Below are 57,671 nucleotides of genomic sequence, written 5' to 3'. Positions count from 1 at the left end.
CCAGATGCACCACCGGCCGGCCCTCGCTGTACATCCAGGCGCCGGGGAATGCGAAGTTCGGCCGCGCACCATTTTCGAGCCCGAGCACGTGCTCATAGAAGCGCACCGTCTCTGGCAGATTGCGGGTCCGGATGTTGAAATGATCGAGCACGCCGACGCTGACGCCCATGCGAGACACTCCCTGACTGGTTCGTTGATCGTCTGGATTTCGTTGCGGGATGACGCCTTTGCAAGCCGTCATGATGATGCCTCTTTAGCACGAGCCCGCGCTTTCGCATGCGTCACGAAGCCGTTGCCCTCGCCTCTCAAGCGTTTATGGTGCGGCGTCCAGCGTGCCGCCGCGCCCCGGCCGGCTGCTGAAGTGTTCCTTTCCAAGAACAGCCCGGCCCTCCCAAGGCCGCCGGCAGAACCCCAAGGTCAAGGTAGCTCATATGGCTAAAGTCGCTTTCATCGGTCTCGGTGTCATGGGTTTCCCCATGGCAGGACATCTCGTGAAGAAGGGTGGTCACGAGCTGACAGTCTACAACCGCACGGCGGCCAAGGCGAAGGAATGGGCCGACAAGTTCGGCGGCAAGACCGCCGCCACCCCGAAGCAGGCGGCCGAGGGCCAGGACTTCGTGATGTGCTGCGTCGGCAACGACAACGACCTGCGCTCGGTCACGATCGGCCCCGACGGCGCTTTCGCCGGCATGGCCAAAGGTGCGACCTTCGTCGACCACACCACGGCCTCGGCTGAAGTGGCACGTGAACTCGATGCCGCTGCCACCAAGGCCGGCTTCAAATTCATCGACGCGCCGGTCTCCGGCGGCCAGGCCGGTGCCGAGAACGGCGTACTGACCGTGATGTGCGGCGGCACCCCGGACGCCTATGCCGGCGCGGAGCCGGTGATCGCGGCTTACGCCCGCATGTGCAAGCTGCTCGGACCCGCCGGCAGCGGCCAGCTGACCAAGATGGTCAATCAGATCTGCATCGCGGGTCTCGTGCAGGGTCTCTCTGAAGGCATCCATTTTGCGAAGAAGTCGGGCCTCGACGTTGCCGCCGTGATCGAAACCATCTCCAAGGGCGCCGCCCAGTCCTGGCAGATGGAGAACCGCTACAAGACCATGAACGACGGCAAATATGACTTTGGTTTCGCAGTGGAATGGATGCGCAAGGATCTCTCGATCTGCCTCAGCGAAGCCCGTCGCAACGGCGCCCATCTGCCGGTGACCGCGCTGGTCGACCAGTTCTATTCCGAGGTCGAGAAGCTCGGCGGCAAGCGCTGGGATACGTCGAGCCTCCTGGCGCGGCTGGAGAAGTAATCTCGTTCTCCTCGATTCGATCGAGCTGCCGCCACTCGCTTCGGGTGGCGGCACGTTCATATTTGCTCGTTCGTACTTGGCCTCTCGTGACGGCTGGCTGGCTCGTTCACCGCCATCGGGCCATGGCCATGACCCAGCCTGCGCCCTCCCTGACGAGTCCCCAGCCGAGCGCCATTGCGCGCCTCGCGACTCGCTGATACCCGTTGCAATCGCTAATCGTTCGCATGTGTTGCTGGATCGAGACAGGCTCTGTTAGAATGTCGGATGTGTAATGTTATAACATTACGCGCCCGAGAACTTCGACTAAGTCTCGTCCCCATCGTCGTGAACGTAAGGCTTGGAACGCGGGAGCCGGCGCAGCCGGTCCCCGTGGTGGGGGGCGGAATGAGCGTGCGAGAGGTGTGGGGGTCGATATCGCTGATCGGGCTGGTGGCAGCAGGCTGGGCGGCCATGCCGGCGGCTCAGGCGCAGTCGGCCTCCAATCCGGCCGGCCGGCCGCCCGCCGACACGCTGCTGCCGGACGTTACGGTCGATGCGCCGCGCCAGCGGCAGGCCGCCGGCCGTACGGCATCACCGAACCGAACGTCCAATCGAACCTCGCGTCCTGCGCCCCGTCGCCTCGCGGCGCCATTGCCCGCAGCAGGTCCATCGGCCGCCTCCTCCGACACGGCAGCGGCCACGCTGCTCAACAGCAACGCGACGCCCGCGAGCGGAAGCCGGCTGGGCCTCACGGTGCGCGAGGTGCCCGCCTCGCTCGAGGTGGTCGGCGCCGAGACGCTGCGCGAGCAGGGCTATCACACGACGGTCGATGCGGTGAAAGGCGCCACCGGCGTCAGCGCCGGCGATGCGCCGAACGACGTCGGCTTTGCGATGCGCGGCTTCCAGGGCAACCAGGTCAACGTCCTCTACAACGGCATCAATATCGGCCCGACCGGCTTCACCGCGCTGACGATGGAGACCTTCAATCTCGACCGCGTCGAGTTTCTCAAGGGCCCCTCCTCCCTGATCTCGGGTCAGGGCGCGGTCGGCGGCACCATCAATTTCGTGACCAAGGCGCCGCATACCGGTCCGGTCCGGAACGAGGCCTTCGTCGGCTTCGACCAGCGCGGCAGCTTCCGCAGCGGCTTCGGCTCGGGCGGCAGCACGACCGTCCAAGGGCTCGACTATCGCTTCGACATCAGCCGGTCCAAGGAGGTCGGCTTCATCGACGACACCGAGTTCAAGAACGTGCACGTCTCGGGTCAGCTCGGCTACCGCCTGTCCGACAGCTTCAAGACCTTCGTCGCGGCCGAGTTCAAGGACTACAAGGCCAAGCCCTATGAGGGCACGCCGCTGGTGCCGGCCACCTACAGCGGCGCCAATGCGACCAGCGGCATCGTCTCCGGCACCAAGTTGTCCGCCTACAACGGCACCGATCTCGGTGCCGTGACGATCGACGGCCGCACGCTGTCGACCAACTACAACGTGGTCGACGGCCACAAGACGATCAAGGAATCCTGGGTCCGCAGCGGGTTCGAATGGGACCTGAGCAACGACGTCAAGCTGAGAAGCCAAGTCTACAATTACAATGCCAGCCGCGACTGGTACAACAATGAGGTGTCGGCCTTCAACGCAGCCACCAACACGGTGGATCGCGAGCGGTTCTTCGTCCATCACAACCAGAACATGGTCGGCAACATCACCGACGTCACCTGGAACGGCAGCGTGCTCGGTCTCGCCAACCGTCTCGTCACCTCGGTCGAGAGCTCGCATCTCGACTTCACGCGCCCAGGCGCGGCGAACTTTCCTGGTGACTCGGTCCCGTTGGTCGGTTTCGACCGGGGGACCTATGGCGACCTGAGGACACAGTTGCAGACCGCCACCATCGACAGCGTCGCACTCAACCTCGAAGACCGGTTGAAGCTCACGGACAGCTTCGCGCTGGTCGGCGGCCTGCGCTACAACCCGTTCACGCTTGATCGCAACTGGATCAGGGACGGCGCCGTGAGGCCTGGCTTTCCCTATTCGACAAGCTGGCAGCCGGTCACCGGGCGCATCGGTTATACCTGGGAAGCGCTCCCTGGCACGACCTTCTATAGCCAATATGCCACGGCAACCGACATCTCGGCCGACAGCATCTTCCTGCTGAGCCCGACGCAGAACCTGACGCTTTCGGACTCACGCAGCTACGAGACCGGTGTCAAGCAGCTGCTGTGGAACGGGCGGGCCGAGTGGACCTTCTCCGCCTTCGACATCGTGCGCAACAACGTCTACAGCGCCCAGGCCGGCCAGCAGCTCAACCTCGCCGGCAAGGTGAAATCGCAAGGCATCGAGATCGCCGCTGCGATCAGGCCGACGCCGGAGAGCAAGCTGTGGGGTAACGTCACCTATGTGCGCGCGCGCTACGCCGACTACGATCTCGCGGGCGGCGGCTCCTTCTCCGGCAACACGCCGCCCAACATCCCCGCCGTGATCGTCAATGGCGGCGGCTCCTACCGCTTCCTCAATCCGGGCTGGTGGCCGGTCGAGCTCGGCTTCTCGGTGCGCCATGTCGGCGACCGCTGGAGCACCGATGCCAACACCGCGAAGCTGCTCGCCTACACCACCGCCGACCTGTTTGCCTTCGTCGATCTGCCGCGGGTGCCGATGTTCGCCACCGCAACCAGCACACGTCTGACCTTCCGCGCCCGCAACGTCACCGACAAGCGCTATGCGGCCTGGAGCGATCCGTTCTATCCAGATCAGATCTTCCTCGGGGCGCCCCGCACCTACGAGGTCGAAGCCTCGTTCAAGTTCTGAGGCCGCATGATCCGGGCGCTGATCCTCACGCACCGCTGGTTGAGCATCCCGCTCGGTCCATTGTTCGTGCTGTGGTTCGCGACCGGGATCGTGATACACTACGTGCCGTTCCCGGCGCAGACGGAGAGCAAGCGGTTCGCCGGGCTCGCGCCGCTCGACCTCGCCACACCCCTGCACGGCCCAGCAGAGGCCCTCGCCGCGCGTGGCATCGATCGTCCCGGCCGTATCCGACTGTGGCAGCGCGTGGACGGTCCCGTCTACGTGATCTCCACCGCCGACCGCAGCGTGGCCGTTCATGCCGACACGCTGGCCACGGCCGACGTGGCCAACCCAGACCTCGCCTTGTCCGTTGCGCGCACCACGGCACAACGGCGTGGAATCGACGCCACAGGGGCCGCCGTTGCAGCGCTCGACACTTACGATCAGTGGACGGTGCCGAACCGGTTCGACGCGCATCGACCACTCTATCGGATCGCGCTCAACGACGGCGATGGCACCGAGCTCTACGTCTCCTCGCGGACCGGCGAGGTCGTGCTCGACACCACACGCTTCGAACGCTCCTGGAACTATGCCGGCAGCGTCGTCCATTGGATCTATCCGACCCTGCTGCGCAAGGACTGGGCGGCCTGGGACGTCACGGTGTGGTGGCTGTCGCTGGCGGCGGTCATCGCCGCCGTGACGGGCGCCCTGCTCGGCCCGATCAGGCTGAGACTGAGCAAGGCGCGGCTGACATCGCGCTACCGGGGCTGGCACCTGTGGCATCACTGGGCCGGCCTGCTCTGCGCGCAATTCGTGCTGACGTGGATCGTCAGCGGCTGGCTGTCGATGGACCATGGCCGGTTGTTCGCGACCGGCCGTCTCACCGCCTCCGAAGAGGAAGTCCTCATCGGCGAACCGGACTGGACTGGTCTCGCCGCAACGGCACTCGCGGCCGTTCGCGGCGAGGCCCGCGAGATCGAATGGTTTGCGTTCGGCGGCCGTATCCATCAGCGCGCCCGGCGAGCGCTGAGCCAGCAGCAGATCTCGGTGCTGGACGGCTCGGCGCCGCGGATCATCGGCCGCTTGCTGCAGCCCGCCGATGTCAATGCGGTGACGGGCCGCCTTCGCAGCGATTGCGCGAGATCGATCGATGTCGAGCCGGGCGACGATCATCCGTTCGCCTCTGACGTGCCGGATGCGCCGGTCTATCGCGTGGTCTGCGGCGACACCTGGTATCATGTCGACGCGGCCTCCGGCGCCGTGCTCGATAAGCTCGATCCTTCCAGGCGCGTCTATCGCTGGCTGTATCAGGCGCTGCACACGCTGGACTTCCCGACCCTGCTCGCCTATCCGGCGCTGCGCACGCTCATCATCGTCGGCCTGTCCACACTCGGCTTGGCCTTCAGCATGACGGGCATGGTGATCGGCTGGCGGCGTCTGCGCGTGCTCAGCATCGCGCTCCGCCGCAAAGGTTAAATTAACGCGCGGTTAACGCAAATTTTTCGTTGTCTATAATCCGTCTTAAGGATTTGGGGCCAGTTATAGACAATGCAGAAAGCAGCCCGTGCACTCCGGGCAGGATTTGTGTTGTTTGATGAGTAAACCCGCTGAAAAGCCTGAGGTGGTCGAGCTTCCAGCAGATCCGCCGGCGCTTGCACCGGCAAGTCAGCGCCGGGCCGCGCAGCAGCGGGTGCGTGAGGCGCGCGACCGGTTAACGTCGACCTCGGGAACACGGCCGGCCTTCGATCGCGAACTGCTGCGCCAATACGCCCAGACCCGGATCTCCGCCTCCTACATCGTGATACTACTGGTGGTCGCGACCGGGCTGATGCTCAGCGCATGGCTGCATGCGCTGGCGGCCGGCGCCTGGACCTGCGGCGTGCTCTGCATTCACGCAGCCATCGTGCGCAACTGCACCAACTTCCTCGCCGAGCAGCCGTCGCTGGCGGCGACGCGGCGCTGGCGGACGCGCTTCGTGCTGCTCGACCTGCTCTACGGCGTGTGCTGGATGGCGATCCTGATCCACCCCGCATTGGCGGAGGTGTCCGGCACGCTGATGATGTTCCTGATGCTGCTGGTGATCGCCGTCTCCAGCATGCTCGCGGCCAACCTGCCCGTTGCGGCGGTTGCGGTCACCGCGCCTGTGACGGTCGCGATCACGCTCAGCCTCGCGCTCTCAGGCACGTTCGACAACTATCTGCTCGCCGGTTTCGCGGTCGCAGCCGAGGGCTACTTCGTTCTGCTCGCTCACCAGCTGCATTCGACGACGCTCGCCACCCTCGAGGCGCGCGCCGAAAAAGACGCGCTGATCGGCGAGCTCGAGCAGGCCAAGGCGATTTCCGACGAGGCGCGCTACCGCGCCGAGGCCGCCAATGTCGCGAAATCGCGTTTCCTTGCGCAGATGAGCCACGAGCTGCGCACGCCGCTGAACGCCATCCTCGGCTTCTCCGAAGTGATGAAGAGCGAGATCTTCGGCGTCCATGCCGTGCCGGTCTACAAGGAGTATTCCGCCGACATCCACAATTCAGGCGTTCACCTGCTCAACCTGATCAACGAGATCCTCGACCTCTCGCGCATCGAGGCCGGCCGCTACGAGCTCAACGAGGAGGCCGTCGCGCTGGTGCACGTGATCGCCGACTGCCACCACCTGCTGAAGCTGCGCGCCACGAGCCGCGGTATCACCATTCACGAGGTGTTCGAGCGGAGCATGCCGCGGCTGTGGGCGGACGAGCGCGCGATCCGCCAGATCGTGCTCAACCTTCTGTCCAACGCGATCAAGTTCACGCCGCAGGGCGGCGACATCTGGCTGAAGGCCGGCTGGACGGCCTCTGGCGGCCAGTATCTCAGCGTCAAGGACACCGGCTCCGGCATCCCCGAGAACGAGATCCCGATCGTGCTCGCCTCGTTCGGCCAAGGCTCGAACTCCATCAAGTCGGCCGAACAGGGTGCGGGACTCGGCCTGCCCATCGCCAAGAACCTGATCGAGATGCATGGCGGCACGTTCACGCTGAAGTCCAAGGTCCGGATCGGCACCGAGGTGATCGTCACTTTCCCGCCGGAGCGGGTGATGTCGGCGCTCGCGCCGCTGTCCGATGAGGCACCGCCATTGCAGCCGGAACCCACAACCCCGCCGGTCCAGGAGAAGCGGCGGCTTCGCAAACCCATCATGAATGCCGGAACGGGACTGTGAGATGATCGCACTTGCACGAGGGCGGCAGAACCTTTCACACTCGGACGATGAGCCAGGACACGCCGTGCATCGCCGTCTGCATCATCGACCCGAAAACGAAGCTCTGCTTCGGCTGCGGCCGCACGCTGCCGGAAATCGCCCGCTGGGGACGCATGCCGCGCGACGAGCGGCTGGCGCTGATGGAGCGGCTGGCCGCACGCATGCACGACGCCGGCCTGCCCGCGATGACGCGCACGCGCGGCTGAGCCTGTCCTTCCGGAGCGGAGGCGCCGCATGAACAAGGTGGCGCTCGTTCTCGTGACCATGGTGCTCACTGCGGGCGCCGTGATCATCTACAAGGATCCCGAACAGGCTGCTCTCGCCAGCGACACCGTCTCGGAGGTCCTGCGCAGCCGGGCCTTCAGGGCCAAGGCGAGCCCCCCCACCAACGCGGTCGAGATCGAGCGCATGAAGGGCGGCGAGTTCGCCCTGCGCGCCAAGATCAACGGCGTTGCCGCACCCATGGTGGTCGACACCGGCGCCACCTCCGTCGTGCTGACCTACGAGACCGCCAAGGCGGCGGGGCTGCCGCTGGAGCTGCTGGAATACGACGTCGACGTCGAGACCGCGGGCGGCCACACCAAGGCGGCACGGCTCACGCTGGACCGGCTCGCGATCGGCAAGCTGGTGGAACGCTCGGTGCCGGCGCTGGTCGTGCCGCATGGCCAGATGAAAACCAACCTGCTCGGCATGAGCTTCCTCGACCGGCTGGAGCGCTGGGAAGTGCGCTCCGACCGGCTGATGCTGCACGGCTATCCCGACCGCAGCTGAGACGCATCGCGCCGGCCGGATCACCCACATCAACGCGAGTTGAAGGCGCGCCGGCGAAGTCGACTTGCCCTGCGCCGGTAGCGGCAGGATGATCGCGTATCTGCCTCTTCCAGTCGCGAGGAGCGTCACTTGGTCCTGCTCGATCGCCGCGCATGGCTGTTGCTGGCCGGGGCCGCAACCCTGAGCCGGCCATATCCCGTGATGTCTGACACCCCGCCCCATCCACCGATCCACCTTGCCCTGAACGAGAACCCGTTCGGGCCATCGCCTCTGTCCGTCGCGGCGATCAAGGCCGATCTCGCGGGCCTCGCCCGCTACACCGGACACGACGTCGACGAACTGACGGCCGCGATCGCCGCGCGCGAAAGCATTGCAGCCGATCAGATCGTGCTCGGCGAGAACCTCAACGTGCTCGGGCTCTATCTCTCCGCCTATGGCGGGCCGGGCGGCGCGTTCGTCTACTCCGAGCCCGGCTACACGGCCCTCGTCGACGCCGTGGCGCCAGCCGGCGGCACCGTGATCGGCGTGCCCCTGAACGACCGGCTCGAGAACGACCTGCCGGCGCTCGCAGCCGCCGTCGACCGCAGCACGCGCGCGGTGTACCTCGTCAATCCCCACAATCCCTCGGGCACGGTGAGCGACGCTTCGCTGTTCATCGAGGCGGTGCGCGAATTGTCGACGCGTGCGCTGGTGATCGTCGACGAGGCCTATCTCGAGTTCACGCCGGACTTCGAGACCCGCACCGTCGCGCCACTGGTGCGCGCAGGCGCCAACGTTGCGGTGTTCAGAACCTTCTCCAAGATCCATGGGCTCGCGAGCCTTGCGATCGGCTACACGCTGTCGCCGAAACCGCTCGCCGCATCGCTCAAGCAGATGGGCATCGGCGCCTTCTTCGGGCTGAACCGGCTGAGCCTCGTGGCGGCGTCGGCAAGCCTTGGCGATCGCGACTACGTGACTGCCGTCCACGCCAAGGTCGCGGCCGAACGCGAGGCCTGGCACGCGCTGCTGCGCGAACGGAAGCGCCGCTTCAGCGCGTCACAGGCCAATTTCGTGTTCTTCGATTGCGGTCGTCCGCATGCCGAGGCCGCCACCATGCTCGCGGCGCGCGGCATCATCATCGGCCGCGCCCAGCCGCATTACGAAACCTGGCTGCGCGTCTCGATCGGCCTGCCGGAGGAGAATGCGGCCGCGCGGCAGGCCGTGGCGGATCTGCTGCCGCCGATGTGACCCATTTCGGCGATCGCCAGCTCAGGCGACTGCGGCGGCCCCTTCGCGGTCCTCAACCATCGCGCCGGCCTCCCGCGGGCCCTCAATGGCCCGCTCCCGGATACCAACCAACCGTAGCTACGCCGTCGGAGCGAAGAATAAGACCCGGAGCAGATGCGTGTAGTCGGATTCGAACACCATGATCGCCACGAAGACCAACACCAGCAGCGGCGGCAGCAGGATCGCGTAGGTTAAGGCCAGCCGCTCCCAGGCCATGTGCATGAACACGGCGACGATCAGGCCAGCCTTCAACACCATGAACAGCAGGATCAGCGACCATCTGAGATAGCCCTGGAAGCCGAAATAGTCGACGAGGTACGAGCAGGTGCTGAGAACGAACAACCATCCCCAGACCACGAGATAAAGCTTGATCGGATGCTGCTGGCCCTCGGCGTGGGTGATTTCGGATGCGGCTGCGTCATGCGCGTGACCCTGCGGCGAATGTTGCTGGGCTTCCAAATGTACCGCGGCGTTTGTCATGCTGCGACCTCACCAGAGATAAAAAAGCGCAAAGATGAACACCCACACGAGATCGACGAAGTGCCAGTATAAGCCAGTGATTTCGACGATCTCGTAGTGCCCTTTCCGGCTCGTGAAAAAGCCGCGCCTTTCGACATCGAAGTCTCCCCGCAAAACCTTTCGCGCAATGGCGATCAGGAAGATCACGCCGATCGTCACGTGGGTGCCATGGAAGCCGGTGATCATGAAGAAGCTTGAGCCAAACTGGGCCGCACCCCAGGGGTTGCCCCAGGGCCGGACGCCTTCCATGATCAGCTTGGTCCATTCGAAGGCCTGCATTCCGACGAACGTCGCGCCGAATGCCGCGGTCGCAAACATCAAGGCTGCCGTCTTCACACGGTCGCGCCGATAGCCGAAGTTGACGGCCATCGCCATCGTCCCGCTGCTGCTGATCAGGACAAAGGTCATGATGGCGATGAGGATGAGCGGGATTTCCTTGCCCCCGATCCTAAGGGCGAAGACCTCGCTGGGATTCGGCCACGGCACGGTCGTGGACATTCGCGCCGTCATGTACGACAGCAGAAAGCAACTGAAAATGAAGGTGTCGCTGAGAAGGAAGATCCACATCATGGCCTTCCCCCAGGAAACGTTCTTGAAGGCGCGCTGGTCCGAGGACCAGTCGGCGGCAATAGCTCGCCAACCTGCAGCCTGCGGCGGCGGTTCTATGTTGTTTGTCAGCGCCGTGTCTGCCATGTCGTCCCCGCCCTCCCTAACTCAGCAACTGGCGACAGATGTCGAGGAAATTGTCCGTCCAGCCGGTCAGCAGGCCGAGCAGAACCAGCCAGACCAGCAGCAGGAAGTGCCAGTAGATGGCGCAGAGCTCCACGCTCAGGCGCACCTGTGTCACCGGCGCTCCATGCCAAACCTTGGCGGTCGTTCTGCCGAGGGCGACGAGACCGCCCATCAGATGCAACCCGTGCACAGCAGTAATCAGATAGAAGAACGAGTTGGCTGGATTGGACGCGAGGAAATACCCCCCGACGCTCAGCTCGCGCCATGCCAGCAGCTGCCCGATCAGGAATGTAACGACGGATGCTCCGCCTGCACACAGACCATAGATGACGCCGTCAATGTCGTTCCGGCGCGCGGCCATGTATGCCGCTTGCAGCGCCACACTGCTCAGGACCAGGACGGCTGTGTTGAACCACAGCAGCCTCGGCATCGGCACCGCCCGCCAATCCACCATGGTCATGCGCATGGAGTAAGCGCTGATGAAGAGTGCGAACAACGAGCCGACGACTGCGAGAAATACGCCCAATCCGATCTTGGCGGCGGGGGGCGATGAAACGCCCTCCTCGCGCAGGTCGACCATCACTCCCTGCTCCAGCCATGGCTTGGCTGTCAGTCGCTGTTGCGAGAGCCACCACCCCGCGATTGCTACCATTCCAGCCATGAACAGGATAATGACGCTCATGGGTGGGACCCCTGCGCCGACAATCCGGCCGGTGGTTCATTTTGCGGCACGAAATCCCTGCCGGCGCCGGGGACGCTGTAATCATAGGCCCAGCGATAGACGATCGGGAGCTCCTTGCCCCAATTGCCGTGCGCCGGCGGGGTCTCCGGAGTTTGCCATTCCAGCGATGCGGCTCCCCAGGGATTGCCGCCGGCCTCCTTTCCTTTGAACAGGCTCCAGACCAGATTGAACAGGAACACGAGCTGGGCAAAGCCGACGATCAGGGCCGCGATGCTCATGAACGCATTGAGGTCATGGGCCGATGCCGGAACGAAAGACGTTTCGCCGATGTCATGATAGCGGCGGGGCATGCCGAGCAGGCCCAGATAGTGCATGGGAAAGAAAATCGCATAGGCGCCGAGGAACGAGACCCAGAAGTGGAATCGCCCAAGCCCCTCATTGAGCATTCGTCCGGTGACTTTCGGATACCAATGATAGAGTCCGCCGAACACGGCCATGATCGGCGCAATACCCATCACCATGTGAAAATGGGCGACAACGAACATCGTGTCGGACAACGGAACGTCCACGACCACATTGCCAAGAAACAGACCGGTCAAGCCGCCGTTCACGAAGGTGACGATGAACGCCAGCGCGAACAGCATTGGAATGGTGAGATGAATGTCGCCGCGCCAAAGGGTCAGCACCCAATTGTAGACCTTGATCGCAGTCGGGATGGCAATGATGAGCGTCGTCGTGGCAAAGAAGAACCCGAAATACGGGTTCATGCCGCTCACGTACATGTGGTGCGCCCAGACGACAAAGCTGAGGGCGCCGATTCCCACGATGGCCCAGACCATCATGCGATAGCCGAAGATGTTCTTTCGCGCGTGGACGCTGATCAGATCGGAAATGATGCCGAAGGCCGGCAAGGCGACGATGTAGACCTCGGGATGACCGAAGAACCAGAAAAGGTGCTGGAACATGATCGGGCTGCCGCCGCCATACTTGGTGAGCTGCCCCATCTCGACCAGCGTAGGCATGAAGAAGCTGGTTCCCAAGAGGCGGTCGAGCAGCAGCATGACCGAGGCGACGAACAGTGCCGGGAAGGCCAGCAGCGCCATCACGGTGGCCGTGAAGATGCCCCACACCGTCAACGGCATGCGCATCAACGTCATGCCGCGCGTACGCCCCTGCAGCACCGTCACCACGTAGTTCAGCCCGCCCATGGTGAAGCCAATGATGAACAGGATCAGGGAAGCCAGCATGAGGACGATGCCCCAATCCTGCCCGGGAGTACCGGAGAGAATTGCCTGCGGGGGGTACAGGGTCCAGCCGGCGCCGGTGGGCCCGCCGGGCACGAAGAAGGTCGAGACCAGAACCACGACGGCGAGCAGGTAGATCCAGTAGCTCAGCATGTTCACATAGGGGAACACCATGTCGCGGGCGCCGACCATCAGCGGGATAAGGTAGTTACCAAAACCTCCCAGAAACAGCGCGGTGAGAAGATAGACCACCATGATCATGCCGTGCATGGTGATGAACTGGAGATACTGGTTCGCATCGATGAATGAGAATGTACCGGGGAATCCCAGCTGCAGCCGCATCAGCCAGGACAGCACCAGCGCGACCATTCCGATCGCCATCGCCGTGATCGAGTACTGCACGGCGATAATCTTGGCATCCTGAGAAAAGACGTACCTCGTCCACCAGCTTCTCGGATGATAGAGTTCAACCTCGCCCACTTCAGCCGGCGGAATGCCTGCGACTGTGTCCAACGGGATATCGACCATCGGAACAACCTCCCTGGTCCTCTCTTTGACGAAGACTTCGCCTGACAAGATGTGGCGTCTCTTCGTCTGTCTTCACTCGGTCTGTCTTCACTCGCTCTTTGTCTTGTAAGCGGCCTTCGCAACGTTGGGCTGTCCCGACAGTTCGGCGAAAGTCCGCTGCTTCTCGAGCCACGCGTGATAGTCTTTCTCTTCCTCGACAATAACCTTGCTTCGCATCTGCGCATGCGCGCTACCGCAGAGCTCAGCACAAAGGACATCGAACGTTCCGGCGCGCGTGGGCGTGAACCAGTAATAGGTCACCGACCCCGGTATCATATCCATCTTCGCGCGGAACTCGGGCACATAGAAATCATGCAAGACGTCAATCGAGCGGAGCAACACCTTCACCGGTTTCCCAACCGGGAGGTGCAGGTCGTCGTTCTGAATGACAATGTCGTCCTGTCCGTTTGGATCGTTCGGACTCAATCCCATAGGATTCTCAGCGCTGATCTTGCGAGCATCTGATGTCCCGAGCCGGCCATCCTTTCCGGGCAGCCGATAACTCCACATCCACTGCTGCCCCATGACCTCGATTTCGGTCGCATCGGCTGGGACGGTGACGAACTGGTGCCAGACAACAAGGCCGGGGGCCAACATCGCTGCGACGCCCACTGCGGTCGCGATGGTGAGCCACCCTTCGAGCTTCTTGTTTTCGGGATTGTAGTCGGCCCTGCGTCCCTCTTTGTGACGAAAGCGGAACACACAATAGGCCATGAACACCACGACCGCTGAGAACACCGCTCCAGTGATCCAGAACGTCAGGGTGATCGTGTCGTCGATGTAGTGCCAGTTCGAGGCGAGCGGCGTCCACCACCACGGGCTCAGGAGGTGAAACAACACCGAGGCGATCGCGATCAAAAGCAATAGGATTGCTACAGCCATCGCTCATGCATCCTTGCCGCTAAAGGCTGCGGATACGAACCGAAGGGCAGAGCTCCCGCGTGCCGCGTTAGCGGACTTTACGTCCGCTTTCGCGGTGCCTCTTAGCTTGTAGCTTGCCCAACTAACAGGTCGCGACGCCAGATGCACGCTACGACCGCAAGACTCATCGGAGCTAGGGGTATTCGCATCAGCATGGTACTCGTCCAGGCTGGCGTCAATAGTCGAGATGCTACCCCGGGCTGTCGCGCGTTGTCGAAGTAAGCCGACAATGCGGCGCAACAACCCAACTGTGCAGACGCACAATCACGCAACCGTGAGTACTGACTCGCTTTCGTCGCGCTAACCTCCTTGCGCGGGTTGCGACAGATGTGGGTCCGGCAAGCCCTTCCTCGTCGAGTCTGGATTTGCCGGACATAGTCGCGATTTTTCGCGCGCGAGACGGTTGCGCGTGTTTTCCAGGCGTTCCGTTCCCTGCAACTACAGGCAAGGAGGCCGGAGTCATGGCCACAGTCTTCGCAAGGCCAAAGCTGCAATTCTTTGGCGTCTCTACGACCTACGTCGCTCGCAAGATCAGCTTTTCCGATTTGGGCGAGGCGCTGCGCCGAGGTTGGGAAGACTTTGAAGCCGTCCCGACCCACGCGATTGTCCTGTGCGTGATGTATCCCGTCCTCGGACTTGCCGTGTTCAGATTTGTTCTTGGCAATTCGGTGCTGCCGCTATTCTTTCCGCTCGCCGCCGGCTTTGCGCTGGTCGGTCCTTTTGCCGCGCTCGGCCTCTACGAACTGAGCCGCCGCCGCGAGCGCGGAGAGGAAGCAACAGCCTGGAATGCAATGCGCGTGCTGCGCGCGCCGTCATTCGGCGCCATGCTCGAACTTGGCGTCCTCCTGTTCGTTCTGTTCGGGATCTGGATCGCCGCCGCGGACGCGATCTACGTTGCAACCTTTGGCTATGCTCCGGCTGCAAGCATTCCTGATTTCGCCAAGCGCGTGCTGACGACTCCTGAAGGCTGGAGCCTCATCGTCGTCGGATGCGGCGTCGGTTTCATCTTCGCAGTGGTCGCCTTGTGCATCAGCGTTGTCGCGTTCCCACTGATGCTCGACCGGCACGCGACAGCAATTGACTCGATCCGCACGTCGATAAAAGTAGTGATGATGAATCCGATCGAGATAGCCGCGTGGGGATTGATTGTTGCGGTATTGCTGGTTTTGGGTTCGCTGCCACTCTTCCTTGGCCTCTGCGTGGTTCTGCCGATGCTTGGTCATGCCACCTGGCATCTTTACCGGAAGGTGGTGGAGCCTGACCAAAGTCCTTCACAAGAGCAAGAAGAAGTCCGCCCGGCGATAGGTCATCGCTATGCGGCAGATTTCCCGGCGTCGCTCTTCCCATGGAGTCGAGAACGCTAGCCGGAGCGGCCACGATCGGCTGCACCATTTCCGCCCCGTTGCGGCCTGTCTGGTTGGCCCGCCGGTGGACAATGCGATGGCGTGGCAGTCGGTGGCGGAGCTGCCGCCGATCTAATTGTTCAGACGAGCGCCGAGGCTGGTACGCGATCCTCGACCATCGCAACGGCTTCGCGCAACACCTCGATGCCGGCGCCCGGCTTGACGCCGCACTCGGCGAGATGGCGACGGAACGCGCGCGCGCCAGGCACGGCGTGATAGGCGCCGACGAGATGCCGCGTGATGGCGTGCAGCCGCGTGCCCTGCGCGAGTTGTCGCGCAACATACGGTTCGAGCGCCGCCAGCGCCGCCTTCATGGCCGCATGTGGCGCTGGCTCGCCGAACACCACGGGATCGACGTCGAGCAGCCGCCACGGCTCCTGATAGGCCGCACGCCCGAGCATAACTCCGTCGACATGGGCGAGATGCTCCCGCGCGGCCTCGATGCTGGTGATCCCGCCATTGATGATGATGGGCACGTGCGGCAGCCTGGCCTTCAACCGGTACACCCGGTCGTAGTCCAGGGGCGGAACGTCACGATTTTCCTTCGGAGACAGGCCGTTCAGCCAGGCCTTGCGCGCGTGCACGATCAGCGCGTCGGCCCCCGCATCCACGACCGCATGCGCCAGCGCATCGAGCGCGATCTCCGGATCCTGATCGTCGATGCCGATGCGGCACTTCACGGTCACCGGAATCCGCACGGCCCGCTTCATCGCGGCGACGCAGGCGGCGACGAGCGCGGGCTCGGCCATCAGGCAGGCACCGAAGCGGCCGTCCTTCACCCGGTCCGACGGGCAGCCGACATTGAGGTTGATTTCGTCGTAGCCGAAGTCCTCGCCGATCCGGCCCGAGGTCGCGAGATCGTCGGGGTCCGAGCCGCCGAGCTGCAGCGCCACCGGCTGCTCGCTCGGGTCGAAGCCCAGCAGCCGCTTGCGATCGCCATGAATGACGGCGCCGGTCGTGACCATCTCGGTATACAGCAGCGCGTGGCGCGACAGCAGCCGGTGGAACACCCGGCAATGCCGGTCGGTCCAATCCATCATCGGGGCTACGCAAAATTTCAAATTCTTTTCAACCACTTAGACGTCTCTATTGGTCCAGTCCTGGGAAGACAAGGCGTGTCTATCCTGATTTCGTTGGGTTTTTAGAGATGGTTCGATCATCCGGCCAGTTTTTTTGGCAGCCCTTTGCCACGCTACCGAAGCGGCTCGTGCGACGAGCTTTGCGTTCGGCAGCCAATACGCAGGATATTAACGGCACTCCTGAAGCAGAACGGCATCCCTCGGGGCCGGTCGCCACGCCTCGATTGCCGCGGTCGGTATGCGCTCGTCAAGCAAGTCCTCAACGACGTCCCGCCGGGCGTCCCGAAACCCTCGGTCGATCCGACGTAGGGTTCATGTGTTGGGGATTTCAACTCCCGCCGCCCTCGCACGCCAATCTCAAATTGTCAGTTGAGCAGCCACGCTGAAAGGTTCTTCAACGGAGGATTCTTCGTGCGAACATCTATCTGCAGGGAGCGATCCATTATCTGCGGGGAGCGACCCAACCCGGATCGCCGCTCGTTCCTCACTGTGGCGGCAGCAACCGGCGCTACACTTGCAGCGGGTCTCTCGACGCAAGCCACCAATGCAATGCCGGCCGGCAATCCAAAATTGCTGCGAGCTCAGGTCACTTTCATGCCGGCCAAGGTCGACACGATCGCTTCGGACAATTGCCCCAGACGAAACGGCTTCGCGAGGAGCTTCGTATTAGCTCGGAATTCGTCGGGCAGCAGCGATGGATCCGCAAAACCGGACATGAAGAGAATCGGCAGGTCGGGCCATCTGCGGCGGGCCTGACGCGCCAATTCAATGCCGGTCATGCCGCCGGGCAGGAGAATATCGGTCAGCAGCAGCGCGATCGGGTCCGGCCGTTCCAACTCGGCGATCGCCAGGGAAGCATTGATGACGACAATTGGGCTGTAACCTATCGAGGACAGCATGGTGGACGCCATGGCCCCCACCAGCGAATTGTCCTCCACCACCAGAATCCGTTCGCCGGTCTCCGGCCGCAACGGTCGCACCGCGCCGGCGCGCGGCCGGTCGGTGACTCCTGGGCCTGCGCTCGGCAGATACAGCGTGACGCGCGTACCGTGCGCCACTCGGCTCGATATCACCACCGTGCCTCCCGACTGCCTGGCAAAGCCATAGACCATGCTGAGGCCGAGCCCGCTGCCTTCGCCGAACTGCTTGGTGGTAAAGAATGGTTCGAAGGCGCGCCGCGCGATTTCAGGCGGCATGCCGGCGCCCACGTCCGACACAGCGATCGTCACGTAGTCACCGGGAGCGATGCGTTCGTCGCCGTCATCGAGTGGTTGATCGAGCACGGCATTCGCGGTCGTGATCGTCAGGCACCCGCTACCCGCCATCGCATCCCGCGCGTTGAGGGCCAGGTTGAGCAGCGCGTTCTGCAATTGCGTCGGATCGATCAGGCAGTGCCACAGCATCGGGTCCTGCGCAACTTCGATCTCGATGGCTTCGCCGAGCGTCCGCTGCAGGATCGTCGTCATCCCGCTGACCAGCTGGTTCACGTCGGTGATCTGCGGCCGCAACGTTTGCTTGCGGGCGAACGCGAGCAGGCGGCGGTTGAGATCGGCGACCCGCTCCGCCGCCTCGATCGCCCGTTCGGCCAGGCTGCGGCAGGAGCCCTCGGCGGGCGGCAAGGCATCGAGCAGCAGATCGAGATTGCCGAGCGTCGCCGCCAGCATGTTGTTGGAGTCGTGCGCGATCCCTCCGGCCAACTGCCCGATGGCCTCCATCTTCTGCGCCTGACGCAGTTCGTCCTCGATGCGCTTGCGCTCGGTGATGTCGACCGACAGCACGAAATAGCCGCGTACCGTGCCGTCTTGGCCGCAATCCGGCACCCGAATGGTCTCGCACCAGCGTTCGCGGCCGTCGGGAAACGCAGCCTTCTCCTCGCCGCCAGTGGCTCGGCCGGCCAGCGCGGTCTCGATCTTCAGCCTCGCCTCGCCAACTCGCAAGGGGTCGATGAAATCGTCGATCTTGCGGCGACGGATGGCCTCGGCGGACGGCTGGGCATACCATTCGAGTGCGACACGGTTGGCGTAGCGGATGTAACCATCGGCGCCGACATGGACGATCAGGGCGGGCACGTTTTCGGTGACCAGCTGATGCTGCTCGAGGCTGTCCCGTAGCGCCTGTTCCGACGTCGCGCGCAGCCGCCATTGCCGCGCCAGACTCAGGCCGAATGCGGCAATCAGCAGATTGAGCCCGGCGGCGATGAAGCTGTAGTACAGCGCATTGTTCTTCCAGCCAGCCAGGAACTCGACCGGGTCGCGCGCGACTGACACCACCAGCGGCATGCCTGCGACCCGCCGATAGCTGATGCTCCGCGACGTCCCGTCCGTGATTCCGCTGCCTTCGAAGCTTCCGCTCGGAGCCTGCGGGAGATAGCGCGAGAACAAGAGATTGGATCGGACGTTGCGACCGGCAAACTCGTCCGCGTTCGGCGTCCGGAGCAGAATCGTGCCGTCGTCGCGGTAGAGTGTCACTGTGCCGCGCTGCCCGACGTTCAGTGACAGAAAGAACTGCCGGAGATTCTCGTAGTCGAGAGGCACGAAGACGACGCCGCCCAAACGTCCGTCGGGCGTCAGAAATGCGCGGCTCACTGCGATAACGAGACTCCCACGAACGCGTGAGGCCACCGGCACGTCGATGTAGAGACCGCGAGCGGGATCATCGCGCTGGACCTTGTAGTAAGCTCGATCGGCGAAGTTCTTTTCCCGGCCCGGCCCTCCGTTGCCCAAGCTGTCGCCCAGCAGGTTTCCATCGGCATCGAGAACGACGATCGCGTTTGCCACGGGGTACGGCGCCACCCTGTGCTTCAATTCATTGATCAGGGCCGGATTACCGGCGGTCAGCAGGGATGGATTCTGCGCGAGATTGTCTATGGTTGTATTCAGAAGAACGTCGACGCCCTGGATATTGCGCAACATGTACTCTTCGAGGGCGCGGGCGAGATCGCCGTTCGCGGCTTCGGTCGTCCGATAGGTCTCCCGATAGTTCACGGAGAGCATGTGCGCCACGAAGGCATCGCACAAAATCGCCAGCACAAGGCCGCTCAGGATGATGATCCAGGGTGTCCAGCGCCGATCCATCCCGGACCCGGGTTCCACCCAGGTCAGAGCGCCAATGATGCCTCTCTGCCGCGGGCCCCGCCGATGGTCGACTGTCGCTTTGGTTTGGTCCAGCATGGCGTCAGAATGTCAGGAGAGGGTCGAGCCGGCTTATTGTGAATTGATCGTTCCACGAGGCTCAGCCGATCTACCCGATGGCTGGCTTAACTCGGCGTCTCCGGGTCAACGCCTCGCGAGACAATTTGCGAGGCCTGGATAGCACATTTTGCCGTGAAATGTCATCTTTGGCGGCGCCGGGCGACGCTACACCGACGATCCAGCCGTGCCCGCGTCAGGCGAGCCGCCAGCCTCAGCGGCGTCATCTGCATATCGTCATCGATCGGGAGTGCGTCCCTCGCGGCCCCCACGGAATGCCTGGCTTGGCGGCGATCGACGTCGGCGAGTTCTCATCGCGGCGGGATCGAAGACGTCTTCGGCATGTGCCCGTGCATCAATCGCGTTCCGCTGTTTGACCGCCGTCTGATGGCCGAGCGACACGTGGCCCTGTGCTGCCGCGCGCCACGATCTCGAAGCCGAGGTCGATCTGCCGAGTCCTGGGCCGCTTGCCCGTGGCGATCACCTGAAGCACCAGCTCGGATGCCACGCGCCCCATGTCGGCGCGCCGCGTCAGCACGGTTGACAGCGGCGGATTGGATGCCGCCGCGAATTCCAGGTCGTTGAAGCCGATCAGCGACATGCGCTGCGGCACGTCCAGTCCCGCCTGCTGGCAGGCGAACAGCGCCCCCAGCGCGATATTGTCGTCACAGCAGAAGATCGCATCAGGCGCCTCGGCTGCAAGCATGTCCAAGGTCAGCTTGCGCCCGAGCGAGATGGTCGCCTGTGCCGGCAGCGAAGCGACCAGCGATGTGCAGTCCAGGCCCGCCTCCTGGAGCGCCTCGGAGTAGCCCTCGAGCCGTGCGAGCGCACGGTCGTCGCGCTGTCCGGAGAGATAGGCGATACGCCGATGCCCGAGGTCCAGCAGGAAGCGGGTCGCGGCATGGCCGCCCTTGCGCTGCGATAGGCCGACATTGAGGTCGATTGGATCATCGGCCAGCTCGAACGTCTGCACGACCGGGATGCGCGAGCGTTCCAGGACACGTCGCGCAGCCCGGGTCTGGTTGACGCCGACCAGGATCAGCGCCTCGATGTTCTGACCCAGGAGCGCCTTGATCGCCCCCTCCTCCTCCTCGGCCGAGTACCGGCTGCTCACCACCACCGGCCGAAAGCCGAGCGGCAGCAGGGTGTTGTAGATCGCCTGCAGATAGTCGGCGAAGATGCCGTTGGAGAGCGACGACACCACGACGCCGATCGCATGCGTGCGCGCGGAGGCGAGCCGGCTGGCGGCGAAATTCGGCACGTAAGCCAGCCGCTCGACCGCCGCATCGATGCGCTTGCGCAGCGCCACCGAGACCATGTCGGGCCGCCGCAGCGCCCGCGACACGGTGATAGCGCTGACATTGGCGAGGCGCGCGACGTCCTCCAATGTTGTGCGGCGCTTCTGAAACATGAGCTTCGATGCGTTGATCCGTAGGGCGCTGGTCCGGACCTCAGTCATGGCATGATACTGGCCGCTTGGCAAAAGCCGAGTAACGGTAATTGACAGCGCTGTCATAGGCCAGTAACCCTTGCGGTGTCGAGATGACGAGCGGTGCTCGAACAACCTCCGGAAACAGTGAGGCATCTCGCACATGCGTCAATCATTGGCGCGACAACACAGGGGAGGTCACGAATGTCGTCCAAGTCGATGAGGGCGCGATGCCTTACCACTTGCGCATCGCTGGTGCTGCTGTCGGCCTTCGCCAGCAAGGCGCTCGCCGAACCCGAGACGGTCAAAGGTCCCGCGGCCGAGCCTGAATGCATGGTGCCGTGGAGCGCCGACACGAAGCTCTTCAAGTTTCCGGCCAAGAAAGGCCCTTACCGCATCGCGCTTGCGAACGGCTACATCGCCAACACCTGGCGCATCCAGATGATCCAGACTGCGAAGGCCTATGCGGCGCAGCCGGAGGTCAAGGCCAAGCTGAAGGAATTCAAGGTGGTCTCGACCGGAGAAGACGTGCCGGCCCAGATCTCGGCGATCAACAACTTCATCGACTCCGGCTATGACGCGATCGTTGTCAACGCACAGAACCCGACAGCGTTCGGTCCGGTGATCAAGCGCGCCAAGCAGGCCGGCGTGATCCTGGTTGCCTTCGACAACATCCTCGCAACCGAAGACGCCATCAACGTCAACGTCGACCAGAAGGGACTGGGAGAGCTCTGGGCGAAGTGGCTGGTCAAGAACGTGCCCGGTGGCGGCAAGGTGCTCGAGGTGCGCGGCGTCGCCGGCACCTCGGTCGACACCGATCGGCACAACGGACTGCATACCGTTCTCGACGGCTCCGGCAAGAAGTGGCAGGTCACCGAGGTGGTCGGCAAATGGGACGACGGCGTCGCCCAGAAGGCCACGGCGGATGCAATCGCGACCAACGGCCCGTTCGATGCGATCTCCGGCCAGGGCGGCGACACCGGAATCGTGCAGGCGATGCTCGACGCCAAGCACAAGATGGTGCCGTTCGGCGGCGAGACCGAAAACGGCTTTCGCAAGTTCTGCGCCACCAAGGCGTCGGAAGGCCTGAAATGCTCCTCGGCCGGCACCGGTCCCGCGCAGGTCGCGGTCGCGATCAAGGTGGCGCTCGCCGCGCTGGAGGGAAAGACCGTCCCGCAGTCGGTCAAGCTGCCGCTCGCCGTCGTCGAGGATCCGAACTTCAAGAAGGATCAGGACTACTTCCCGGCCCAGTCCGACAACTTCTTCGTCGGCAACTCCTTCCCGACCTGCGGCATCAACTTCACGGCGCAGGAGATCATGGGCCAGTCGAAGGAAAATCAATAGACCGCAACGCGCGCCCCGATCTGCCGCAAGCCTGAAGGCGCATGCGGCAGATCGGTGATGGATGTCTTGAAGACGGACGGGCGCGGCTCAAGCCCGCAGGGAGGCAGACGTGTCGTCCGGATGTCATCGTCGGATGCTGGGCCTGGCCGCGCAACGGTCCGCGGCCAGCGCCTTGCTGTCGCCCAAGCGCTGAAGGGGGCCCGGAATGGTTGCAGCCGAGCCGCTGTTTCGCGCCGAGGGACTTTCCAAGCGCTATGGCGGCGTCATCGCCCTGGACCGGGCGGACCTCGACGTTCGCCCCGGCCGGATCCACGCCATCCTCGGCGAGAACGGAGCCGGCAAGTCGACGCTGATCAAGCTCATGGTCGGCGTGGTCGCGCCGGACGAGGGCCGCATGACGCTCGAAGGCCGCGAGGTCGCCTTCGCGCGTCCGGCGGCGGCCAATGACGCGGGCGTCGTCTGCATCTTCCAGGAATTGTCGCTGATCCCCGATCTGTCGGTGGCCGACAACATCATGATCAGCCATCCGCCGACACGGTTCGGCATGATCGATCAGCCAGCCCAGCGCAGAATGGCCGAGGAGGCGCTGCATCGCGCCGGCGCCGGCGACATCCATCCGCGTGCGCTGGTGAAGGATCTGCCGCTGTCGCGCCGGCAGATGGTCGAGATCGCCAAGGCGCTGTCGCGCCAGCCGAAGATCCTGATCCTCGACGAGGCGACGTCGGCCTTGACGGCCTCCGACGTCAGCAAGGTGTTCGAGGTGCTGAAGCGACTGCGCACCGAGGGACTCGCCCTGCTCTATATCTCCCACCGCATGCACGAGATCGCCGAGCTCGCCGACGAATGCAGCGTGTTCCGCAACGGCCGCAGGATCGCGACCTTCGCCGCCGGCACCAAGACGGATGCTGAGGTGATCGAGCTCATGATCGGTCGTGAGTACAAGCATGCCTTTCCCGACAAGCCCGTGCGCAAGGCGGACGGCCGGCCGCCAGCGCTGCAATGCAAGAGCCTCGGCTGGAACGACCGGCTCAAGGACATTTCCTTTTCGCTGCATGCCGGCGAGATCATCGGTCTCGGCGGGCTCGACGGCCAGGGCCAGCGCGAGCTGCTGTTGGCGCTGTTCGGCGTGCTCAGAGACTGCCGCGGCGACATTCTGATCGACGGCGAAAGAGTGACGATCGACAGCCCCGTCACCGCCAAATCCGACCGTATCGGGCTCGCCCTCATTCCGGAGGACCGCAAGACCGAAGGACTGATGCTGCCGATGTCGGTGCGCGACAACCTGTCGGCGGCCGCGTTCGAGCGCTTCGCACGGTTCGGCGTCATCGACCGGCAGCGGCAGTCCGCCCTGATCGACGAGATGATCCGCCTGATCGAGATCAAGACCGCCTCCCCTGATCTCGCGGTGAGCGCGCTGTCCGGCGGCAACCAGCAGAAGGTGGTCATCGCCAAATGGCTGATGAACAAGCCGCGCATCATCCTGCTCAATGATCCGACGCGCGGGATCGACGTCGGCACCAAGCAGGAGATCTACCGGCTGCTGCGCCGGCTGGCCGATGAGGGCGCCGCCATCCTGCTCTATTCGACCGATTACGACGAGCTGATCGGCTGCTGCGACCGCGTCCTCGTGATGTATGATGGCGCGATCAGGCGCGAGCTCGCGGGCGCCGGCATCACCGAGCGCGCGCTGGTCAGCAGCGCCCTCAACGTCGACGACAACGAACCGGCGGAAGCGAGTCTGGGATGACCGAGTGGCGGTACTGGTTCTCCGAACAGCGCGGCACGCTGCTGGCGGTCGGCATCTTCGTGGCGATGTTCCTGATCTATTCGACCAACCATCCCGCCGGCTTCAGCGCTAACATGGTGCAGACCGCGGCCAACAAGGCGACCTTGCTGGCCTTCGTCGCCATGGCCCAGGCGATCGTGGTGATCACGGCCGGCATCGATCTGTCCGTCGGCATGATCCTGACACTGACCAACTGCCTCGCGTCCTGGATCGTGGTCGGCACCGCCACCGAGACGGCGCTGGGCGTGATCGGGGTGCTCGGCACCGGTCTCGTGTGCGGCATGATCAACGGCGCGATCGTGATCTTCGGACGCCTGCAACCGATCGTGACCACGATCGCCACGGGCGCGATGTATTATGGCGTCGCGCTGTTCCTGCGGCCCAATCCCGGCGGGGCCGTCAACGAGACCCTGGCAGATGCCTTGACCGGGCGGTTGTTCGGCGTGCTACCGACCAGCCTGGTGACGTTGGCTGTGACAGCGCTCGTGATCTGGGTGCCCTACAGCCGCTCGGTCGTCGGCCGCGCCGCGTTCGCGACCGGCTCCTCCGAGATCGCAGCCTACATGTCCGGCGCGCCGATCCGCGCCGCCAAGTTCACTGCCTATGCACTGGCCGGCCTGCTGTCCGCAATCGGCGGCCTGTTCCTCACGTTCTTCTCCTACACGGGCGAGGCGGCCTATGCGAGCGGCAATGCCTACACGCTGTTCTCGATCGCGGCCGTGGTGCTCGGCGGCGTGTCGCTGATGGGCGGACGCGGCAGCGCGATCGGGGCGATCTTCGGCGCGCTCGCGTTCCGGACCATCGGCGATCTGCTGTTCGTGTTCGACTTCGATCCGCTATGGCAGCCGCTGTTCCAGGGTCTCGTGCTGATGCTTGCGGTCTCGATCGGCGCGTTTGGCCTCATTCGCGTGCGCAATCGGCTGGAGTGGTTCGGATGAGCGACGCGACCGCATCCCGATCGGTCCCCCGCGGACTGGCCATGCTGCGCCGGATCGATCCGGCCGTGGCGGCGTCCTTCGGCTGCATCCTGCTGCTGCTGCTGGTGGGCAGCCTCTATTCGCGCAGCTTCCTCTCGCCGGACTATCTGCTGCAGCAGCTGAAGGTCGCGAGCTTCCTCGGCGTGATCGCCACCGGCATGATGCTGGTCATCCTGCTCGGCCAGATCGATCTGTCGGTTCCGTGGGTGGTGACGACAGGCGCGATGATGGCCTGCGCCGCGGCCGCTCATGGGACCAGCGGCATCATCCTCGCCATTCCCTGCGGCATTCTGTGCGGCGCGGCCATCGGCCTCGTCAACGGCATCGGCGTCGCTTACTTGCGCATTCCCTCGATGATCATCACGCTCGCGACCAACGCGGTCGCCCAGGGACTGATGGTCGCCTACACCGGCGGCTTCTCGCCGCAGGATTCCGCTTCCAAAGCGATGCGCTATCTCGCCACCGGCAATATCGTGAGCGGCCTTCCCAATGCCGTGCTCGTCTGGGCGATCATCGGTGGCGCTGCGATCTGGCTGCTGTCGCGTACGACGTTCGGCCGCGCCGTCTACGCCATCGGCAATCGCGAGCGCGCCGCCTATCTCTCGGGGATCGACACGCGGCGTGTCACGATGCTGGCCTTCGCGCTATCGGGCGCCCTCTCCGCCTTTGGCGGTGTGCTGCTCGCGGGCTACGCCTCCAAGGCGGCACAGTCGATGGGAGATGCCTACCTGCTGCCCTCGATCGCAGCGGTCGTGCTCGGCGGGACGCACATCCTTGGCGGCCGCGGCAGCTATCTCGGCACGATCGCGGGCGTCGTGCTGATCACGCTGCTGCAGTCCATCCTGTCGGTGATGCAGATCAGCGAAGCCGGCCGCCAGCTCATCTACGGCGCCGTCATCATCCTGATGCTCCTGATCTACGGCCGCCAGAAAGCGTGACGAACACGCGATCCGCACCCTCCACAGACGCCGATGGATGATCAGCCCGACTCCTTCGGACCGACCTTCGGATTCGGCCGGCGCCGCTTCGATCCAGGCCGCGAGCGGCGGATTCGCCGCTTACGGAATTCCAACCCGCACATCGCGATGTCGATGCTTTCATTCGGACGCCGGAGACGGCGTCCATGAAATCCAAGCCACTTCTCGACCTGACGCACGAGAACGCGACCGAGATCGAGACGCCGCAGCAACTCATCCTGCGTGTGCAGCGATGCAATGTCGACAATGTAATCGAGCCGTTCCGACATGGTTCGGCCAACCAACCGCGCATAGTCACTCGACACCAATATAGCTACCACCTTGTCAGGCAGATGCGGCTCACCCATTTCCCATTCCCGAACTCCGTCGTGCTTGCTGGCCGATCCACAACATCGGCTTTCCGGCATGCGCAATCACGACGACCGCCAATGATCAGACGACCGAGACCCTCTGTCAGCATCATGCTCTTCACGAAGGCACCCTCGTCGACTAAGCCGTTCATGTTCCTCGACCGTGCACGTAGACTAAATTCACGATCGGCCTTCCGCTTTGCCTCGTTACAAATACACGCGCTCGACGAGGTGCTGCTCCGGGTCGAACTGCTTCGCCCTCGTCGAAGCCAGGGACGTCGTGATTTCCTGAGCCCGTATCGGCAGCACGGATAGCAGCGTGTCGCTCAGGCCATGAGACGTCTCGGCGCAGCCCTGCAGATGGACCTGGGGACGGAAGGCCGGACTGGTCTGGAGACGATAATCCCGATCGAGCGTCCCTCCCTCGATGTAGCGACGAATCGGATCGAGAAACGCCGGCACGGGAGAGCGCTCATAGCCGGTGGCGAGCACGATAGCGTCATAGGTCGCACGATGACGTACATCCTCATCTCTGTTCAGGAGCTCGAGCACGATGCCCTCCGGTCGAGCGTGGGCGGCGACGATCTCGCTCCGCGGATGGACCGCGAGCCTTCGCGCCCCAGTGACGCGCTGCTGATACGTCATCCGATACAGCTGATCGAGCAGATCTGGATCGACCACCGCATAGTTGGTGTTCCGGAAACTGCGAACGATCGCTTCGCGCTGCCCGTCCGCCTGCGAATAGAAATAGTCCGTATACTCCGGGTTGAAGATCTCATTTACGAACGGGCTGCTGTCGGACGGCTTGAGCGCGTGTCCCCGGAAGATCAGATCGATGTTGGAATCCGGAATCCGGTCGCTGAGATCCAGCGTCACCTCCGCGGCACTTTGACCACCGCCGATGACTGCCACACGGGGCGCGCAGCCGCCAAATCCTGCAGTGACCGGCGAGTCGAGATACCCACTCGTGTGCATCACACGCGGATCGCCCGCGACGGCTCGAAACACCGCGGGGATATGCGGCAGGCCGCCCACAGCGACCACGAGGTTGCGCGCGATCCGCGACCGCTCCTCCCCACCCTCCGTCTGCGTGAGCACGCGCAGCGCGACCACCGACTGGCCGGCGCTCACCGGCTCGACGGCAACGACCGTTTCTCCATACTCGACCACCGACTCGAACTGGCCGGCCACCCAGCGCAGATAGTCGTTGAACTCGATCCGGCTCGGATAGAACGTCCTGCAATTGGTGAAGTCGAGCAGGCGGCCTGATTTGTGCAGATAGTTGATGAACGTGAACGGACTGGTCGGGTCGCGGAGCGACACGAGATCCTTGAGGAACGAGATCTGCATGTTGCTGCCGGGCAGCAGCATGCCGCCGTGCCACTTGAAGCTCGGCTGCCGTTCCACGAACACGGAGCGGCAGCTCACGCGCTGCTTTCTTGCGCAATCGTCGAGCGCGATCGCCAGCGCGAGATTTGACGGCCCGAAGCCGACGCCGACGACATCATATTCAGGGGCGGGATGATACGACATGAGGTGATGCTCCGTCTGCGTTAGGTCTCTGTCATCGCCTTCTTCGCAGCCGGCTGCCACAGCCGGTCGCCGAAGAAACGTTCACGAAGCAACATGACCAGGGTTGCCCGCTTGTGCGGAAAGTTGAAATTCTTGATCCGGGAAAATCCCGACAGTTCGAGATTGCGCAGCTGCTGGGAATGCGCGGCGGCCGGCTCACCGACGATACGCTCGGTGCGGCAGTCGTCGATAAACATGTAGTGCATGAGCGACGGAAGCCAGGCCGTGATGAAGTCGCGGCCGCGATAGGCATCCTCGCCGACGATTACATGCCAGCCGCGATCATAATCCGCGGCGTCGTAAAACGGCGCGATCCGGTTTTCCTTGGCCCAGTAGAGCTCAAAATAGCCGAACGGCTGCTCGCCGAAACAGCCGATCAAGGGCAGCATATGCGGGTCTGACAAGATCCGCGACAGATACTGCCGGTGCTTGTCGAGGTCACCCGCTTCGTTCCAGAACGCATCCACGCGCGGATCGTTGAGCCACCGGTGAACCAGCGACAGATCCCGCCCGACGTCTGCGACACGAAAACTGACGACGTCGGACAGCCAAGGGATGAAGCGCGCATAGACCCGGCCAACGGGCTTCGGCGGACGCCGCGGATGCCGTTTGCCGTCGGTCATGACGTAGGACGGCGGACACGCCGGGCGAGCCGCATCCTTCAGCCAGTTCGCTCGCCGCTGCATCACCATCTCCGGCAGCAGGACCAACTGGCCATCTGTCACCACGGCAAGGCCGTGTCCCGTCAATGCGGATGCGGCGGCCGGCGTCTCGCCGAGCTCCAGGACAATGCTGTCGAGCGCAGGGTTCCAACCAAACAGCGCTTCGGCAGCGGCCGAGACTCCGCTCAAGAGCCGATGCGGATCATCGATGCCGTCGTGCACGGTCAGCCGCCTCCGACCGTCATCGAGCCCAAGCGACAGCATCACCGCGCCATCGGCGATCACCCGAAGCCCTTCATTGACGCGGACGACCGACATCGCGACATCAGTCCCGACGGGGAACGCGTCGGCTGTTTCGATGACCCTCGCGCTCGCGTTCATGCGACTCTCACCTTCAATGACCTCTACGGGCGTCATGGCTATTCTCTCCCGCTCAGGGAGTAATTTGGCCAGCGCGTCGAAAACAAGAAAGTCCGCCGCGCCGAGCCTGGATTACGTACAAACTGCGGCTCACACCTTCGATGCCTCGTGTGACGCAGCTCTATCCTGCGGTGACGATTTCGGCGGGCGCTTCGCTCGCACGGGCTTGCGTTGTTGGTCCGACTCATCCTCGTCGATCCGTCCATCGCGAAGCCGCACGATCCGGTCGGCGCAGTGGAAGTAGCGATCGTCATGCGAGATCACGATGATCGTCTTGCCCAGACGTTTGAGATCGGCGAGCAACTCCGTATAGAAGACGCGACGGAACGCCGGATCCTGATCGGCCGCCCATTCGTCGAACACGAGCACGGGACGACCTTCGATCCAGGCATTGATCAAGGCGAGGCGTTTGCGTTGCCCGGTCGACAGGTCGGTGGTGGAGAATACGCCGTTCTCGACGGAGACCTTGTGGGCGAGTTCGAGCCGGTTCAGGTAGCGCTGCGCGACCTCGCGCTTATGATCGTCCTGCTGCAACAGCGCATCGAACAGGTAGTAATCCGAAAACACGGTCGTGAAGAGCTGCCGATAGTCGTCGCGTGTCTCGCTGACGACGGGAACGCCGTCGCGCAACAGCAGACCATGATCGGGCACGTAGAGCCCGAGCAGAAGCTTGATCAACGTCGTCTTCCCGCTCCCGTTCTCACCGACGATGAAGACGATTTCGCCGCGCCGGATGCGGAGGTCGATCGGCCCGAGCACGAAGGGCTTTTCGGCGGCGGACGCCTGGAATGCATAGGAGACGCCGCGCAGCTCGATCGATTCGACGTGTTCGGCAGCCTGGTTGGCCGGATCGCCGAGCAGGTCCGTCTCTGCGGTCGCGAAGCGGTCCGACAGTTCGGCTATCCGCCGCATCGCGACCTGGGCGCGACCGAGCGACGGCAGCATGCCGATGAGCTGATCGATCGGTCCGCGCATGAACAGCAACACCAGGACGAAGCCGCTGGAGACCGATGCCGGACCTTCCGGCCACAGCAGCGGGCGCAGCACGAGCGCGGTCCCGATCACCAGGAACAGCATGACCGTCCCGAGCGCCCGGGCCGTGACGAGGAGATTGATCGCCTTGATCTGGACGTCGCTGATCCTGTCCACGGTCTCCTGGATCAGATCGACATGGACGTAACGCCGCCGCGGCCGGTGGAGGCGCAGCTCCTTGGCGCCTTCCGCGATCGTCCGGTAGTGCTTCTGCAGATCGTCTTCGTGTTGACGGGCGAGATGGAAGCCGGTCATCCCGCGGCGCCTTGCCAGGACGTGTGCGAACGATCCGAGCGCGATCAACGCCGCCGTGACGAGAAAGAGCGGCCATGACAGCACCGCCAGGTAGATCAGGCAGCCGACGACGATGACACCCGAGACCAGGAACGCCGGAAAGAAGAAGGCGAAATCGCTGATCGCGTCGACGTCCTTCGTCAGAACCGGAATGAGGCGGTGAGCCCGATAGGATTCCAGCTGGTCGATCGGGGCCATCAGGATCTTGGCGGCCAGCGACTTGCGAAGCGACGCGATGATCCGTTGTCCGACGACATTGGCGCTGATGTCCGAGCCGACCGACCCGAGCACGATCAGGACGCAGAGCCCGGCGAACGAAGCGACCAGGCCACCGACATCGCCGGAGCCTGCGTAGAGGCCCTTGTTCACCACGGCGAGCAGGCCCGCGACGCTGGCTCCGCCGACCAGGCCAAGCAGGATTCCTCCGAGAACCAGCATCCAATACGGCCGTAGCAGGCTGCCGACGTATGCGATCCCGGGATTGGACGACGTCATCATCGGTGGCCTGCTCCAATTTGGGTGGCGAAGACAGCGGCGAGTTTGGCGCCGATCTCGGCGCGCGCATGCAGAGCGTCCGGCACGACATTGCCCATGCGCAGGAACTCGTGGATCATGCCGGGATAGACCTTGAGATCGACCACGGTGCCGGCGGCACGCAGCCTCGCGGCATAGTCCCGTCCCTCCTCGACCAGCGGATCGAACTCGGGCAGCACCATCAGCGCCGGCGCCACGCCGGTCAGGTCGGGTGCCGCGAGCGGCGCAAACCGCCAGTCGTGGCGATCGGCATCCCGGCGCAGGTAGTGGTTGAAGAACCAGTCCACGGTCTCGCGCTCGAGGAGAAAGCCCGAACCATATTTGGCGTAGGACTCCGAGATCTGCTGCGAGCTGAGGCCGGGATAGGCGAGCACCTGAAGCAGAGGCTGCGGCAAGGCCTGATCGTCGCGGGCGGCAATGGCCAGCGCCGCAGCCAGCGTGCCGCCGGCGCTGTCGCCTCCAACGGCGACACGCCGCGGGTCCAGGCCAACGGCGGGGCCCTCGCGCCCGATCCAGGCGAGCGCATCCATGCAATCCTCGAAGGCTGTCGGAAACCGATGCTCCGGCGCGAGCCGGTAACCGATCGACAACACCGCCGCCCCACTGTCGATCGCAAGGCCGCGACACAGCGGCTGATGCGACTCGAGGCTGCCGACAACGAAGCCGCCACCATGCATGTAGAGAAGCACGGGCAGCGGATGGGCACAGTCCGGCATCCGTCCTGCATAGAGACGGGCAGCAATGTCCGTTCCGTCGCGCATCGGCAGAGCCAGCTGCGTCTCGTACGGGAGCGGCGGCGGATCGACATCCAGCAACGGCGACGACGCGTCGAAATCGGCGCGCGCCTGCGCCGGCGTGAGTTGGGCGAACGGAATCCGCACCCCGGACTCCGTTCCCAGTTGGATCATCTCGAGCAGCGCCGCGATGTCGGGATGAAGACTCATGATCACCTCATTCTGCCGGTTCGGGCTGCAGGACTTGCGTCATCTGCGCTGATGCGCGCGGCTCCAGCCACGAGCAGATGGCCGAGAGGAAGGCCTCGCTGCTCAGGATCGAGAAGTGATCGTCGCCGACCACGCCCTGGTCTGCTGCGTTCGGCAGCCGAGCCTCGAGCCAATCGCGCTGCCGCAGCCGGCCCGACGTCCACCAGCAGCCCGGAGCGGCAACGAGCTCCGCAGGCCAGTCCGCATCCCGCGCCAGTCGTCCGAGGTGCCGTCCGACCCTGAATGCGCCGATGACATCGTCGACGCCGAGAACGCGGTCGCGCGATTGCGTTGGCGCCGTGCCGATCGCATCCACGACCAAGCGGCGGATCGCCTCGTCCGTGGCCGGCTCGTCGGCGGAGCGGATTGCCGCCACCTGCGACATGATCCCCGACAGCTGCACGCCCGGTACCGCGGCGGACAGCAACCCGAGCAGTTCGTCGGTCCAATGCCGCTCGGCTGATCGTTGCTCACCGCGATCCGGGGGCGGGACGAAGCTGTCGATCAACGCAAGGCGTTCGACCAGTTCGCCGCGTCGTTCCAGTTCGGCCGCCACCAGGCATGCGACCAGCCCGCCGAGCGACCAGCCGATCAGATGGTAGGGTCCCCTGCCCTGCGCCCGCACGATCTCATCGGCATAGTCCGCCGCCATCGCGGCCAGCGACTGATCGGCAAACGACGTCGCGATCAATGTCCGGCATTGCAGGCCGAGCAGTTGGCGCCGCCCCTCCAGGCGGCGCGCCAGCGGCGCATAGTCGAACACGGTACCGAAGCCGCCATGCAGGCAGAACAAGGGCGGCTCGCCCGGCACTGGTGCGCTCAACGGCAGCAGCGCCGACGGTATCGACGCTCCGCTCTCCGGCGCACCGATCAGGGACCGGATGGTCGGCCTCTGCAGCAGATCGCGCAGCTTGATCTCGCCGCCAATGATCGGCTCGCGGCGAAGCCGCGCTATGACCTTCAGGCTCAGGATCGAATTGCCGCCGAGCTCGAAGAAATTGTCGGTCACGCCGACCTGCGGAACACCGAGAACCTCGGACCACAGTCGGGCCATGACGACCTCCGCCGGGCTTTGCGGCGCGACGAACGCGCGCGCAGCAGCGACGTCGGGCGCCGGCAGCGCCTTGCGGTCGACCTTGCCGCTCGACAGCGTGGGCAGACGGTCGAGCACGATCAGTCGGGCGGGCACCATGTAGGCCGGCAGGCTTCGGCGCAGCGAAGCGGTCAGGCTCGCGGAGAGCCGCTCCGACGCGGAGCCCGCGGCGTCGCTTGCGTTCCTCGGCGCAACATAGGCGACGAGCTGGTTGCCGCCGGTGCCGGGCATGGCGAGCACAGCAGCCTGCGCGACCGCATGCTCCGACAGCAACGCCGACTGGATTTCGCCGAGCTCGATCCGGAAGCCACTGACTTTGACCTGATCGTCGCTGCGCCCGAGATATTCGATGGTGCCGTCGGCGTCCCATCGCGCCAGATCGCCGGTTCGGTACAGGCGAGCGCCGGCATCGGAGGCAAATGGATCCGGAACGAAGCGCTCCGCGGTCATGCCAGGCTTGGCGTGATAGCCCCGCGCGAGACCGAAGCCGCCGATATAGAGCTCGCCCGCCGCCCCGGCGGGAACGACGTTGAGGTGACCGTCGAGGATATAGGCCGCGCGGCGGCCAACGGGAACGCCGATCGGCGCATACGCCGTGTCGCACTCAGCTCTGTCGTTGACTTTCCAGACAAGCGGCGTCACGACCGTCTCGGTCGGGCCGTATCCGTTGATCAGGATCTGCGGCTTCAGCGTCCGCTTCACCTTGTCAAAGCCGGCCCGGGGCATCGCCTCGCCGCCGAACGAGTACAGCTTCACCGGCGGCGGATTGCCGGTCTGCTCCACCCACTCTGCAACCTGCTGCAGATAGGCCGGCGGCAGGCCTATATGCGTGACCCGTTGCGCCCGCAGCATCTCCACCGTCTGCTCCGGAGTCCATAGTTCTGCATCACGCATGACGAGCCGTGCGCCCAGCGAGAGTACCGTCAGCCACCGCTCATGGGCGCCATCGAAAGCGAGCGACAGGAAATGCAGCTCGCAGGAGTCCTCATCGATCTCGTAGAGAGCCGCAGTCGCGCGGCAGTGCATGGCGAGAGGCCCATGCGCAACTGCCACCCCCTTCGGCCGTCCGGTCGAGCCCGACGTGTAGATCACATAGGCAAGGTTCTCCGGATGCAGACGCAGCGGCGGAGCGTCGCCCGAACCCGCATCGAAGTCGAATGCATTGAGATCGACGCGTTGGACGCCATCGGGCGCGGCGATGTCACGTAAGCCGGACAGCAGGAGTATCATGCCGGAATCGCGCATCACGTGCGAGATCCGTTCCGGCGGCAGCTCGGGATCGAGCGGAACATAGGCTCCGCCCGCCTTCAGCACAGCCAGCAGCGCCACCATCGTCGCTTCCGTGCGCGCAACGACGACGCCGACGCGCTGGTCCGGCTTGACGCCCAGCGTCATCAGGTGATGCGCGAGGCGATTGGCGCGACAATCGAGCGCACCGTAGGACAGGCTCCTGTCCCCGATCGTCAGCGCGGTCCGCTCGGGAGTGGTGCGCGCCTGCCTGCTGATCGCCTCATGCACAAGCGGAAGCGATGCCGCAGGCGTCGCATGGCTGTTACAGATGAGCGCACGCTCCGTATCCTGGACGGTGGCCGCATCGATCGCGCCCAGCCTGACCTCGGAATCCCGCGTCACAACCGTCAACAGACGTTCGAACTGCGCCCTGATCTGCTCGGCCTCATGGGACGTGAAATGGCTCGGCATGTACGTGAACTCGACCTGCAGCGCGTCCTCGACCATGACCGACAGATCCATCGGATAGTTGGTCACGTCGACGTTGCGCAGGCCGCCGAACCGGAGCGAGCCGTCGCCCTGCAGCAGGCCGCGTTCGATCGGATAGTTCTCGAACACGATGATGCTGTCGAACATGGATTCGCCGCTGCGACCGGCCCAGCCCTGAATCTCGTAGAGCGGCGTATGTTCATAGTTGCGGATCGCGACGTTGCGGGTCTGCATCGCGCGCAGCCAATCGCCGATCTTGCAGTCTGGTGAAGGTGTCTCGATGATCGGCAGCGTGTTGATGAAGAGGCCGACCATCTGCTCGGCTCCGTCGAGGCCCGCCGGACGGCCGGCTACCGTAGCGCCGAACGTGACGGTCTCCCGGCCGGTGTAGCGCTGCAGCAGCAGCGCCCAGACGCCCTGGATGAGAGTGTTCAGCGTGATGCGCTCGCGGCGGGCAAACACCTTCAAGGCGGATGTCGCGTCCTCGCCGAGCCGCGTGTGGCAGCGCCGATGCCCCTGTGCATCGTGGCGACGCGCGCCGAACGCGTCAGCCAGTTGCGTCGGCTGATCGAAGGCGACCAGCTGTCCGCGCCAGAAGCGCTCGGCGGTCTGCGCATCCTGGGCCAGAAGCCAGGCGACGTAATCGCGGTAATGCGTCGGATTGGGCGCGAGCGTGCGTCCGGCATAGCGCTGCAGGATTTCGCCGATGAAGCGGGCCGAGCCCCAACCGTCCATCAGGATGTGGTGATAGGTCCAGATCAGGCGGTGGCAATCGTCCTCCACGCGCAGCAGGCGCACGCGCTGCAGCGGCGGCCGCGCGAGATCGAACTCGGCGTCACGCTCCGCAGCCAGTGCCGCCGAGAGCCTGTTCTCGTCGATGACCTGCCCACGCCAGTCCTCCATTTCGAACGGCACTGTCGCATGATGATAGACAGCCTGCAGCGGTGAGCCCGACGGCTCACGCCAGAGAAAGCCGGTGCGCAGCATCGGATGGCGTGCGGACACCTCCTGCCACGCCGTGCGCAGGCGCCCGACATCCAGACCGCGGATTTCGACGCTGACCTGGTTGACGTAGACGCCGCTGCCGGCATCGCGCAGGCTGTGGAACAGCATGCCCTGCTGCATCGGCGACAGCGGGTAGATGTCCTCGATGCGGTCCCAGTCGAGACCGAGCCGCTCGAGCTCCGCGTCCGCCAGACCAGATAGCGCACCACGTGCGAGGACAGGTGTCGGCTGAACGTCCTCTATCGCGCGGCAGGCTGGCGCGAGCAGCTCGATCGTCTGGTGCCGGAACACGTCCCTTGGCTCCAGCGCGAGACCGGCGCGACGCGCGCGACTGATCATCTGCAGCGAGATGATGGAATCGCCGCCGAGCTCGAAGAAATTGTCGGTGACGCCGACATCCGGATGGTGCAGCAGCTCGGCCCAGATCGCGGCGAGCGCGGCCTCGGTCGGGTTGCGCGGCGCGACACGTTGCGCCTCGGTCGGGCGCGCATCAGGCGGCGGCAGCGCCTTGCGGTCGACCTTGCCGTTCGGGGTCAGCGGCAGTTTTGGCAGCACCATCACCCGCGACGGCACCATGTAGTCCGGCAGCACCGACACGAGCGCCGTGCGCAAGTCCGCGCCATCGAGCGCCTCATCGCCGCTGACGTAGCCGACCAGTTGCCGGCTGCCGCCCAGCTCCTGCGCCACCACGACGCTGTCGCGCACGCCAGGCTGTGCCCGCAGCCGCGCCTCGATCTCGCCGAGCTCGATGCGATGGCCGCGGATCTTCACCTGATGATCGGCACGGCCGACATGGTCGAGCACGCCATCGGACCGCCAGCGCGCAAGGTCGCCCGTACGATACAGCCGCGCACCGGAGTTGCCGAACGGATCCGGAATGGAGCGCTCCGCGCTCAGCCCAGCACGATTCCAATAGCCGCGGGCCAGCCCTTCGCCGCCGATGAACAGCTCCCCGGCCACGCCGACCGGCGCGAGGTTGAGATCATCGTCGAGCACGTACAGCGTGGTGTTGCCGATCGGACCACCGAGCATCGGCGAAGGATGCTCAGCATCGAGCCGATAGCGGGCCGACCATACCGTGGTCTCGGTCGGCCCATACAGATTCCAGACCTCGCGGCTCAACGCGGTCAGCCGCAGCGCCAGATCAGGCGCCAGCGCTTCGCCGCCACTCAGCACGCGGCACCCGTTCGGCAGCCACGCGTCCCTCCCCTCGTGATCGAGCAGCATGCGCCAGCTTGACGGCGTCGCCTGGATCATGGTCACGCCATGCCGGGCCACGAGCGCCTTCAGCCTGGCCGGATCATGTGCCGCGGCGCGATCGGCCAGCACCACGCGTGCGCCGTGGGTCAGCGGCAGCCACAGCTCCAGCACCGCGATGTCGAACGACAGCGAGGTAAGCCCGAGCACACGATCCTCACGAACAATGCCCGGCTGCTCAGCCATCGTCGCCAGGAAGTTCGTCACCGCGCCATGGCGCACCATCACGCCCTTCGGCAGCCCAGTCGAGCCGGAGGTGTAGATGACGTAGGCGAGGTTCTCCGGATCGACGGCGACGTCGAGATTGCCGGCATCGCCGGTGGCTCCTCCCGGCATCGTATCGAGCAGCCAGGCCTCGGCGCCGCTACGTTCCAGCACAGGTACAAAACGCTCGTGCAGTGTCTCCTGCGTCAGCAGCAGCTTGGCGCCGCTGTCGCTCAACATGTGGGCGAGCCGCTCCGCGGGATAGTCCGGATCGAGCGGCAGATAGGCTCCGCCCGCCTTCAGCACCGCGAGCAGCGCCACCATCATCGTGACGCCGCGCTCCAGCGCCAGCCCGACCACGACGTCGGGGCCGACACCGCCCTCCCTCAGCCGCCGCGCCAGCCGATTCGCCCGCGCATTCAGTGCGCCATAGCTGATCGTCTCCTCGTCATGCACGACAGCGATAGTATCAGGCATATGTGCTGCCTGCGCCTCGAACTGGGTGACAAGACTGGCTGATGTCGTCGCTCTGACCGTGTCGTTGACGCGCGCAAGCGTCTCCAGGTCACCTGGAGCACACGCAGCGATACATCCGACCGCCTTCTCCGCATCCTGGCTGACGGCCGCGAGCAACTGAACGAAAGCGACCTGAAGCCGGTGGATCTGACTTTCGTCAAAATAGCGCCGCTGGAAATTGAAGACGAGCCGCAGTTCACCGTCGAGACCGACGCTGACGAACAGCGGGTAGTTGCTGGTCTCCAGGATCTTCGTCCTGCTGGCGCTGAGCCGCCCACCTTTCGTCTTCAGGGCCTGGTCGACCGGATAGTTCTCGAACACCAGGATGCTATCGAACAGCGGCCGTCCAGCCCGGCCGGCCAGGCGCTGGATCTCCGCGAGCGGCATCCAGCCATGATCTCGCAGGGCGAGATTGCGATCCTGCAGGTCCCGCAGCCAGGCGCCCACGCTCCATTGCGGATGTACGCGATCGACCACCGGCAAGGTATTGATGAAGAGACCCACCATCTCTTCGGCCCCGGCGAGGCCGGCAGGCCGATCGGAAACCGTCACACCGAAGCAGACCGTGTCCTGGCCGGTGTATCGGCGCAGCAATTGCGCCCACGCAGCTTGAACGACCGTGTTCAGGGTCACCCGCTCGCGGGCCGCCAATTGTTGCAGCCGTTCGCTGAGATCTCCATCGACCGCCATTGTGAGAGAGCCGTGGCCGATCGTGTCGTCAGCGCCGGCCTGCGCCAGCAGGCTCGGCTCATCGAGCTCCGCCAAGGCTGCGCGCCAGAACTCCGATGCAGCATCGTGATCCCTGGTACGAAGCCAGGCGATGTAATCGCGATAGCGCAGCGACTGGCTCGGCAAGGAGTCGTGCTCCAGCAGCCGCATCACCTCGGCCATGAACCTGGCCGAGCTCCAGCCGTCCATCAGGATGTGATGATGGGTCCAGATCAGCCAATGGCTGTCATCATCGAGCCTGATCAGGCGGACGCGCTGCAACGGTGGACGCGACAGATCGAAACCTTCCGCGCGCTCGCGCTGCGCGACAGCATTCAGCGCATCGTCCAGCGCTGCGGGCGCGAGCCCGGCTGCGCGCGCACGCCAGTCTTCCTCGGTAAAGCGCGTCTCCGCGTGACGATAGACGACCTGCTGCGGCGGTCCTGACAGTTCGCGCCAGAGGAAGCCCGTGCGCAGCACCGCATGGCGATCGGTGACCGCCTGCCAGGCAGCTCGCAACCTGGCCGAATCAAGGCCGCGGATCTCGGCGGTGAGCTGGTTGACGTAGACCCCTGTGCCGTCATCGTGCAGCGCATGGAACAGCATGCCCTGCTGCATCGGCGACAACGGATAGATGTCCTCGACCTTACGCCAGTCCAGCGCGAGCGCATCGAGCTCGGCCTGGGTAAGCTGCGACAGCGCGACATCGGACGGCGTCAGCCCACAGGCGTCACCGGTGCAGTGATCGACCAGCTCACGGAGCGCCGCTGCGAAATGGTCCGCCAGACGTGCGACCGTGGCGGTTCGATAGCGCTTCCTGCTGAACCCGAACGACAGCTGCAGGCAGCCGCCCTGTACCCGCGCATTGATGGCGAGGTGGTGCCGCAACGGACTCGACGCGGCACGTGACGGACCGGCGCTCTCGTCCGCGATAGCAAACAACGCAGCCTCGCCGGCGCTGTCATCGATCTGGCCGAGATAGTTGAATCCGACCCGCGGCCCGGCGCCGGCTGCGAGCGCAGCCCGCTGGGCATCGGAGCCGAGATAGCGCAGGATGCCGTAGCCGAGACCCCGATGCGGAACGGACCGGAGCATCTCCTTCGTCGCCTTGATCAGCGCAGCCGGGTCCTGTGCTCCACCGACGAGATTCACGGGAAACGCCGTCGTGAACCAGCCAACGGTGCGCGACAGGTCGAGCCCGCCGCCGAGATCCTCGCGGCCATGGCCTTCGAGCTCGATCGCCACATTCTCCCGGCCCGACCATTGCCACAGCGCCCGTGCCAGCGTCGCAAGCAGGAGGTCATTGACCTGGGTTCGATAAGCCGCAGGGGCTGTCCCCAGCAGGCGAGCAGTCAGCTCTGCACTGACAGCCAACGGCACTTCGTCCGCGTCGGCGATCGTATCGCGACCTGCGTGATCGTCGTCGCACGGCAGATCGTCCTCCCGCCGTATCGCCGACCAATGGTCCAGCTCTGCAGCCAGCTCGTCGGAGCGTGCATACGCCTGAAGCATTGCCCCCCACTGCGCGTAGGCATGCGTCTTCGGCGGCAGCGTCACCGCCGCGTCTCCGCGCACGAGCTGCGCGTAAGCGGTCGCGAGATCCTCCAGCAGCACACGCCAGGACACGCCGTCGACCACGAGATGATGGATCACGATCAGGAGCCGTTGTTCGCCGTCCGGCAGATCCATCCCGACGACGCGCACAAGCGGCCCCCGAGCGAGCGAGAGGCTCGCCTGGACCCCGGCGGCGAGCGCGCTCACCGCGTCACCATCGGCAATCTCGCATCTCTGGAACAGATCTGAGACCGCCGGTCCCGGCGCGTGCTCGGCGTGCCAAACGCCGTCGACCGGCGCGAAGCGCAGTCTCAGCGCATCATGATGAGAGGCCACGGCCGCCACCGCGCGATGCAGCGCATCCCAGTCGAGGCGCTGCCGGGGCTTCAGCAGCAAGGCCTGATTCCAATGGTCGGGCGATTCCAGCTGCTGCTCGAAGAACCTGCGCTGGATCGGCAGCAATGAATGCGGTCCGGCGACCACCCCCTGCTCCGCCGTCGTCTCCAGCCGCGTCACGGGCTGCGCCTCGCGCGCCAGGGCTTCCAACGTCTGGTGCTTGAAGACATCACGCGGCTCGATCACGAGGCCGGCACGACGCGCGCGACTGACCATCTGCAGCGAGATGATGGAGTCGCCGCCGAGCTCGAAAAAATTGTCGGTGATGCCCACATCCGCCTGGCGCAACAGCTCCGCCCAGATCGCTGCCAGGGCGACTTCATTCGGCGTCCGCGGCGCGATCCGCCTCGCGACATCGGAGACCTCCGGCGCGGGCAGCGCATTGCGGTCGACCTTGCCGTTCACCATCAGCGGCATACTTGCGAGCACCACGATCCGCGATGGCACCATGTAGTCCGGCAGAAGGTCTAACAAGGCGTCGCGGAGCGTTGTGCCGTCGAGCGTGCCGTCACCGCTGACATAGCCGACGAGTTGTCGCCCCGCGCCGAATTCGCGCGCGATCACGACGGCGGACCTGACCGCCGGCTGCTGCAGCAATCGCGCCTCGATCTCGCCGAGCTCGATGCGGAAGCCGCGGACCTTCACCTGATGGTCCGTGCGGCCGACATAGTCGATCGCACCATCGCCGCGCCACCGCGCCAGATCACCGCTGCGATAGAGCCTCGCGCCGGGCGACCCAAAGGGATCGGCGATGAAGCGCTCGGCCGTCAGTGCAGCGCGACCGAGGTAGCCGCGCGCGAGGGCGTTGCCGCCGATGTAGAGCTCGCCGGTCGTTCCTTCGGCCACCAGATTGAGATCGCCATCGAGAATGCGCAGCACGGTCCCCGGAATCGGATATCCGATCGGCACGCGCGTCCCGCTCGGTTCGCGGCAGTTCCAGAAGCTGGCATTGATCAGCGCCTCGGTCGGCCCGTAGCGATTGTCGAACCGAATCGTCGGGAACAGCGCGTAGACCTGCTCCATCAGCTGGACCGGCAACGCCTCACCACCGGAGAAAAGCCGCTTCAGGGTCACACATCGTCCGGCCTCCGGCTCGGCGATGAATTGCGCGAGCATCTGCGGCACGAAATGCAGTGTGGTCACGCCGTGAGCGGTGACCGCATCGATCAATCGCCTGGGCTCGCGATGAGCACCGGGCGGTGCGATCGCAAGCCGCGCACCCATCGTGAGCGGCCACAGGATCTCCCAGACCGCGACGTCGAAGCTGAACGGCGTCTTCTGCAGCAGCGTCTCGTCCGGCTCGAGCCCATATTCGGCCTGCATCCACGACAGCCGCGCCGCCAGAGCACCACGCGTGCAGGCGACGCCCTTGGGCTCTCCGGTGGAGCCCGACGTATAGATCACATAAGCGAGGCTGCCGGCATGCACGGGAACGCGCAGGTCGGAGCTGTCGCTGTCGGTCCACATCAGATCATCACCAGCCGGGTCGACCACGATCAGCCCGGCGTCGGCTTCCGCGGCGATCGCCGTGAGCTGGTCGCGCAGCCGAGCCTGTGTCAGCACCAGACGTGCGCCGCTGTCGCGCAACATCGCCGCGAGCCGTTGGCCCGGATAGTCGGGATCGAGCGGCAGATAGCCCGCGCCGGCCTTCAACACCGCGATGACCGCCACAACCAGATCGATGCTACGCTCGAACGCGAGCCCCACGGGGGCATCCAGACCGACACCACGCTCACGAATCTGCCGAGCCAGGCGATTCACACGCTCATTGAGCTCGACGTAACTGATCCGATCATCCTCGCAGATCAAGGCAGTCGCGGCCGGCGACATCGCGACCTGCTGCTCGATCCGCGTCACGACATCGATGAAATCCTCATTCGCCGTCTGCGCGGCGGTACCCGAGCTCCAACCCAGCACCCGTCGCGCCGTGACATCGTCAAGCCCATGCAGTTCCGCGAGCGGCCGGCCATTTTCGCTGGCAATACGGTCGAGCAGGCAAGAGAAAGCGGCCTGGATGCGCTCGATCTGCGCCTGATCGAACCGGTTGCGATCGTAGCGGAAGCCAAGCCTGATACCGGACTCCGTGACGAAGACGGCCACGGTGAGCGCATAGTTCGTGATCGAAATCTGCTCGGCGCGGCCTGTGCGCGGACCCTCGCCCGCCTGGTCGCGCAGCGCATCGTCGATCGGATAGTTCTCGAACACGAAGATGGTATCGAACAGTGGACGACCGGCGCGGCCGGCGAGGCGCTGGATCTCGTAGAGCGGCATCCAGCCATGCTCACGCAGGTCGACGTTGCGGTCCTGCAGGCCGCGCAGCCAATCGCCGACCAACGTCTGAGGGCTCGCGTCGTCGAGAACCGGCAGGGTGTTGATGAACAACCCGACCATGTCCTCGACGCCGGCGATTTCGGGCGGACGACCTGAGATGGTGGCGCCGAAGCAGACGGCCTGCTGGCCAATCAGCCGCCGCAGCAGCTGCGCCCATGCGCCCTGCAGCACCGTGTTCAAGGTCACCCGCTCACGCCGCGCCGCGGCTTGCAGCCGCTCGGCCTGCGGCGGATCGATGATGAGGTCAATCGAGCCATGGCCCGCCGCAGGCTCCGCCGGCCCGCCGAGCGCATCGGCGAGCAGGCTCGGCTCAGTGAGCGCCGCGAGCTGGCTCGACCAGAACACGCTCGAAGCCTCGCGGTCCTGGCGCAGCAACCAGTCGATGTAGTCGCGGTACCTGCCCCGCGGAGCAGCCAGCGATCCACCGCGCACATGGTGCATGATATCGGCGATGAGCCGCGCCGCGCTCCAGCCGTCGAGCAGGATGTGATGATGCGTCCAGATCAGTCGGAGAACACCGCCGCCGAGATCGAGGAGACGAACCCGCTGCAGCGGCGGCCGTGACAGATCGAAACCGGCCTGCCATTCGGCGCGCGCCGCATCGGCCAGCGCGGCATCGCGTGCGGCCTCATCCATCGACGCGGCCCGGTCGCGCCAATCCTCCTCGACGAAGGGGACCGGCACGTGCCGATAGACCACCTGCTGCGGCGCGTTCGACAATTCGCGCCATACGAACGCAGTCCGCAGCACGGCGTGGCGCGCAGTCACCGCCTGCCACGCCGCCCGCAACCGCGCCGCATCGACACCGCTGATATCGACGGCGATCTGGCTGACATAGCTGCTGCTTTCAGCATCGCGGAGCGCGTGGAACAGCATGCCCTGCTGCATCGGCGACAGCGGATAGACGTCTTCGATCTCGCGCCAGTCGAGCGTCGATCCCAGCAGGTCGAGCTCAGGCTGGCTCAGCCGCGCCAGCGGCACGTCGGACGGCGTGATGCCGTACACACCGCTCGTGCAATGCGTGACCAGTTCGCGCAAGGCCGCCGAATAGCCGGCCACGAGCCGCTCGACCGTGGCGCGGCGATAGCGGCGGCGGCCGAAGCTGAACGTCAGTCGCAATTGGTGGTCCAGCACCTGGCCGTTGATGCTGAGCCAGCGGCCGAGCGGCGCGTTGGCGCTGCGCGACGGACCGGCGCTTTCCGGCGCCACGGCGAAGGCGCTATCGGAGCCGAGACTGGAGCCGAACTGGCCGAGATAGTTGAAGACGATCCGCGGCTCCGCGCCGCCTGCCAGCGCCTCGCGCTGCTCGGGGCTGCCGCAATGACGCAGCACGCCGTAGCCGAGCCCGCGCGATGGGATGGCGCGCAGCTCCTCCTTGATCGACTTGATCAGCGCGGCGTCATCACGCGAACAGTTGGACAGGCGCACCGGAAACGCGGTCGTGAACCAGCCGACCGTCCGCGACAACTCGACACCGTCAAAGATATCTTCACGGCCGTGCCCCTCCAGCTCGACGAGGACATCATCGAGCCCGCTCCAGCGCCCGACCGCACGGGCCAGCGCGGCAAGCAGCAGATCATTGACCTGCGTGCGATAGGCCGCGGGCGCGTCCTTGAGCAGCCGCGTTGTCAGATCTGCATCGAAGGCGACGACAATTTCTTCGCCATCGGCGACAAGATCGATTTCACCATGCGCCTCGTCGCACGGCAGATCGCGGGCTGCGGTCCGCATCCGCCAGTAATCGAGCTGCCCTGCCAGTTCTGCGCTGGCAGCGTAGGCTTCGAGCTGCTTGCCCCACGACGCAACGGATTGACTTTTGGACGGAAGCGCAATCGCCGCGACGCCCTGCACGGCCTGGCCGTAGGCCGAGCCGATGTCCTCCAGCAAAACACGCCAGGACACGCCATCGACGACGAGATGGTGCACGACGATCAGAAGCCGCTGGCTGCCGTCAGCAACGTCCATTCCGACGAGGCGGAGCAACGGCCCCTGCAACGACAGGCTCGCCTGCGCCGTAGCAGCAACCGACGTGATCTCAGTTCCGGCAACGGCGCGGATCCAAAGCAGATCGTCTGTCGACGGCGCTTCGCCAGTTCGCGCCTGCCACTCGCCACCGACCTCAACGAACTGCATCCGGAGCGCATCGTGATGCGACACGAGGGCGGTGACGGCCCGTGCCATCGCGCGCCAGTCCAGCCGCGCGCCGGGCACGAGCAGCACGGCCTGGTTCCAATGATGCCGCTCGCCTACGTCTTCAGCGAAGAAGCGACGCTGGATCGGCAACAATGGCACCGGGCCTTGGTCGTGTGCGGTCGGCTCCGCCGACGCATCCGCCGGACGCTCGAAGCGCGCGATACGCGCGAGCTCCTGGAGCGTCTGATGCCGGAACAGGTCGCGCGGCTCGATCCACAGGCCGCGCTGGCGTGCGCGCCCGACCACCTGCAGCGAGATGATGGAATCTCCGCCCAGCTCGAAGAAGTTGTCGGTCAGCCCGATACGGGGCTGCCCAAGCAGCTCGGCCCAGATCACCGCCAGCGTCAATTCTGCCGGCGTTTGCGGACCGACGTAGTCCGTCTCTGCGGAAGATTGCTCGGGGATTGGCAGGGCTTCACGATCGACCTTGCCGTGGACCGTGAGCGGCATCCGCGGCAGCGGCACGATTCGCGCCGGGACCATGTAGTCCGGCAGCTCCCCGAGCAGTGCCGCCCGCAGCTCCGTCTCATTGAGATCACTCCTGCCACAGACATAGCCGATGAGCTGCTGTCGTCCCGCGATCTCGCGCGCGACGACCACGGCCGACTGGACGCCGGCCTGTTGCATCAGCCGCGCCTCGACCTCGCCCGGCTCGATGCGGAAGCCGCGGATCTTGAGCTGATGATCGGAACGGCCGACATAGTCGATCACCCCGTCGGCGCGCCAGCGTGCCAGATCGCCGCTGCGGTACAGGCGGGCACCCGGCTCGCCGAACGGATCCGGGATGAACCGCTCCGCCGTCAGGGCCGGCCGCTGCCAATAGCCGGTCGCGAGTCCGTCGCCGCCGATATGCAGCTCGCCGGTGACCCCGACCGGCACGATGTTGAGATCGCCGTCGAGAACGAAAGCCGAGCGGCGGCCGACGGGACGGCCGATCGGCGCATAGGCACACGCGATCTCGGCATCGGCCTCGACCTTCCAGACCAGCGGAGTGACCACAGTTTCCGTCGGACCGTAGCCATTGATCAGCTTGCGTGGTCGTAGCGCGTGCCTGACCTTGTCGAAGCCCGCCTTCGGCATCGCCTCTCCGCCAAACGAATACAGCGATACGGGCGGCGGATTGCCGCGCCACGCGGCGAAGTCGGCGAGCTGTTGCAGATAGGCCGGCGGGAAGCCGGCATTCGTGACCCGCTGCGAACGCATGACGTCGAGAGTCTGCTCGGCCGACCAGAGGTCGGCGTCGCGCATCACCAGCGCGGCGCCGCAACTCAGCGCGGTCCACAGCCGCTCATGCGCGCCATCGAAGGTGAAGGAAAGGAAGTGCAGTTCGCGCGACTGCCGGCCCATCTCATAGAGCTCGGCGGTGGCATCGCAATGCATTGCGAACGGCCCGTGGGCGACGGCAACGCCCTTCGGCAGGCCGGTCGAGCCGGAGGTGTAGATCACGTAAGCTGGGCTCTGCGGATGGACCTCGACCGCAGGATCGGTCTCCACGCCTTGAGATGGCATGAGGCCGAGATCCACGACACTCACACCCGGCATGGACGGCAACTGCATCGCGCCGGCGGCTTCGACCAGCACGACGCACGCGCCGGCATCGCGGATCGTAGCTGACTGCCGCGCCGGCGGATGGTCGGGGTCGAGCGGCAGATAGGCCGCGCCGGCCTTCAGCACGGCGATGAACGCGGCAACAAGATCGGGCGAACGCTGCATCGAGATGCCGATGAGCGCGCCGGGACGAACACCGAGCGCAATCAGCTGCCGCGCGATCCGGCTGGCGCGGCGATCGAGGAACTCATAGCTGATCGTCTCGGCGCCGAAGATCAGCGCCGGTGCGTCCGGCGTTTCCCGGGCGTGTTGGGCGAACCTCCGATGCACCGGCAGGAACGACTCGGACGCACGGGCGACGGCGTTCCATTGTCTGACATCGTCGCGTTGCTGGACGGACAGCAGATCGAGCGATGCGATCCGGCGCGACGGATCCGCGACCATGGCCTCCAGAATAGCGCACCAATGCGCGGCAACGCGCTCGATCGTGGTCCGGTCGAACAGCGCGGTGGCAAACGAAAACAGCGCCGAGATGTCTCCCGATGGCGCTTCCTCGGTGTCGACAGCAAGGTCGAACTTGACCGTATCGATCTCGGCGGCGAGCGTCTCGATCTGCAACTCGGCAGCGCCCGGCGCCTGTGCAAGCTCACGCCGGCGCTGGTGATTGTAGAGCACCTGGAACAGCGGGTTCTGGCTCAGGCTGCGCTGCGGCTGCAGCACGTCCAGCAACCGCTCGAGCGGCAGATCCTGGTTGTCCTGGGCCTCGAGCGACGTCTCACGCAGCGAGTTGATGAGGTCCGCCATGGTCCAACGGCTGTCGATCTTCGAGCGCAGCACCTGCGTATTGACGAGCAGGCCGATCAGCCGTCGCGTTTCCGATCGATCGCGATTGGCGAGCGGAACGCCGATGCTGATATCGTGCTGGCCGCTATAACGATAGAGCAGCAGGTTCAGCGCCGCGAGCAGAATGACGAACAGCGTGGTCTCGTGCCGCCGCGCCAGATCGCGCAGGCTGTCGGACAGCCTGCCACCGAGCAAAAGGCGCACGCCGTCGCCGGACGGGTCGGCCTGAGCCGAGCGGGCACGATCGAACGGCAGCTGCAGCATCGCCGTGTCCTGCAGGCGGCCGGTCCAGTAGCGGAGTTGCCGCTCCCCTTCCACGGCGCCGATCCACAGTCGCTGCCAGGCAGCGAAATCAGCATAGTCGATCTCCTGGGCGGGTAGCGACGCGGCCTCGCCTCGGACGTCGGCACGATAGAGCCGCCAGAACTCGTCGGTCAGCACCTGCATCGACCAGCCGTCGGCCACGATATGATGCAGTGTCACTGCGAGAATGTGATCCTGCTCGCCGAGCATCAGCAGAGCCGCGCGCAGCAGCGGGCCGGCTTCGAGATCGAACGGCATTGCGGCCTGTTCGCGCAACAATTGGCGTGCCTGCTGCTCGCGGTCAGGGCCATCGAGATCGATGCGGCGCAGTTCGACTGAGATCGGCGGGCACACGATCTGCTCCGGCTCGCCCCCCTCCTGCCGGAACACGGTGCGAAGCGCAGCATGACGCACGACCAGCTCGTTGATCGCCCGCTGCAGTGCGCCGACATCGAGCCGGCCGCGCAGGCGGATCGCAACCGGCATGTTGTAGGCGGAACTACCCGGATCCATCCGCCACAGAAACCAGAGACGGGCCTGGGCAAACGACAGCGGCGCCCGCTGCAGATTCTGACGCGCGATCGGCAGGATCGACAGGTCGATGCCCTTCGCGGCCAGTTGCGCCAGGAAGGCGCGCTGCTTCTCGGCATCGAGACGCGTCAATCGCCGCGCAATCTCGCTGAGCTGCTGGGTCTGAAGTCCGGACTGATCATTCATTGGCGAGCTCGACTTCCCTGAGCGCATCGAACATGGCGGCGATGTCGTCGCTGCGCCGGTTCTCGGGCGGATCCTCAGCCAGCGCCGACGCCATCATCTCGACCGTCGTCAGCTCGAACAGCCGCTTCAGCGGCAGATCGCGCGCGAGATCGCGCTTGATGCGGCCGACGAGTTGGACCGCGACCAGGGAATCGCCGCCGAGCTCGAAGAAATTGTCGGTGACGCCGACATCCGGATGGTGCAGCAGCTCGGCCCAGATCGCGGCCAGCGCGGCCTCGGTCGGGTTGCGCGGCGCGACGCGTTGCGTCTCGGTCGGGCGCGCATCGGGCAACGGCAGCGCCTTGCGGTCGACCTTGCCGTTCGGGGTCAGCGGCAGTTTTGGCAGCACCATCACCCGCGACGGCACCATGTAGTCCGGCAGCACCGACACGAGCGCCGTGCGCAAGTCCGCGCCATCGAGCGCCTCATCGCCGCTGACGTAGCCGACCAGTTGCCGGCTGCCGCCCAGCTCCTGCGCCACCACGACGCTGTCGCGCACGCCAGGCTGTGCCCGCAGCCGCGCCTCGATCTCGCCGAGCTCGATGCGATGGCCGCGGATCTTCACCTGATGATCGGCACGGCCGACATGGTCGAGCACGCCATCGGACCGCCAGCGCGCAAGGTCGCCCGTACGATACAGCCGCGCACCGGAGTTGCCGAACGGATCCGGAATGGAGCGCTCCGCGCTCAGCCCAGCACGATTCCAATAGCCGCGGGCCAGCCCTTCGCCGCCGATGAACAGCTCCCCGGCCACGCCGACCGGCGCGAGGTTGAGATCATCGTCGAGCACGTACAGCGTGGTGTTGCCGATCGGACCACCGAGCATCGGCGAAGGATGCTCAGCATCGAGCCGATAGCGGGCCGACCATACCGTGGTCTCGGTCGGCCCATACAGATTCCAGACCTCGCGGCTCAACGCGGTCAGCCGCAGCGCCAGATCAGGCGCCAGCGCTTCGCCGCCACTCAGCACGCGGCACCCGTTCGGCAGCCACGCGTCCCTCCCCTCGTGATCGAGCAGCATGCGCCAGCTTGACGGCGTCGCCTGGATCATGGTCACGCCATGCCGGGCCACGAGCGCCTTCAGCCTGGCCGGATCATGTGCCGCGGCGCGATCGGCCAGCACCACGCGTGCGCCGTGGGTCAGCGGCAGCCACAGCTCCAGCACCGCGATGTCGAACGACAGCGAGGTCAGCCCGAGCACGCGATCCTCACGAACAATGCCCGGCTGCTCCGCCATCGTCGCCAGGAAGTTCGTCACCGCGCCATGGCGCACCATCACGCCCTTCGGCAGCCCAGTCGAGCCGGAGGTGTAGATGACGTAGGCGAGGTTCTCCGGATCGACGGCGATGTCGAGATTGCCGGCATGCCCGATGGCTCCTCCCGGCGTCGTATCGAGCAGCCAGGCCTCAGCGCCGCTACGTTCCAGCACAGCTACAAAACGCTCGTGCAGCGTCTCCTGCGTCAGCAGCAGCTTCGCGCCGCTGTCGCTCAACATGTAAGCGAGCCGCTCGGCGGGATAGTCCGGATCGAGCGGCAGATAGGCTCCACCCGCCTTCAGCACCGCAAGCAGCGCCACCATCATCGTCACGCCACGCTCCAGCGCCAGTCCGACCACGACGTCGGGGCCGACACCGCCCTGCCTCAGCCGCCGCGCCAGCCGGTTCGCCCGCGCATTCAGCGCGCCGTAGCTGATCGTCTCCTCACCATGCGTCAGCGCAATTGCATCGGGCGCGCGCGCCACATGCGCCTCGAACTGCCGGTGCACGCACAGCGTATCGGCATAGCTCACGGCCGTCGCGTTCCAGGTATTGAGCAGCCGCGCGCGATCATCCGCCGGAACGACGTCGAGCTGACGCACCGGCATGTGCGGCGCCGATTCCAGGGCGGACGCCAGTTGATCCAGAGCCTGCTGCATCATGGCGCAGATCCGATCCGGCGCGACCGGGGCCGCGACCTGGACGGTCAGCCGAAGCCCGTCGCCGTCGTCATCCACGGCCAGCATCAGCGGATAGTTGGTGCGCTCATCCGCGCCGAGCCATTCGATGCCCTGCAGGGGGTCGGCGAGCGTCGCCTCAGCCGGCTGCTCGTGTCTCTGACCGTGGCGAAAGTTCAGGATCGCCGAGAACAAGGGCGTCGGCGGCGCGACACCGCTGCAGCGTTGCGCCATCGCCAAGGAGGCATGCTCATGCCTCATCAGCCCTGCGAGGCGCGCGTGTGCTGCGCGCACGCTGTCTTCGACGGAGGTGCCGTCGAGATCGAGGCGCAACGGCAGCGTGTTGATGAACAGGCCCAGGCTGCGATCGATCTCGGTGCCGGCCTGCATGCGGCCGAACAGCACCGTGCCGAACACCACTAGCTCGCGTCCGCTGCTGCGCGCCAGCACCTGCCCCCAGGCGACGTGGCAGAGACTGGCCAGGCTCACGCCGAGCCGTCGCGCCTGCGCCCGGAGCCGCATATCGAGTGCCGACGTCAGTGGGAGCTTCGCCTCGGATACGCGATCACCGTCGCTCCGTACCTCCATCAACCCGAACGGCGCGGTCGGCGCGTCGATGTCGGACAGCATGTCGCGGAAAAAGCGCTGCCGTGCGTCGTGACCGGCGGCATCGCGGGTCTGGGCCACGAGATTGCGGAATGGCACCGGCGTCGACAGGACATGCCGACGCCCGGACAGGATGGTCTCCACCTCCCGATGCATGGCCTGCAAGGTCGAATGATCGCCGATCAGATGGTGCAGCAGGACCAGCACCAGGACGCGATCAGTTTGGGGATCGCTCGCCACGGTAAACCGCAGCAACGGCGCCTGCGCAAGATCGAGACGGCAGGATCTCGGGTCGAAGCGCCGGGCGAGTTGCAGATGCGCCGGCGCGTCACCGTCGAGTTCGACCTCGGTCACGCTCAGCTGCGCGCGTCGCCAGACAACCTGTGCCGGAGAAGACAAGCCGTCCCAGACGAACGACGTACGCAGGACGTCGTGCCGGTCGATCACCTCCTGCACGGCAGCGAGATAGCGGTCCAGCAGATCGCGGCCGGGAAACGCCATCTGCGCCACCAGCACGTACGGATCCCCCTCGGTCGCCAGAAGATGATGGAACAGGATGCCCTCCTGCAGCGGCGACAGCGCGTAGATGTCCTGGACGTTGGCGATGCCGCCCGGCACCTGCCCGACCACGCGATCGATCTCGGGCTGGGTCAGCGCGATCAGCGGCAGCATCTCAGGCGTGATCGTCGACGTCTGCGACGTGATCGCGTTCGCGGGGATCGCTGTCGCCTGGTCATGCCGCAGGCTCGCGGCGAGATCGCGCAGCACCGGCCTGGCGAATATCGTATGTGCGTCCGCCGACAATGCATGGCGCTTCAAGCGGTCGAGTAGGCGGACGACCAGAAGCGAATGGCCGCCGAGCTCGAAGAAATGATCGTTGCGTCCGACCCGATCGATGCCGAGCAGCTCGCTCCAGAGTCCTGCGAGCGTGTGCTCCATCCCTCCCTGCGGAGGGACATAAGCACGATGCGAGAACGCCTGGTCATCCGGCGCGGGCAGCGCGCGCCGGTCGACCTTGCCGTTCGGCGTCAACGGAAGCGCATCGACGCGCACGATCGCTGACGGCACCATGTAGTCCGGCAGGCAGGCCTGCAGATCGGCCCGCAATTGCGCGGTCCATTCTCCGGCGTCGCCTGCAACATCCGAGGTCACCACATAGGCGACGAGTCTGACATCACCGGGCCCGTCGCGCCGCGCCAGTACCGCGGAATCTCGCACGCCGGCATGCCCGTTCAGGCGAAACTCGATCTCGCCGAGCTCGATGCGGAAACCACGGATCTTGACCTGATGATCGTTGCGGCCGAGAAATTCGATATCGCCGTCGGCCAGATAGCGGCCGAGATCGCCGGTCCGATACATCCGTGCATCATCGCTCAGGCCAAAGGGATCGGCAGCAAAACGCTCCGCCGACAGATCGGGGCAATTGAGATAGCCGCGGGCGACCCCTGCCCCACCGATCCAGATCTCGCCGGCCGCGCCGCGCGGCACAGGCAGGCCTTCGGCATCGAGCAGATAGATGCGTGCGTTGGCGATCGGACGACCGATGGGCACAATGCCGCCGGCGAAGCCTGGCGGACGGCGCCATGCGGTCGCGCAGACCGTCGCTTCCGTGGGACCGTAGGCGTTGAAGACCGTGAGGCTCTGCGGCAAGGCCTGGATCAGCTCTGTCCTCGGCAGTTCACCGGCGAGAACGAGCACCTCCAGACCGGCGAGGCGTGCCAGATCCGACCGCCCCTGCAGCATTGCGGGTGGCAGCGTCGCATGCGTGATGCGGTGTCCGGACAGATAGTTCAGGAGCTCCGACGCGTCGCGGTGCTCGCGATTTCCCGGCAGATGCAATTCAGCGCCGGAACACAGCGCCATGACGATATCCCACACGCTGGCATCGAAGCTGAAGGACGCGAATTGCACGACCCGGCTGTGCGGGCCGACATCGAACAGGGTGATCTGCGCCAGCGCCAGATTGACCAGCCCGCGATGCTCGATCATCACGCCCTTCGGCTTGCCGGTGGAGCCCGAGGTGTAGATGACGTAGGCGAGATGGCGGGACGTCAAGCCACGGGCAACGACGTCCGGCGGGTCGTCCGCCAGTGCTGCCCACACTGAGGCATCGCGCCTCACATCGACGACGGGGCACGTCACGGCCCCGAGCGTGTTCGCCCCCTCCTCGTCACACAGCAGCAGGATCGGATCGGCGTCAGCCACGATCTCGCGCAGCCGCTGTGGCGGATAGGCCGGATCGAGCGGCAGATAGGCCGCCCCTGCCCTGAGGACCGCGAGCACGCTGACGATCGCGTCGATGCCACGGTGCTGGCAGATCGCCACCAGGCGATCCGGGCCCGCACCGCGCGCAACGAGGTGATGCGCAAGCCGATTGGCGGCCGACTCGAGCTCGCGATAGGTCAGTTGAACGTCATCATGGACGAGCGCCACCGCGGAGGGACGCCGGCGCGCCTGCTCGGCAACCAGCTCCCGGATGCAGCGGTCGGACGGGTAGGACGACTGCGTACGATTCCAGGTGTCCAGGAGCAACGCACGCTCCTCGGCTGACAGCAGGTCGATCCGATGCACCGGCTGATCGCTGTCGGCGACCATGGCCCGTAGCGCGGCCAGCAGGTACGCGCGGTTGCGCTCAATCGATCTCTCGTCGAACAGCGCCGTCGCATAATTCAGCTTGCCGGAAATGCGACCGCCGCTTTCGCTCAGATCGAGTTCGAGGTCGTACTTCACCGTACGCTGTTCGGTCGAAAGGCGCTCGACCGCCAGGCCGGGAAGCTCGAATGCGCTGAGATCATTGCTCTGCCAGGCGAACACGACCTGGAAGATCGGCGTATATTCCGGCTGGCGCGGCGGTTGCAGCACTTCGACCAGGTGTTCGAACGGGAGGTCCTGGTGGTCCTGCGCCGCGAGCACCGCCGTCTTCACGCGGCCGATGAGTTCGGCCATGCTCGGCGCTTCGGAGCCGTCGAGGCGTAGCGCCAGCATGTTCACGAAGAAGCCGATCAGCCCCTCGACCTCCGGACGGGTGCGATTTGCCGTCGGCGTGCCGACGACGACATCATGCTGCCCCGCAAGCCGCGACAGCACGATGGCCCAGGCCGACAACACGATGACGAACGGTGTGGCGCCGAGCGCCAGGCCCAGCCGCCTGATCTCGGCCGACAGGTCGACGTCGATCTCGACCGGCACCGCGGCGCCGGCAATGGATCGCGGCGCAGACCGCGGCCGGTCGGTCGGCAGTGTCAACAACGGCGGTGCATCAGCCAGCACAGCCGTCCAATGAGCGAGCTGCCGTTGCAGTCGCTCTTCCGTCAACGATCGGCGCTGCCACGCCGCATAGTCCGGATATTGGATCGCCAGCGGCGCCAGAGGATCGCCTTTGCCGGTGACGAACGCGCCATACAGCGCGGAGAGCTCGCGCACGATGACGCCCATCGACCATCCGTCGAAGACGATGTGGTGCAGGCTGAGCAGGACGACGTGCTCGTCTTCATCGAGCCGGATCAGGCTGCTGCGGATCAAGGGGCCGGTGGTGAGATCGAACGGCACACGCCTGCACGCGTCGAGCAGGTCGCGCAGCCGTCGTGCGCCATCCGGCAAACCGCGAAGATCATGAATCTCCAGCGGCAGCGGCGTGTCGGGCGGCAGCAGCCGCACGTGCGGCTCACCCTGCTCGACGACGAAAACCGTCCGCAGCGCCTCATGGCGCGCGAACAGGCGATCGAGACTGCGGCGCCATGCGGCGATGTCGAGCCGCCCCTGGACGCGCAGCACCGCGTCGATGTGATAATTTGTGCTGCTGCCATCGAGCTGGGCCAGCAGCCACAGCTGCTGCTGCGCGAAGGACAGCGGCAGCTTGCTCTCACGATCGACGACCGGGATCGTGTCGGCTTCGCGCTTGCCGGCGCTGCGGCCGCGCTCTCTGGCGGCCAGCGCCAGCCGCTGCAACGCATCAGGATCGAGATCCCGCAGGCTCGGCTTGGTTGACTGTCTACGCATCACACCTCTGCCTCGATCAGCTCCTGGAGCTCACGCTCCTCGAATTGTTCCTCGATCAGGTTGATCGAGACAATGCGGGCGAACTCTGACAATTCTGGATGGGCGAACAGCTCGGACATCTGCACCGAAACGCCGAACTGCTGCGAGACGCGGCTCATCAGTCGTATGGCCAGCAGAGAGTGGCCGCCGAGCTCGAAGAAGCGATCGCTGCGGCTGACCCGGTCGACGCCGAGCAGCTCCATCCAGATGCGAGCCAACGTGATCTCGATTTCCCCGACGGGATCCGCATGATCGTGCCGCGCCGTCTCGCCTCGCGATGGCGGCGGCAGCTTGCGGCGGTCGATCTTGCCGTTCGGTGTCAGCGGCAGCCGCGGCATCACCACGACGTGTGCCGGCACCATGTAGTCCGGCAGCAACGCTGTGAGCGTCGTACGCAATCTGGAGCCATCGAGCGTATCCTCGCCGCTGACATAGCCGACGAGCTGCCGGCCTCCGCCAAGCTCCTGCGCCACCACGACGCTCTCCCGCACCCCGTGCTGCTCCCGCAGCCGCGCCTCGATCTCGCCGAGCTCGATCCGATGGCCACGGATCTTCACCTGATGATCGGCGCGACCGACATAGTCGAGCACGCCATCGGCGCGCCAGCGCGCCAGATCACCGGTCCTGTAGAGCCGCGCTCCGGCGGCGCCGAACGGATCCGGAATGAACCGCTCTGCGCTCAGACCGGCTCGATTCCAATAGCCGCGCGCCAGCCCCTCGCCGCCGATGAAGAGCTCTCCGGCCACGCCGACCGGAGCGAGGTTGAGATTGGCGTCGAGCACAAGAAGCGTGGTGTTGCCGATCGGGCCGCCGAGCACCGGAATCGGATGCTCGGCATCGAGCCGATGACGCGCCGACCACACCGTGGTCTCGGTCGGCCCATACAGGTTCCACACGTCGCTCCCCAGCTCCACCAGCCGTCGCGCCAGATCCGGCGGCAGCGCCTCGCCACCACTCAGCACGCTACAGCCCCAGGGCAGCCATGGCTCCGGTCCCTCGTGATCGAGCAGCATGCGCCAGCTCGATGGCGTCGCCTGGATCATGGTCACGCCGTGCCGGGCGACGAGCGCCTTCAGCTTGGCCGGATCATGCGCCGAGGCACGATCGGCCAGCACGACGCAGGCGCCGTGCGTCAGGGGCAGCCAGAGCTCGAGCACCGCGATGTCGAACGACAGCGAGGTCAGTCCGAGCACGCGATCATCGGACGCAATTCCCGGCTGCTCGGCCATCGTCGCCAGGAAATTCGTCAGCGCCCCGTGGCGTACCATCACGCCCTTCGGCAGCCCGGTCGAGCCTGAGGTATAGATCACGTAGGCAAGGCTCTCCGGATCAACGGAGACGTCGGGATTGCCGGTGTCGTCGATCTCTTCCCGCGTATTGCCATCGAGCAGCCAGGCTTCGGCACCGGTCTCAGCCAGCGGCGGCGCGAACCGAGCGTGCAACGCCGCTTGTGTCAGCAGCAGCCTGGCGCCACTGTCGCGCAGCATGTGGGCGAGCCGCTCGGCAGGATAGTCCGGATCGAGCGGCAGATAGGCCCCGCCCGCCTTCAGCACGGCGAGCAGCGCTACCATCATCGTCGGCACGCGCTCCAGCGCGAGGCCGACCACGACGTCGGCGCCGATCCCGCACTCCTTGAGCCGCCGCGCCAGCCGGTTCGCCCGCGCATTCAGCTCGCCATAGCTCACCTGGCTGTCACCGCTGACGATCGCGATCGCGTTCGGGGACCGCGCCGCCTGCGTCTCGATCTGCGCAACGATGCCCGGCGCCTCGCCGTTCAACGATCGCGCTGACGTCGTTTCGCCGGTGGCGCCTCTGCTCCAACGCAGGACACGCGTGAGCGCCTCGCCGCTGACCGTCTGGAGGCAACCGGTCGAACGCGCAGCATCGGCCGAGATCTGCGCCAGCCAGTCCCGCATGGCCACGCTCACCAGCCGCACCGCGCCCTCGTCCAGTTGTGCGCGATCATAGTTGAAGTCCAGCCGCAGACCCTCGGCCCCATCGAACGCGGCGACCGCGATCGGATAGTTGGTCGGCGTCACATGCTCGACCTTGCCGATCTGCGGCCCCTCCCCCTTCTGATCCGTCAGCGCCTGATCGATCGGATAGTTCTCGAACACCATGATGCTGTCGAACAGCGACTGGCCGCCCTCGCCTGCGAGACGCTGGATCTCGTGTAGCGGCATCCACTCATAGTCGCGCGCGGATACGTTCCGCGCCTGCAGGGCACGCAGCCAGTCGCCGATCTCGGCCTCCGGATGCGGTCCGTCAATCAAGGGCAGCGTGTTGATGAACAGCCCGACCATCTCCTCGGCGCCGGTCAGCTCGGCCGGACGCCCCGAGACCGTGACTCCGAAGCAGACGGTGTCCTGCCCGGTGTACTGCCGCAGCAGCTGGGCCCAGGCGCCCTGCAGCAGCGTGTTCATCGTGATCCGCTGCTGCGTCGCGAACCGGCGCAGACGCGCGGTGAGATCGGCGTCCAGCAGCTGGGTCAGCCGGCCGTGGCCCGTCGTCACCGCGATCGCGCCGCTCGCGCGCAAGGCGTCTGCCAGACGCGTCGGCTCGTCGACGCCGTGCAGCGTCCGGCGCCAGAAGTCGGCCGCCGCCGCCTGGTCACGCGTCTGCAGCCAGGCGATGTAGTCGCGATAGCTG

29 protein-coding genes and 1 pseudogene (2 of these 30 running past the window's edge) are annotated in these 57,671 nt (G+C 65.3%); 13 read left to right on the top strand and 17 right to left on the bottom strand.

Features of this window, described 5'->3' with window-relative positions; genetic code table 11:
• Positions 1-169: the start of a VOC family protein gene (locus LQG66_RS00575; protein WP_231322234.1), read on the bottom strand. Its footprint begins 278 nt before the window's first position; only the first 169 of its 447 coding nucleotides appear in the window; the start codon lies at positions 167-169; its stop codon lies beyond the left edge, outside the window.
• A 262-nt stretch (positions 170-431) separates the two neighbouring features.
• Here LQG66_RS00575 and LQG66_RS00570 point away from each other — a divergent pair, with 262 nt between their 5' ends.
• The 7 genes from LQG66_RS00570 to LQG66_RS00540 all read left to right on the top strand — a co-directional run bounded on the left by LQG66_RS00570 (position 432) and on the right by LQG66_RS00540 (position 9,285).
• The gene (locus tag LQG66_RS00570; RefSeq protein WP_231322231.1) at positions 432-1,301 is read left to right on the top strand and encodes an NAD(P)-dependent oxidoreductase; all 870 of its coding nucleotides are present in this window, start codon (positions 432-434) and stop codon (positions 1,299-1,301) included.
• Positions 1,302-1,685: 384 nt separating this feature from the next.
• Entirely contained in the window at positions 1,686-4,079 is a 2,394-nt protein-coding gene (locus tag LQG66_RS00565; protein WP_231322228.1) for a TonB-dependent receptor, read from the top strand.
• Between the two features lie 6 nt (positions 4,080-4,085).
• Complete coding sequence (locus tag LQG66_RS00560) at positions 4,086-5,534, top strand: PepSY domain-containing protein (protein ID WP_231322226.1); 1,449 nt, start codon at positions 4,086-4,088, stop codon at positions 5,532-5,534.
• A gap of 118 nt (positions 5,535-5,652) precedes the next feature.
• The gene (locus LQG66_RS00555) at positions 5,653-7,248 is read left to right on the top strand and encodes a sensor histidine kinase (RefSeq protein ID WP_231327649.1); all 1,596 of its coding nucleotides are present in this window, start codon (positions 5,653-5,655) and stop codon (positions 7,246-7,248) included.
• Positions 7,249-7,295: 47 nt separating this feature from the next.
• Positions 7,296-7,493, top strand: a complete 198-nt coding sequence (locus LQG66_RS00550) for a DUF1289 domain-containing protein (protein WP_231322223.1) — start codon at positions 7,296-7,298, stop codon at positions 7,491-7,493.
• A 28-nt stretch (positions 7,494-7,521) separates the two neighbouring features.
• Entirely contained in the window at positions 7,522-8,058 is a 537-nt protein-coding gene (locus LQG66_RS00545) for a TIGR02281 family clan AA aspartic protease (protein ID WP_231322221.1), read from the top strand.
• 129 nt (positions 8,059-8,187) lie between these two features.
• The gene (locus LQG66_RS00540; protein ID WP_486598884.1) at positions 8,188-9,285 is read left to right on the top strand and encodes a pyridoxal phosphate-dependent aminotransferase; all 1,098 of its coding nucleotides are present in this window, start codon (positions 8,188-8,190) and stop codon (positions 9,283-9,285) included.
• A gap of 117 nt (positions 9,286-9,402) precedes the next feature.
• Here the strand turns inward: LQG66_RS00540 and LQG66_RS00535 are convergent, their stop codons facing one another.
• The 5 genes from LQG66_RS00535 to coxB form a co-directional block, all read right to left on the bottom strand.
• Positions 9,403-9,804 (bottom strand): cytochrome C oxidase subunit IV family protein, encoded by a 402-nt coding sequence (locus tag LQG66_RS00535; RefSeq protein WP_231322218.1) that lies wholly within the window; start codon positions 9,802-9,804, stop codon positions 9,403-9,405.
• A gap of 9 nt (positions 9,805-9,813) precedes the next feature.
• On the bottom strand, positions 9,814-10,536 hold the full coding sequence (locus LQG66_RS00530; RefSeq protein WP_231322216.1) for a heme-copper oxidase subunit III family protein: 723 nt from the start codon (positions 10,534-10,536) through the stop codon (positions 9,814-9,816).
• A gap of 16 nt (positions 10,537-10,552) precedes the next feature.
• A complete protein-coding gene (locus LQG66_RS00525) occupies positions 10,553-11,257 on the bottom strand; it encodes a cytochrome c oxidase subunit 3 (protein ID WP_231322215.1) in 705 nt (234 codons plus the stop codon).
• Positions 11,254-13,029 (bottom strand): cytochrome c oxidase subunit I, encoded by a 1,776-nt coding sequence (gene ctaD, locus LQG66_RS00520; RefSeq protein WP_231322213.1) that lies wholly within the window; start codon positions 13,027-13,029, stop codon positions 11,254-11,256. Before ctaD ends, LQG66_RS00525 begins: the two co-directional genes overlap by 4 nt.
• 87 nt (positions 13,030-13,116) lie before the next feature.
• Positions 13,117-13,950 (bottom strand): cytochrome c oxidase subunit II, encoded by an 834-nt coding sequence (coxB, locus tag LQG66_RS00515; RefSeq protein WP_231322209.1) that lies wholly within the window; start codon positions 13,948-13,950, stop codon positions 13,117-13,119.
• A gap of 500 nt (positions 13,951-14,450) precedes the next feature.
• On the opposite strand from coxB, the gene LQG66_RS00510 reads away from it, so the two are divergent.
• A complete protein-coding gene (locus LQG66_RS00510; protein ID WP_231322206.1) occupies positions 14,451-15,353 on the top strand; it encodes a DUF2189 domain-containing protein in 903 nt (300 codons plus the stop codon).
• A 119-nt stretch (positions 15,354-15,472) separates the two neighbouring features.
• On the opposite strand, the gene dusA is transcribed toward LQG66_RS00510, so the two are convergent.
• Positions 15,473-16,453 carry a tRNA dihydrouridine(20/20a) synthase DusA gene (gene dusA, locus LQG66_RS00505; protein ID WP_425601275.1) on the bottom strand — a complete coding sequence of 327 codons (981 nt, stop codon included), beginning with the start codon at positions 16,451-16,453 and terminating at the stop codon, positions 15,473-15,475.
• A 429-nt stretch (positions 16,454-16,882) separates the two neighbouring features.
• Between dusA and LQG66_RS37355 the strand changes: the two are divergent.
• A pseudogene (locus tag LQG66_RS37355) lies at positions 16,883-17,002 on the top strand (twin-arginine translocation signal domain-containing protein); the annotation flags it as partial.
• A gap of 50 nt (positions 17,003-17,052) precedes the next feature.
• Here LQG66_RS37355 and LQG66_RS00500 read toward each other — a convergent pair.
• Positions 17,053-19,641, bottom strand: coding sequence for an ATP-binding protein (locus tag LQG66_RS00500; protein WP_231322203.1), 2,589 nt, complete (start codon positions 19,639-19,641; stop codon positions 17,053-17,055).
• A 373-nt stretch (positions 19,642-20,014) separates the two neighbouring features.
• Positions 20,015-21,070 (bottom strand): LacI family DNA-binding transcriptional regulator, encoded by a 1,056-nt coding sequence (locus tag LQG66_RS00495; protein ID WP_231322200.1) that lies wholly within the window; start codon positions 21,068-21,070, stop codon positions 20,015-20,017.
• 222 nt (positions 21,071-21,292) lie between these two features.
• Between LQG66_RS00495 and LQG66_RS00490 the strand changes: the two genes are divergently transcribed.
• The 4 genes from LQG66_RS00490 (at position 21,293) to LQG66_RS00475 (ending at position 26,133) form a co-directional block, all read left to right on the top strand.
• A complete protein-coding gene (locus LQG66_RS00490) occupies positions 21,293-22,432 on the top strand; it encodes a sugar ABC transporter substrate-binding protein (protein WP_231322196.1) in 1,140 nt (379 codons plus the stop codon).
• Positions 22,433-22,637: 205 nt separating this feature from the next.
• Positions 22,638-24,179 (top strand): sugar ABC transporter ATP-binding protein, encoded by a 1,542-nt coding sequence (locus LQG66_RS00485; protein ID WP_231322194.1) that lies wholly within the window; start codon positions 22,638-22,640, stop codon positions 24,177-24,179.
• Positions 24,176-25,156 (top strand): ABC transporter permease, encoded by a 981-nt coding sequence (locus LQG66_RS00480; RefSeq protein ID WP_231322191.1) that lies wholly within the window; start codon positions 24,176-24,178, stop codon positions 25,154-25,156. Before LQG66_RS00485 ends, LQG66_RS00480 begins: the two co-directional genes overlap by 4 nt.
• The gene (locus LQG66_RS00475; protein WP_231322189.1) at positions 25,153-26,133 is read left to right on the top strand and encodes an ABC transporter permease; all 981 of its coding nucleotides are present in this window, start codon (positions 25,153-25,155) and stop codon (positions 26,131-26,133) included. Before LQG66_RS00480 ends, LQG66_RS00475 begins: the two co-directional genes overlap by 4 nt.
• Before the next feature lie 41 nt (positions 26,134-26,174).
• Here LQG66_RS00475 and LQG66_RS00470 read toward each other — a convergent pair whose 3' ends face one another.
• From LQG66_RS00470 to LQG66_RS00435, 8 genes are all read right to left on the bottom strand, one after another.
• Positions 26,175-26,519, bottom strand: coding sequence for a hypothetical protein (locus LQG66_RS00470; RefSeq protein WP_231322187.1), 345 nt, complete (start codon positions 26,517-26,519; stop codon positions 26,175-26,177).
• A gap of 210 nt (positions 26,520-26,729) precedes the next feature.
• Positions 26,730-28,055, bottom strand: coding sequence for a lysine N(6)-hydroxylase/L-ornithine N(5)-oxygenase family protein (locus LQG66_RS00465; RefSeq protein ID WP_231322185.1), 1,326 nt, complete (start codon positions 28,053-28,055; stop codon positions 26,730-26,732).
• A 20-nt stretch (positions 28,056-28,075) separates the two neighbouring features.
• Positions 28,076-29,137: a GNAT family N-acetyltransferase gene (locus tag LQG66_RS00460; RefSeq protein WP_231322183.1), complete on the bottom strand. Its 1,062-nt coding sequence runs from the start codon at positions 29,135-29,137 to the stop codon at positions 28,076-28,078.
• Between the two features lie 129 nt (positions 29,138-29,266).
• Complete coding sequence (locus tag LQG66_RS00455; RefSeq protein WP_305879306.1) at positions 29,267-31,000, bottom strand: cyclic peptide export ABC transporter; 1,734 nt, start codon at positions 30,998-31,000, stop codon at positions 29,267-29,269.
• Positions 30,997-31,980, bottom strand: coding sequence for an alpha/beta hydrolase (locus LQG66_RS00450; RefSeq protein WP_231322181.1), 984 nt, complete (start codon positions 31,978-31,980; stop codon positions 30,997-30,999). Before LQG66_RS00450 ends, LQG66_RS00455 begins: the two co-directional genes overlap by 4 nt.
• A 7-nt stretch (positions 31,981-31,987) precedes the next feature.
• A complete protein-coding gene (locus tag LQG66_RS00445) occupies positions 31,988-48,406 on the bottom strand; it encodes a non-ribosomal peptide synthase/polyketide synthase (RefSeq protein WP_231322179.1) in 16,419 nt (5,472 codons plus the stop codon).
• Positions 48,399-54,983, bottom strand: coding sequence for a non-ribosomal peptide synthetase (locus LQG66_RS00440; protein WP_231322176.1), 6,585 nt, complete (start codon positions 54,981-54,983; stop codon positions 48,399-48,401). Before LQG66_RS00440 ends, LQG66_RS00445 begins: the two co-directional genes overlap by 8 nt.
• Positions 54,983-57,671, bottom strand: the 3' end of a protein-coding gene (locus LQG66_RS00435; protein WP_231322173.1) for a non-ribosomal peptide synthetase. The gene runs 7,046 nt beyond the window's last position; the window shows 2,689 of its 9,735 coding nt (coding positions 7,047-9,735); the start codon falls outside the window, past its right edge; the stop codon is at positions 54,983-54,985. The genes LQG66_RS00440 and LQG66_RS00435 overlap by 1 nt, the downstream gene beginning before the upstream one ends.

This window comes from Bradyrhizobium ontarionense, assembly GCF_021088345.1.
Classification (GTDB): Bacteria; Pseudomonadota; Alphaproteobacteria; order Rhizobiales; family Xanthobacteraceae; genus Bradyrhizobium; species Bradyrhizobium ontarionense.
The sequence above is the reverse complement of the archived record's forward strand: the minus strand, read 5'-3'. Positions and strand labels throughout refer to the sequence as shown.

Coding starts and splice junctions, on each gene's coding strand:
- LQG66_RS00570 (WP_231322231.1), top strand. CDS start 432: ATGGCTAAAGTCGCTTTCATCGGTCTCGGTGTCATGGGTTTCCCCATG.
- LQG66_RS00565 (WP_231322228.1), top strand. CDS start 1,686: ATGAGCGTGCGAGAGGTGTGGGGGTCGATATCGCTGATCGGGCTGGTG.
- LQG66_RS00560 (WP_231322226.1), top strand. CDS start 4,086: ATGATCCGGGCGCTGATCCTCACGCACCGCTGGTTGAGCATCCCGCTC.
- LQG66_RS00555 (WP_231327649.1), top strand. CDS start 5,653: ATGAGTAAACCCGCTGAAAAGCCTGAGGTGGTCGAGCTTCCAGCAGAT.
- LQG66_RS00550 (WP_231322223.1), top strand. CDS start 7,296: ATGAGCCAGGACACGCCGTGCATCGCCGTCTGCATCATCGACCCGAAA.
- LQG66_RS00545 (WP_231322221.1), top strand. CDS start 7,522: ATGAACAAGGTGGCGCTCGTTCTCGTGACCATGGTGCTCACTGCGGGC.
- LQG66_RS00535 (WP_231322218.1), bottom strand. CDS start 9,804: ATGACAAACGCCGCGGTACATTTGGAAGCCCAGCAACATTCGCCGCAG.
- LQG66_RS00530 (WP_231322216.1), bottom strand. CDS start 10,536: ATGGCAGACACGGCGCTGACAAACAACATAGAACCGCCGCCGCAGGCT.
- LQG66_RS00525 (WP_231322215.1), bottom strand. CDS start 11,257: ATGAGCGTCATTATCCTGTTCATGGCTGGAATGGTAGCAATCGCGGGG.
- ctaD (WP_231322213.1), bottom strand. CDS start 13,029: ATGGTCGATATCCCGTTGGACACAGTCGCAGGCATTCCGCCGGCTGAA.
- coxB (WP_231322209.1), bottom strand. CDS start 13,950: ATGGCTGTAGCAATCCTATTGCTTTTGATCGCGATCGCCTCGGTGTTG.
- LQG66_RS00510 (WP_231322206.1), top strand. CDS start 14,451: ATGGCCACAGTCTTCGCAAGGCCAAAGCTGCAATTCTTTGGCGTCTCT.
- LQG66_RS00500 (WP_231322203.1), bottom strand. CDS start 19,641: ATGCTGGACCAAACCAAAGCGACAGTCGACCATCGGCGGGGCCCGCGG.
- LQG66_RS00495 (WP_231322200.1), bottom strand. CDS start 21,070: ATGTTTCAGAAGCGCCGCACAACATTGGAGGACGTCGCGCGCCTCGCC.
- LQG66_RS00490 (WP_231322196.1), top strand. CDS start 21,293: ATGTCGTCCAAGTCGATGAGGGCGCGATGCCTTACCACTTGCGCATCG.
- LQG66_RS00485 (WP_231322194.1), top strand. CDS start 22,638: ATGGTTGCAGCCGAGCCGCTGTTTCGCGCCGAGGGACTTTCCAAGCGC.
- LQG66_RS00480 (WP_231322191.1), top strand. CDS start 24,176: ATGACCGAGTGGCGGTACTGGTTCTCCGAACAGCGCGGCACGCTGCTG.
- LQG66_RS00475 (WP_231322189.1), top strand. CDS start 25,153: ATGAGCGACGCGACCGCATCCCGATCGGTCCCCCGCGGACTGGCCATG.
- LQG66_RS00470 (WP_231322187.1), bottom strand. CDS start 26,519: ATGGGTGAGCCGCATCTGCCTGACAAGGTGGTAGCTATATTGGTGTCG.
- LQG66_RS00465 (WP_231322185.1), bottom strand. CDS start 28,055: ATGTCGTATCATCCCGCCCCTGAATATGATGTCGTCGGCGTCGGCTTC.
- LQG66_RS00460 (WP_231322183.1), bottom strand. CDS start 29,137: ATGAACGCGAGCGCGAGGGTCATCGAAACAGCCGACGCGTTCCCCGTC.
- LQG66_RS00455 (WP_305879306.1), bottom strand. CDS start 31,000: ATGATGACGTCGTCCAATCCCGGGATCGCATACGTCGGCAGCCTGCTA.
- LQG66_RS00450 (WP_231322181.1), bottom strand. CDS start 31,980: ATGAGTCTTCATCCCGACATCGCGGCGCTGCTCGAGATGATCCAACTG.
- LQG66_RS00445 (WP_231322179.1), bottom strand. CDS start 48,406: ATGAATGATCAGTCCGGACTTCAGACCCAGCAGCTCAGCGAGATTGCG.
- LQG66_RS00440 (WP_231322176.1), bottom strand. CDS start 54,983: ATGCGTAGACAGTCAACCAAGCCGAGCCTGCGGGATCTCGATCCTGAT.